Here is a 57,671-nt window from a genome sequence, read left to right as displayed (position 1 = left end):
TCTGATGAGATTGTTCCTGTCCGCAAACTTGAAGATGATTTGTATATTTTAGGCTTGTCGAACGGTCCGACGTTGGCGTTTAAAGACGTTGCCATGCAGTTTTTGGGCAATGCTTTTGAATATGTGCTTAAAAGAAAAGAGGCGCGTATTACCATTATTGGTGCGACCAGTGGCGATACAGGTAGTGCGGCAGAATATGCACTACGTGGCAAAGAAAATATCGAAGTCTTTATGCTGTCACCGCATGGCAAAATGAGCGAATTTCAGCGTGCGCAGATGTATAGCTTGACCGATGATAATATCCATAATATCGCTATTGACGGTATGTTTGATGATTGCCAAGATATTGTTAAAGCACTACAACAAGATGCAGAGTTTAAAGCGGCTTATAACTTAGGTACGGTCAACTCGATTAACTGGGGTCGTATCCTTGCGCAAATTGTTTATTACTTTAAAGCCTACTTTGCTGTCACTACGAATAATGATGAAAAGGTTAGTTTTAGTGTGCCATCAGGCAACTTTGGTAATATTTGCGCCGGTCATATCGCCCGTGAAATGGGGCTACCAGTTGAGCGTTTAATCGTCGCGACCAATGAAAACGATGTGTTAAACGACTTCTTTAATCAAGGGTCCTATCAACCGCGTCCGACCGATAAAACCTACATCACTTCTAGTCCCTCAATGGATATCTCCAAAGCCTCTAACTTTGAGCGTTTTGTCTATCTACTACTCGACAAAGACAGCGCCCGCGTTCATGAGTTGTTTGAAGGTGTGAAGTCTGGTCAAGGTTTTGACTTATCTGACTTGATGGAGGCGGTCAATATGCGTTATGGTTTTGCTGCGGGTAAATCTACCCATAGCGACCGCTTGCAAACCATTAAAGCTCTTTATGAACAGCATGGCGAATTGGTTGATCCGCATACGGCTGATGGTATCAAGGTTGCCAAAGAATTGCAGCGCGAGGGCGAGGTGATTGTCTGTGCAGAAACGGCATTGCCAGTTAAGTTTGCGGATACTATCGTTGAAGCTATTGGTCAAATAGAAATCGCCCGCCCAACCCATACCGAAGGCTTAGAGGATTTACCGCAGCACGTAGTGGTATTAGATAATAATGCCGAATTGGTCGCTGAGCAAATACGCCAACACGTTACGCCAAATCCAGTGTAGTCAGCCTATTTATATCGAATATTCATTGAAATCAATATCCAATTAAAGGTTACGCTATTGTAATAAAATGTTTATGATTGTGTTATGGTAGATATAATTGTAATATTAGAAACAGCGTCGGCGAGTCATCATGAAGCTAGACGCTTTTTTAGCAATCAAACCCGTCAATCATATCAGTCGACAACACTGAACAGCTGCTCTAGAAGCTTTATTATGGTGATACTAAAGCCTTTTATGTTTTTATTTTCTAATCATTATTTAATAATTAGAATTAGATTTTAAACCTAAGTAATAGACTTAAGTGAACCAGATTCGACGCTAATAGCGCTACATATTGTGGATATAACAATGAAGATGAGCTTAAAAAATATAGCAAAAGCACTATTGGTGACGACATTTAGTGGTGCAATGTTGATGACCACTGCCCATGCTAATAATCCACCGCCGACCATCAAAGCGGACGCACCCAATCGCTATATCGTCAAAAAAGGCGATACCTTATGGGATATCTCAGGTCGTTATTTAGACAGTCCATGGCGCTGGAAAGAGATTTGGGCGACCAATAAGCAAATCAAAAACCCTAACCTTATTTACCCTAACGACATTCTTATCTTATGCGTGATTCAAGGTAAAACTTTGATTGGTGTTGATACAGGTGAGGGTTGTGCGGGTGTTGAGAAACAGTTAACGGGTAATGTAGTGTCTAGCACACTTTCAGTCACGTCGACCGCTAATAGTATCCCGCCTATTCCATGGTCTGCGATTCAGCATTGGCTGGATAAGACCATCATTGTTAATCCAGCAGACTTTAATACCACGCCCTATATCTTAGCCTCGAAAAAAGGCAATTTAATTACAGCAAGTGGCGATAAAGTCTATGCCAAAGGCGTACCACTTATCGTTGGACAGCGCTATGGTGTTTATCGTGAAGGCGAGAAGTATGTCGACCCTAAAACACAAAATATCATTGGTCTAGAAGTCACCCAAGTTGCTACTGGTTTGGTCACCTCTACAGAAACTAACGGTGTCACGAGCTTGCAGCTTATTGACAGTTATGGCAAAGAAGTCCGCGAAGGCGACCGCGTTTTTGTAGAATTAAACAATTCTATCCCGCCAGTATTTTATCCAGCACCTGCTGTCGTCAACCGTGGCGGTATGATTGTCCGCGTCATGGATTCTATCAGTTCAGCCGCTAAAGGCAGCGTGGTTGCTATCAATTTAGGTAGCACACATGGCGCTAAACCTGGTGATGTATTGACCGTTTATCAAAAAGGCGCAGTCATACGCGATATCAAGGACAACGATACGCCAGTACGTTTGCCAAGCGAGCCAACTGGTATGGTGATGGTGTTTAATACCTTTGACAATATCAGCTATGCTTATGTGCTTGATTCTGAGCTACCACTCAACGTCGGTGATCAGTTATTACCACCGCCGTATCTATAATGAGTGCAATGCTTATTTTTGAGATGTACACTCTAATTTAGACTAGATGAGCTAGATGATTATGACCGCAGTCACTTCTCTATTATCCGCTGAGCAGCGCGCAGTATTAGCGCTGTGGACTGAAGTGAATGCGTCATTATCGGCTTATCATAAGCTTATCACCTTTTTTGGCAATGCAGATCTTGCTTGGGGTGCGAAAGTAGAAGCGTGGCGTCAGCTTGGTATTCATAGTACGCATATCAAACGTCATGAACAGCCAGAGCAAACGCAAGCCACTATAGATAGTATCCAACAGGCATTGCTAGATAATAAGTACGGTCTGCTATTTGCAAATCAGCCCGACTATCCTGCACAACTCTCGCAAATCTATGACCCACCGCCCTTATTATTTTATCGCGGCGATAAAGCGCGTTTGCAGCAAGCGCAAATCGCCATCGTTGGTAGCCGTAAACCTACTGCCCACGCACAGAAAATTACCTTTGATATGGCGCAATATTTAGCGCAAGCCGGTTATATTATCACTAGCGGCGTTGCTATGGGCGTCGATAAGCGCGCACACCTAGGTGCTTTGACCCAAGTTGATGCGGAGTATCAAGGTCGTACAGTCGGCGTGATGGGTACAGGCATTGATGTCAATTATCCCAATCATCATGATAAATTATTTAGTCAAATTATCGACCAAGGTGGTTGCATTATTAGCGAGCTGTTACCGCATACACTGCCACATAAGCATACCTTTCCGCGCCGTAATCGCCTAGTTGCAGGACTTAGCCTCGCTACCATTGTCACCGAAGCGACTATCAAAAGTGGTTCGCTCATTACTGCGCGCCTAACCTCTGAGCAAGGTAAGCAAGTCTTTGCGATTCCAAGTCATATCGATAATAGCAATGCCGAAGGCTGTCATCACTTGATACGTGAGGGCGCAACCTTAATTTACCATCCACAGCAAGTCCTTGAAGATATCAATAGTCAGTTGGAATATCAAAACCATACCTACAAGTCGTCGGCCAATGCTGAACCTAGTGTTGACCAAGCAAACGTTAGCCAAAGCTCTGATTCTCTAGATATCGATGGAACTTCTATCGCCGCTATTGGCCAGTCGCCACGGTCTAATATCAAATCTCCTTCCAATGCTATCGTTATTCCCGAGCATTTAACACAGGTTTATGAGCAGCTTGACTGGCATGGGCAAGATTTGGATGCACTATTAATCACTACTAACCTGACACCACCGCAATTGATTGGGCAACTTATGGAGCTTGAATTATTAGGGGTTATCAGTGTGCAAGGTGGGCGTTATTTGCGCGTGTAATGTTGTTTTAGATTTAAGGCGATTCTGATAAATCTCTAAACGTCCTATTTTGCTTATCATTAAAGTTGTATTATATCCTCTCACCTTTTTCTATCTCTTTCCATTATGTCTACATCTAAACCACTCAGTACCGATTCTGTCATTCAAGCTGCGCGTTGGCTTCAAGACGGACAGCTGCTTGCTTATCCAACCGAAAGCGTTTGGGGTATCGGCTGCGATCCCTTTAATCAACAAGCAGTACAGCAGCTTTTGGCCATCAAACAGCGACCGATAGAGAAAGGCATGATAGTGGTCACCGATAGCGCCACCCGACTAACAGCATTGTTAGACTATCTAAGTGATAAGCAACGCCAGTTAGTATTAGACAGCTGGCGTAACGACTCTAATGCTAATGCTGACACTAAGCAGGCACATACTTGGTTGTTGCCGTTAGCGCCAGACCTGCCTGTTCCTATTCCCGCATGGATAACCGGCGCTCATAACAGTGTGGCGATGCGGGTTATCGACCATCCTTTGGTGCAGCAGCTGTGTCAACAAGTAATTTCTGCCCAAAACCCTTATGGTTTTGTCGTCTCGACTAGCTGCAACCCTTCTGGTCAGCCGCCTGCTTTGTCATTAGCAGAAGCGCAGACTTATTTTCTAAGCCATGATAATAATGTCAATTCTAATCAAAAAACCGATGCCAAATCCTCAGCTAATATAAGTAGAAATGAACAAGTCGGCTATTTAAAGGGCGAGACGCTTGGCTATTTATTACCTAGTCAAATCAGTGATGCGCTAACGGGACAAGTGATTCGTTAGTCCACTTTTACGTCTTATTGATTTTTTATAATAGCCGCCAACTGCCAGTAAGTTACCTTATCCTTTTTACCTTTTATCATAGGCTATTTTAATCTCTGATACTGCTAAATCCTATATCTATACCCAATCCTGCTCTAAGCCTTATACCTACAATTAACCTCTTGTTTTTGTGGGAGGTTTTTTGTCACACTGATAAGAAGGTAGGATAAATATAAGGACAATAACCAATGAATATTCTAATCAGTGGTGGTTCAGGATTTTTAGGTAGCGCGTTTAGTGAAGCCCTGATCAAGCGCTATCGAAGTGAGAATAAGGAAGTGCAGATTACGTGGCTGACCCGTGATAGTAGTCAGCCACATCCTGTCGATATCAAGATGATGACTTATGATGAGCTGACGACCTCCGATAAAAGCTTTGATGTTATTTTAAATCTAGCGGGCGCAGGGATTGCAGATAAGCGTTGGAGCGATGCACGTAAAGAGCAACTGCTTGCCAGCCGTGTACAGCCTACCGAGGCGCTATTTGCTTTTATAGCGCGCAGTAGTACTAAACCTAAGCTGTTAGTTAGCGGTTCAGCGATTGGCTGGTATGGCGCTCAAGGTGATAAGCCCTTAATTGAGAGCAGCGACTTTAACACTGATTTTTCGCATAAATTATGTGACGATTGGGAACAGTTGGCATTAAAAGCCACCGATTATGGCGTTCCTGTGGCCATCGTGCGCACCGGTGTCGTTATCCATCCTGAGGGTGGTATGGTTAGTAAATTATTAACACCTTTTAAGATGGGCATTGGCGGTCAATTGGCTGATGGTAAGCAAATCATGAGTTGGATCAGCCGTGAAGATTGGGTAAGGGCGGCTATTTTTATTATAGAGCAGCACCTTACTGGTCAGCAGCAAGCTCATTTAAATAATACAGGCAATACTTTAAACACAGCAAATGATACGCCAGCCGTGGTTTATAACTTAACCGCGCCCAACCCTGTGACTAATTATACTTTTACCAAGACGCTTGGCGCGTGGCTGCATCGTCCGACGTTTTTTACTTTACCAAAATTTTTATTGAAGTTAATGTTTGGTGAGATGTCGACCTTGCTCGTTGACGGGCAAAAGGTATTGCCACAAGCGTTACTCAATGCAGGCTTTAAATTCAAACGGCCAACCCTTAAGCAGGCTTTAGAGCAGCAAGTATAAACTTATCTGATGGATTGTTTCACATGAAACAATCCACTCCTTAAGATAAAATATCTTTTGACAATATTCTTTTATAGCCTTTATCAAGTTTCAATAAATAATTATGCTGTCTACAACAGGTAAGAATATTGACGTACTATAAGCCCGTCTTTGGCTGATTCTATTTTATTATGTGGACTTTTATTATACTTACCCAGATGCTCGCGATGGTGAGTAGCGTGATATTGTACTGGTTTATCAAACCAAAACAGCGCTTGGTCAAATTCGGCTTAGTCTTAAGCGTTTTTATTATCAATAATGCTTTTCTGCTCTACGGATTGAGTGAGTTTTGGCACGAGCGTTTTCATGTCTATTTAGTTGTCAGCATTTTGCAAGGTTTTATGTTCTATGCAGTTTTAATAACCGCTGTCATTACCTTGGTTTATGTTTATATCCTTAAGCAAAAATATCATCCAATGCTCATTAGAGCCGTTGCTGCTGTGGTTTATGTTGGTATTGTGGGTGTAGCAGTATTTAATGCCTATTCACCTGTTGTGCATCGACTGCAAGTAACGACAGATAAGCCACTTAAGAAACAAATGCAAATTGCGTTAGTGTCTGACACGCATTTAGGCAGATGGTTTGGCAATCGGCAGATAGATAAGATGGTCAAGTTAATTGATGCCCAAAATCCAGATGTGGTGGTGATTGCAGGCGATGTCATGAATGACTCCACTGACGCTTATGACGATACCAATATGCATGAGCATTTATCAAAATTAACAGCGCCGCTAGGTGTTTATGCCACTTTGGGCAATCATGATTATTCTGGTAATGAAGTCGCCATTGCCAAAGCAGTAGAGCGGGCAGGTATTCAGGTGATTGACAATAAAAGCGTCTGGTTGGATGATTCGGTGTTATTAATCGGTCGTTCAGATGAGACAGATCCTGCACGCCCTGCCGCGACAGATTTACTTACTGAAGTGAAGGCTGATAAACCGGTGATATTTTTAGAGCACAGCCCGGCTGACTTAGCACAAATAAAAGGTTTACCGATTGATTTACATCTATCAGGGCATACGCATGGCGGGCAGATATTTCCTTTAACAATATTGCTAAAATGGTTTACGCCACTGGTTTATGGTGCCAAACATGTTGAAGGTACGCAGTTTTTGGTGACTTCAGGTTATGGTATTGGTGCGGTGCCATTTAGATTGGGTACGCGTTCTGAGATATGGATGATTACCTTACAGTCTACAAAATAGGCGGCAAAATAAACAGCACAGTAATTAGAAAAAAAGCTACTAAGAGAGTGCTAATTTACAAGTACAAGCGCTATCTATCACTAATTAACATCACATAGCACTGCTAGGATTGGTTATGCGCTACGCATTTATTATTACCATTATTGTGCTGCTACAGCTATTTAGTTTCGGTGCGGCACTGAGTTTAGAATGGTGGCTACAGCCTTGGAGCCATCCTGCATTACATACCGTTCCATGGATAATGGTTTTTGCGATTACCAATAGCCTGTTGCTGCTTACCGTCATAAAGTTATTTGCTAATAGTTATCGCTGGATAAGTGCTTGGATGTTGGTGATGCATTTTATGATGCTGACTGCATTATCTACCAGTCTATTGTATGCAGGGCTTTGGCTTTTAAGTGAGTTATCTAGTAGTGCATTTTATGATTCAGAAATTCTCGCTATTGGCTTACGAATTTTTGCGCTGCTATTTTTTATAGGGCTATTTATTTATAGTTTATATAGCGCTTATGTGCCAGTGGTGCGCAAGCTATCTATTAAGATTAATAAACCACTTAACCATCCGCTGCGCATTGCGGTAGCTAGTGATTTGCATTTGGGTCGCTTATTTGGCAATAAAGCTATTGCAAGATTGCACGCTCTTATCAATCGTCATCAAGCAGATATATTACTAATGCCGGGTGATATTATGGATGACAATACGCAAGCATTCACTGATTGTAATATGGCAGAAGATTTAGCAAAACTGATCAACAGCTTACCGTACGGCATCTATGCGACATTAGGCAATCATGATTTATATGGTCACGAGCAGCCGATTAGTGAGGCTTTACAAGATGCTGGCGTGCAGTTGCTCAACGATGACGTGACTTGCCTGTCGTATCAAGGCCAGCCTATTTGGCTGCTAGGACGTTTTGATAATCATAAACGCCAGCGTGTAGCGACAACCGAGCTGCTAGCTCAAATTAATACGACTGAGCCAGTCATTCTGTTAGATCACAGACCGAGCGATATTATGGTACATAGCCAGTTACCAATAGACTTACAGGTTTCTGGACATACCCACAACGGTCAAATTTTTCCGGCCAATTTTATCGTCAATGCTATTAATCGTTTAGGTCATGGCTATGAAGAAATCGGTACAGGCCACTTTGTAGTGTCTTCAGGTTATGGGTTTTGGGGTATACCGTTTCGTTTAGGGTCACGTTCTGAGATTTGGCTAATTACTTTGACCGGTAAAGCTGACTCATAATAGTCAGTTTGATAGCAATCAGCCCATTCATAATTGATTTTTCTATTTTCTATCCTGTTCAACTGCCCACCAAACTTAACTTTAAACCATGTTTAGCAATCACTCATGGCTATTATTTAGTTAATCATGCTGCTAATAATGCTTGTGTGCTGATAACCTCACGTACAAAGCTGGCAAAATCATCGATAATATAATGAACTTCTTCTCCAAGCCTTTGATGCACGCTCATAAAGTGGATAAAACCATGCGGCGCGCCATAGACTGTATAAGTTTGAACAGCGACACCATAGCTCTCTAACTGCTTAGCATAGGCAAAAGCTTCATCACGCAAGACGTCTAATTCTGCCGCAACGACATAGGTAGGGCAGACTTGGCTATTGTCACCGAGCATAGGTGAAGTCAGGATATGCTGGCGTGGTAGCGGACTGTTTTCCAAACACGCAGCATCGAATACTGCCACATCGGCGTGGTCTAATAATAAACCTTCGCCATATAACTCCCAACTTGGATAGTCATTTTCGATATCGGTCACAGGGTATAAAGGCATTTGCGCCATGGGATTTGGCAGGCGCTGCAATAGCTCAAAAGTTTTTTGACCATCAGCACCCAAATCATGCCAAGCTTCTGCAGTCGGGCTGATGACTTGTTGGGCAACCATGGTCGATAATCCGCCGCCCGCACTATCACCTGCTAATACGATACGTGAAGGCAAAGCGCCAAGCGTTTGGCAGTTTTCAGCCAACCATCCATAAGCGGCAATGCAATCTCTTAGTGCTGTCGGAGCAGGAAATTCAGGTGCCAAACGATAATCAACACTGACGACCGGCCAGCCTGTTTGCTCACAGACGGCATGGCAAAATTCATGATGAGTGTCGACATCTCCGATACAAAATCCACCGCCATGAAAAAACAACATCACGGTTTGGTCAGGATTGCGTTTGGCTTTCTTTTTAAAACTAAAGCTCGAGGCGTTTAATTGCTTTTGATAGCAACGAATAGTCATATCACCATCATCGGCATTGGCAATGGTTTTGTCTTGCCAATTGACAGAATTTATATCTTTTGTAGCAAAGGGTTTTATACTGCTAAATAGAGTAGAGCTTGCTTGTTGCCATGCTTTTGGCGCTTGCATCGCAACGGCGTCAGCAGCAAATCGTTTACGCAGCTCGACCATTTCTGCAAGTTGTAACGGCGTTTTCAGCTTGCTATTAACCGCAAGTATTAAGCGCAGATGCGCATCAACGTGCTCATATTGCTTAGCGGTCGGTCCATGTAAATAACCGACTAGGCTTTCTAATACTGCCTCTGGTAAGCAACCGATACCTTTCATCGCATAATGCAATAGATGCGGCTGATACGTCGTCATTAGGTTGTGATGAAGGATTTTATCTCTAATAGGTAATGGCTTAGTTTGAGCACTGGCTACAATTTCTGTTTGTAAATTATCTAATTCATTATGGTTTGCCGCGTTATTTGACACGTCATCAAATGCGCTTGCAGACTTTTCCTGCCCCAAAGTAGGTAAGTTCAGTGTTCTCACTGCTTTATTAAGTAAGGTGTTGACTGATAATGTATTTGAATAAGGCATAACACCTCCTATAAACGCTAAATAATATTTATAGTAATCATAAAATATGCAGAAATAAAGTTGAGTGTTATTTGGTAATAGTTTGAACGTTAATAGTAAGTTATTTGGAATAACTGCCACTTTTTTGTAGGTTTTGTTAGTCAAATTAACCACTTATTGACAACCTGCGTAAACTTAATAATGCTATTTTAAGCAATGTAGCCTGCTATTATTCTGATATTCATCAATATCAAGAAAAATTCCTCAGTTTAGGCTTGAAATTTGCCCTCATCACCTTTATCAAGCAGCTATCAGAAGAGGTTAAGAAAGCGATTGCTAAAAATCCGTGATTTATAAAAAAGTGAGTGATAATGGCTAGATGATTGTTAAAAGCCGATAAATCTATTAAATAAGCATAAGCTAAGCATAAGCAATGGAGAGAAACACAGTTTGGCTAGCCATTAGCCGGTTTATTGTTTTTTTTAATCCAGCATTATTAAGTCAACAACCCCATTAATAATTATATCCCTATTAAGGAGCTATCATGAGCGAGCAGAATAATAACCACGAATCTAATGAGCAAAATATGCAACATGACAATGTCTCACACGATAATGTGGAACACGACGACAGTATTTTGAATGAAACATTGCAGGAGTTTGACCCAAAAAATAACTCAGGCGCAGAGAGCACGATTGAAAACGATATTGATTTAGACGCGTTTAAAGCTCGTATCGCCGAATTAGAAGGCGAAGTTAAACAAGCTAAAGAGCATACTGCACGTGCCAATGCCGAAACTTACAATGCGCAAAAACGTATGGAACAAGAAGCGGATAAGAGTAAGCGTTTTGCCTTACAGAAATTTGCCAAAGAGCTGTTAGAAGTGGTCGATAATTTAGAACGCGCCATCGAAAGTGCCCATGCCGATGACCCTGTCACTGAAGGGGTAAGATTGACGCACAAAGCGTTATTGGACGTATTAAATAAGAACGGTATCGAAATGGTCGACCCACAAGGCGAGAAATTCAACGCTGATTTGCATGAAGCGGTCGGTATCGATGCCGAGGCACCAGCTGATACTGTCGGTACAGTTCTGCAAAAAGGCTATAGCTTAAACGGTCGTCTATTGCGCCCTGCAATGGTACGCGTTGGACAATAGTATTCAAAGTCTAAGATTTTTGAGGTTAGTATTTAAAAAATAAGTCTTTAACTGTACTAAACCTTGTTATTAATGAGGTTTTACACAAAAAATCACACAAAAGGCAATATTTAGCTGTGAATTGACTTGAAAAAACGAAGCCTCAAACCGATATAAAGCAACAAGTGACCGACTAGATGTCGATAGTTTTCATAGTCTAGGGTCTGATGATATAGATATTTTTGTTTAAAAATACATTAGGAGTAATTAATTATGGGTAAAGTAATTGGTATTGATTTAGGTACAACTAACTCATGTGTGGCAGTGATGGAAGGTGATAAAGTTAAAATCATCGAAAACGCTGAAGGTACTCGTACCACACCATCGATTGTCGCTTATAAAGATGACGAGATCCTTGTTGGTCAGTCAGCGAAGCGTCAAGCGGTCACCAACCCAAACAACACGCTATTTGCTATTAAGCGTTTGATTGGTCGTCGTTTTGATGACAAAGTCGTACAAAAAGACATCGGCATGGTGCCTTATAAAATCGCCAAAGCCGATAACGGTGATGCGTGGGTAGAAATCAACGGCAAAAAATTAGCGCCACCACAGGTTTCTGCTGAAATCTTGAAAAAAATGAAAAAAACAGCAGAAGACTATCTTGGTGAAGCGGTGACTGAAGCAGTCGTAACCGTACCTGCTTACTTTAATGACTCACAGCGTCAAGCAACGAAAGATGCGGGTAAAATTGCCGGTCTTGATGTAAAACGTATTATTAACGAGCCAACAGCTGCAGCACTTGCTTATGGTATGGATAAAAAGCAAGGCGATAGCACTGTTGCTGTGTATGACTTAGGTGGTGGTACTTTTGACGTATCAATCATCGAAATCGCTGACGTTGATGGCGAGCAGCAGTTTGAAGTACTAGCGACCAATGGTGATACATTCCTTGGTGGTGAAGACTTTGACTCAGCGTTAATTGACTTTTTAGTCAGCGAGTTTAAAAAAGACCAAGACGTTAACCTAAAAGGTGACTCGCTTGCGATGCAGCGTCTAAAAGAAGCCGCAGAGAAAGCGAAAATTGAGCTATCAAGTGCCCAAAGTACTGAAGTGAACTTGCCATATATTACTGCTGATAGCAGTGGTCCTAAGCATTTGGTAGTGACTATTAGCCGCTCAAAACTTGAAAGCTTAACCGAAGAGCTAGTACAACGTACTATGGGTCCTTGTAAAATTGCTCTTGAAGATGCTGGTCTAAAAATCGGCGATATCGATGATGTCATTTTAGTTGGTGGTCAGACTCGTATGCCTCTAGTACAGCAAAAAGTACAAGAGTTCTTTGGTCAAGAGCCACGTAAAGATGTCAACCCCGATGAAGCGGTTGCCGCTGGTGCTGCGATTCAAGGTGCAGTATTGTCTGGTGACAAAACCGACGTGCTATTGCTTGATGTGACGCCATTGACGCTAGGTATCGAAACAATGGGTGGTGTTATGACGCCCGTTATTGAGAAAAACACCATGATTCCTACCAAGAAATCACAGGTATTCTCAACGGCAGAAGACAACCAGCCAGCCGTAACGATTCAGGTTTATCAAGGTGAGCGTAAAATCGCTAACCAAAATAAACAGCTTGGTCGCTTTGACTTGACGGATATTCCACCAGCACCACGTGGTCTACCACAAATCGAAGTTACCTTTGACATCAACGCTGACGGTATCATGAATATCTCAGCTACTGACAAAGGTACGGGCAAAGCACAAAGTATCCAGATTAAAGCGGATTCTGGTTTGTCGGATGAAGAAGTTGAACAAATGGTACGTGATGCTGAAGCGAACGCCGCTGAAGATGAAAAGTTTGCTAACCTTGCGCAAGTGCGTAACGAAGCAGATGGTCGTATCCATGCGGTACAAAAAGCGTTAAAAGAAGCCGCAGATAAAGTATCTGATGATGAAAAATCATCAGTAGAGACGGCTATCTCTGAGCTTGAAGCAGCTGCTAAAGAAGACGACCACGACGACATCAAAGCCAAGCTTGAAGCATTAGACAATGCCTTCTTGCCAGTCAGCCAGAAGATTTATGCGGATGCAGGCGCTAGCGCTGAAGGTATGGATCCAAACCAGTTCCAACAAGGTGCGGATAATGCAAGCGAAAGCAATCAAGCAGACGACGATGTGGTTGATGCTGAGTTCACTGAAGTTGACGAAGATAAAAAGTAATATGATTGCTTAAATCAATGTTTATTTGATAGTTAATTTTATAATAAAGAACGCATCTTTCGAGGTGCGTTCTTTTATTTTACAAAGTCTGTTAAAGCTAATGAGTAGGAAGTATTACTCAAAACCGGTGGTTGTAACAAAAGATTTCATATAGCGCCCTTTGTAACCCGAAGGCTGACAAACACTTGCAAAAGTTAACTTTCTTACCATTAAACACTGACAGAGTTTTTGACATAGTTTGTTACTATGTATACATCGTTAGCAAACAAGGCGATATGGCGAAAAGCCCACATAAATAAATAACTTGTTTGTACCAATTAATTTTTAAGGAGCTACACATGAAAACTCTACAAAAAACACTACTTGCACTAGCAGCTGGTTCTTTACTAAGCATGGGTGCACAAGCAGCCGTATCTTATGGTAACGGCTATACTGGACAACCATACGTCGGCGTAAAAGTTGGCCAGTTTGACTTAGACGTAGACGGTGCTGATAAGCCAACTGCTTATGGCGTATACGGTGGTTACAACTTTGATCCTAACTTCGGTATCGAAGCTGAATACGTAGGCTCAGATGACGCTGATTACTATAACGGTGACATCGACGCTAAATCTTATGGCGCATACGGTACTTATCGCTATCAGTTCCCTAACACTGGTCTATATGCCAAAGGTAAGTTAGGTGTGGCGAAAACTGAAATTGAAGGTAACTATCTAGTTAAAGATGCTGAGAGAAAGTCAATCTCTCAGAGTGATACTAGCTTAGCTGGTGGTATAGGTCTTGGATATTCAGTAAACCCTAACTTCAGTGTTGAAGCTGAATATGACAAATTAGGTAGTGATGCTGATCTTATGACCGTTGGTGCACAACTTAAATTCTAATTAATTGAAATTTAAGTTTAAGTTCTATAATTAGTAGAAACTTAGTCACTAAAGAGTTAAATACTAATTAAAATAAAAAACGATCACTTCGGTGGTCGTTTTTTTATGGCAAAAGAAAAAGTGATTTAAGCGTCATTAAAAAATAAGTATTACGAAAATTATTCTGTTAATATTTCGCGTCAAACAATAGTTGAACTAATTTGTATGGTTTGCAATATTCATCCAAATTGGATTTTAGTTTTATTTAACGGGGAAATATATGAATACTTTACAAAAATCTTTGAGCGCATTAGTAGTTGGTTCTTTACTGACTGTAAGTGCACAAGCAGCAGTTAATTATGCAGGTCAGCCTTATGTTGGTGTTAAAGCTGGTAAGTTTCTGGTAGATACTGATGGTTTAGATGATCCTACTGCTTACGGTATCTATGCGGGTTATAACTTTGATCCTAACTTTGGTGCTGAAATTGAGTATGTAGGCTCTAGTGACACTGATGTTGATACGGGTGTTATAGGCGTTAATGCTGAATATAACCTTAAAACTTATGGCGCCTACGGTACTTACCGTTATCAATTCCCTAATACTGGTTTATATGCCAAAGGTAAAATAGGGTTTGCTAAAGCTGAGCTTGATGTTTCTGCAAGCAACGTTTTAGGAGGCTCTATTAGCGATAGTGATAGCGATAGCGGTCTTGCTGGTGGTATCGGTCTAGGTTATAACTTTAATCCTAACATGAGCATTGAAGCTGAATATGATTATGTTGCTGAAGATATTGCGCTATTAACTGTTGGTGCACATTACAAATTCTAGTATAAGTCTAGGTTTTTAGCTTTACTATTTGCAAAGTTAAATCAGTTGAATAAATAAAACGATCACTTCGGTGGCCGTTTTTTTATGCGTATAACTTTTAAGGCGTTGTTTGATAACAAAATGTGCTACATTGAAAGCTAGTTTGGCAAGAATAGGGAATATAACAATAATGGAGATGCTTTGGATGCTTGAACCTTGGCACTGGCTGGTATTAGGCTTTGTGTTGCTAATCGTCGAGATGTTTGTGCCGACGTTTGCTAGCCTTTGGTTTGGGGCCGCGGCTATTATCGTTGCCGCCCTCTCATGGTTGATACCTATCTCTGTATCCGTGCAAATCATTATTTGGTTGATACTTTCAGCTATATTTTTATTGGCATGGTTTAAGTTTATCAAGCCTCTGTCTGTTGATCGTACTAAAGCGGGATTGGGCGGTAGTGTGATTATCGGTGAGACCGGTATGATTATCGTTGCTCCGCAACCTGAAAGGGCAGGTATGGTACGCTTTAGTGTGCCGATTGTCGGTGCCGCTGAATGGATGTGCCGTACGCGCGGAGAGCAAGTGGCAGTCGGTGATAGAGTGGTGGTAACAGATATCGTGGGTAATGAGCTGATTGTCAGTACGATGACGTCACAAGCAATGATGAATAAAAACAGTCAAATATAATAATAGGGGTGGAACATGGGAAGTTTTAGTATTGTTATGGTGGTTCTAGTCGTACTGGTCGTACTTACAGTATTTAAAGGCGTACGGATTGTCCCACAAGGCTATAAATGGGTGGTTCAGAGACTCGGTAAATATAGCCAAACCCTAGAGCCTGGATTAAACCTTATCATCCCTTATGTCGACAATGTGGCTTATAAAGTTACCACCAAAGATATCGTGCTTGATATTCCCTCGCAAGAAGTTATTACGCGAGACAACGTGGTGATTATCGCCAACGCCGTTGCTTATATTAATATCGTCCGTCCTGATAAAGCGGTTTATGGTATCGAAGATTATGAGTACGGTATTCGAAATTTGGTGCAGACCTCTTTACGTTCAATCATTGGTGAGATGGATTTAGACAGCGCTTTGTCGAGCCGTGATGAAATCAAAACCAAATTGAAATATGCTATATCAGAGGATATCGCTGATTGGGGTATTACCCTAAAAACGGTAGAAATCCAAGATATTAACCCCTCGCAGACCATGCAAGCATCGATGGAAGAGCAGGCAGCGGCAGAGCGTTTACGCCGTGCCACCGTCACCCGTGCCGATGGTCAAAAGCAAGCCGCTATCTTAGAAGCCGATGGTCGTTTGGAAGCGTCACGCCGTGATGCTGAAGCGCAAGTGGTGTTGGCGAAAGGGTCAGAAGAATCTATTCGTCTGATTACAGCGGCGATGGGTACGGAAGAGATGCCAATCGTCTACTTATTGGGTGAGCAATATATCAAATCGATTCGTCAGTTGGCGGAGTCTGATAACGCGAAAATGGTGGTATTACCCGCTGACATTCTAAGTACAATCAAAGGCATGGTAGGTGATAAGCTTAAAGTTTAACTAAGCATATTTTAAGCGTATTTAAATCTTTTATAAAAATAGTCAGTGAGCGTTTTACGTGCTGGCTATTTTTTTAACTTTGATTTGGCCGTAGTCATCTAAGTAGCTTTTTAGCGGGCGATGTTTTTTGTTTAATAATAAAAATATGCCTATGAAAATAAATGAATAAGGAAAATAATAATGACTAAGCAATATATGAATGCTGCCATCATTCCTATGAACGAATTTCCGCAAGGCAGCCCATTACCTTATACCGTGCTTGATGCGACGCATATCAATGCTGCCTATCCTGAGCAAAAATTAGAGATTCGTGGTGGTGGCTACGGTTCAGATGCTGCGGCACATCCGACTAATTCTAATCAATTTTATGTCCTTACCGATCGTGGGCCTAATGCTGACTTTGACGGGATTGCTGGTAAAGGTAAGCAGTTTCTCGTACCAAACTATACGCCATCTATTGGACTGTTTGAATTGCAAACTGATGGCAAAATTATCAAAGTAAAAGAAATAATTCTAAAAGATAGCAATGGCAATCCTATCTCCGGGTTACCAAACCCAAAGGCTTTTGGCGGCACTAATGAAGTACCTTATGATATCAACGGGCAGCCGATAATGGTCAATCCAAACCTACCTTTTGATGCAGTGAGCAATCCTATCAAAACCGATATTAATGGTTTGGATCCTGAAGGGTTGGCAGCGCTGAAAGATGGCAGCTTTTGGGTCAGTGATGAATACGGTCCGCACCTTGTGCATTACGATGCCCATGGCGTAGAGATTGCGCGTATCAATGCTTTTGCCAGTGATGAGCGTAATAATATGGTAGTTGATGGTAAGCCAATTTTGTTACCGACAGAATTTACCAAACGCCGTGCCAATCGCGGTATGGAAGCGTTAACGATTACGCCCGACCAAAGCACGCTGGTCGGTATCATGGAGTCATCCATGGATAATCCTGATAAGTCAGGGCGTAGCTCTAGTTTGGTACGTATGGTAACGATTAATTTGGTTTCGGGGCAAATAGCGCAGTATTTATATCGATTAGATAACGCACAGCACGTCACTTCTGGTATCGTGGCGCTTAGTGACCATGAGTTTTATCTGATTGAGCATGATCGCAAATTTCCGCTACAGGATGAGACGGCAACAAAGTTAATTTATAAAATAAATATCTCGCAATCAACAGATATTGAAACTATTTTAAATAATGAAAGTGTTAAACAGGACGATACGCTTGGCTTGACCATTAATCGCCAAACACTTGAGCAGCTTATTGCTTTAGATGAAGAAAACTGCCAAATGCTTGAAGATATAAACATCACGCCCGTTAAAAAAACCTTGGTCGTCGATGTGCTAGCGAGCTTAGATTATCCGCATGATAAGCTTGAAGGCTTGTGGTTACGACAAGATGGCTCATTGGGTTTACTTAACGATGATGATTTTGCGATGACAGATACGGATATAATCAATCCAAAAAGCAGCGTTGAACATAAATATCTCGATAAGGAAAAAACGATAATAGATGCCAATCGACTATATATTGTGATGCCGATAGAGTAAAGCGGCCTGATTTACTATAAATTTATTTACTATAAAAAAGTCGCATTGATTGCAAAATATAAAAAAGACCTCGCTCGTGCGAAGTCTTTTTTTATTAACAATAATGGATTAAAAAGTCTTAAATAACCTTAGAGAAGCGATTTTTATGTTTTTTCTCAAGATACTCATCAAACACCATGGCGACATTACGACCTAATAGTCGACCTTTTGGCAGGACGCGAATACCAGCAGCATCCATATCAATCAGGCGGTCGTCTTGCATTTGACCCAGTTGCTGAATTTCATCAATAAAGTAGGTGATAGCATCGATACCAAATTTCTGATTGACGTCTCTAAAGTCGATATAGTCGTGACACAATAAATTCATAATCACGTATTCACGTAAGCGATCTTTAATCGAGGTTTTAATGACATTGACCGCTGGCATGATCGCTGGATTATCACGCTCCGCATCGATATTTTCTTTATATACCTGCAAATCAGTATGATTTTGTAGGATATAGCTGCTATTGGCATTAGAGATTTGACTGATAGACGACACCCCAAAGCCCAATAAATCGCAATCGCCCATGATAGTATAACCCTGAAAATTGCGATGTAATTTACCTTCGCGCTGGGCGATAGCAAGCTCATCATCAGGTTTGGCAAAATGGTCGATACCGATATATTGATAACCGGCTTCGCTCAAGGTATTGATGGTATTACCGAGCATGGTAAGCTTGGCAGCTGGCGTCGGTAAATCTGCCTCTTTGATTTGGCGTTGAGATTTAAAGCGTTCAGGCAGATGGGCATAATTAAAGACCGATAAGCGGTCGGGTGCCATCTCGATAATGCGGCGTACTGTTTTATCTAAGGTCGTTGGCGTTTGATGCGGTAAACCGTAAATCAGATCGACGTTGGTAGAATGGAAGCCCAATCTACGCGCTTCAGCAAGCACATTTTCAATAAGTTCGGCAGAGTTGATACGGTTGACCGCGATTTGTACTTTTTCATCTAAGTCTTGCACGCCCAAACTCACGCGGTTAAAACCCAAGTTGCGCAGTACTGTTAATGTCTCGTCACCCAACTCGCGCGGGTCGATTTCAATAGAGTAATCGCCTTGGTCTTCTGGCAGAAATTCAAACTGGGTCTGTAAAAATTCCCAAAGTTGTATCAACTCATTATCTTGTAAAAAGGTTGGCGTACCCCCACCGAAATGCAGCTGTTTGACCAGTGGTTTTTTACCGTCGGCAGGTGTTTTTAATAAGCTACGTTTGTGCTTAATTTCTGCCATTAAATATTCTAAATAATCACCGGCGTCGCTATTTTTTTTGGTAATAATTTTATTACAAGCACAGTAATAGCAAAGGTGACGACAAAACGGAATATGGAAATACAGCGATAAGGGCGCATGGGCTTCACGCTCTTGCAGAATTTTGGTCTCAAGTCCTTCTGGCATCGGTGAGAACTCTAAAGCAGTAGGGTAGGAGGTATAGCGCGGCCCCGAGCGATTATATTTATTGATAATATCTTCATCAAATGCCGGTAATTGCTTACTGGTAATGCTGCCGCGCGTACTGGCATACGGATTGTCCGGCTGCGTCACAGGGCGCACTGTGGTCGGCTGTTCGCTGGCATGGGTGAAAGGTTTTTGGGCGCTATTGATATCGGTTGGTTCTGACATGCGAGATTCCTCGGTTTGACGGTATAAATCGCCATTATTTACGTGATGAGCGCATGGCTTTTTGAGTCGAAAAATTGCTTTGCGAAGTGGGTTTTCTAAATACATTTTTGCTAGAAATTAGGTTGCTCTGAGTTGCGTTAAGACAAGATATATGACTCATTAAGCAGGCTAAATGGTCCTGTTAAATACTGATGCTAAGTATTAACGCTAAATAGGTAATAAGCAGTATAACAAATCATTGGTTATAGTGGCATGGACGGCAAGTTTTCGTATATACCCATAAAGTTGTATTGTTATCTGGAATAAAAAAAGACTTCAGGATTAACCTAAAGTCTTTTTTATTAAACTTAATAATTTGGCTAGGGCATGTCCTCATTCTAAAAATGGTGATAGAAATGAGATAAACTGCAGCCAAACAAGGAAAATAGCGCAGTTAATATCGGGATATTACCCAGCTATTTGACGAAGTTTGGCAAAATTTAGCCATTTTTAGCCCATTTAGATGTCCATCGATTGAATTGAGGACATGCCCTAGGATTATTCTCTTAATTTAATCCCTTCACCAACAGTTTGTTGGGAGATTTCGCTGGTGCTCAAACATTTCTTAAGTTCATTAATAAAAAATAAAACACGACATTTGCGCGCTGATTAATAATACTCTATTATCGATGAATCTCTATATTAGGAAACGCTCATGTCGTTTGCCCAAGTCTATACGCGCTCAGTCGTCGGACTGCATACCCCGCAAGTCATTATCGAGGTGCATTTATCACAAGGCTTGCCAGCGCTGACCATTGTCGGTTTGCCTGCTGCTGCCGTACGCGAAAGTAAAGATAGGGTGCGCTCAGCGATTTTGAATTCGGGATTTCAGTTCCCTAATCGGCGCTTGACGATTAATCTAGCACAAGCAGACTTGCCAAAAGATGGCGCAAGATTAGATTTGCCTATTGCCATCGGTATTTTAGCCGCTAGCGGGCAACTTGAACCAGAAGTATTGTCAGGGTTTGAGTTTATCGGCGAGCTTGCACTAAATGGGGAGCTGAGGCAAGTGAGCGGCAGCTTGGCAGTCGCTCGCGCGATAAAAGCAGAGTCGCTAGTAGCAAAGCCTGCAACAGATGATGAACAAGCGCCGCACCAGTTACGGCAATTACGTCAATTAATAGTACCGATTGATAATGGTGTGGAAGCCAGCCGTGTCGATGGCGTCGAGATATTAGGCGCTCAAAGCCTAAAAGCGGTTTGTGGTCATCTGCAGTCGTTAGCTGACTCAAGCGCAACCTTTGAAAGGTTAGAGATAGTCGCGGCCAGTCCAGCGCAGCAGCATATTGGTTATCAGGTGGATTTGGCGGATGTGAAAGGTCAGCATCATGCTAGGCGAGCGTTAGAGATAGCCGCTGCAGGTGGTCATTCGCTATTATTTACCGGGCCACCCGGTTCCGGCAAGACTTTGATGGCATCACGGCTACCAACTATCTTGCCAGATTTGAGTGATGAGGATGCATTAGAAGTTGCTAGTACCTATTCGGTGGCAGATAGCGACTATGGTTACGGTACGCGTCCATTTCGCCAAGTCCATCATACTATATCTGCGGTGGCATTGGTCGGTGGTGGTTCTCGCCCCAAACCTGGCGAGATTACGCTTGCCAACAAAGGCGTTTTATTTTTAGACGAGCTACCTGAATTTGACCGTAGCGTATTAGAGGTCTTGCGTCAGCCATTAGAGGCAAAACAAATCACCATTAGCCGTGCCAACTCGCAGATGACATTTCCAGCAAACTTTCAATTGGTCGCTGCTATGAACCCATGCCCTTGTGGTTATGATGGCGATGGTTCAGGACGATGCCGCTGTCGTCCCGAGCAAATCAAGCGTTATCAGGACAAGCTATCGGGACCGCTACTAGATCGCATTGATTTGCACATTACCGTGCCAGCACTGCCAATAGCTGATTTACAAAATGCTCAGGCAGGTGAAACCTCTGAGCAGGTACGTACTCGAGTATCTGCGGCACATAATCGTCAATTAATAAGGCAGAAAAAAGTTAATAATGAGCTAAGTCCTAGCGAGATTGATCAATATATTCAGTTAGGAGAGGGCGAGCAGCAGTTATTGCAGCTGGCTCAGCAACGTTTGAATTTATCTGCTCGTGGTTATCATCGGGTATTGCGCGTGGCTCGAACCATTGCTGATTTGGCTGACAGTACCGATATCACTAGCGCCCATGTGTCTGAAGCATTGAGCTATCGTAGTAAGTGATTTATTTTTAAGTAAAAATAGCCTAGTAACATTGCTATTATCATTTAAATCAATACGTTCAGTTGAACGAGAAAATGGATGTGAATTATTAATACTTTGCGGGAGGCGGCTTTAGGTAGGAAATTTAACAGCAGAAAAACACCTCAGGCATTCCTTTGCCCAAGGTATTTTTAATAGTGATTAATACTTATCGGTAATGGCGCCTTCCGATGCACTACCAACGGTTTTGGCATATTTAGCCAGTACACCACGTTTTACGTTTGGCTCTGGTGCTTTCCATGCACTTAAACGCTTTTGAATGTCTTCTTCGCTGACATTTAGGTTTATTTCATTGTTATCGGCATCAATGGTAATGGTGTCGCCGTTTTCAATGATAGCAATCGGGCCACCAACCATGGCTTCAGGGGTGATGTGCCCTACGACAAAACCATGACTACCACCAGAGAAGCGACCATCGGTAATTAACGCGACATCATTACCCAAACCACGACCCATGATGGCAGAGGTAGGTGACAGCATTTCACGCATGCCGGGGCCACCTTTAGGGCCTTCGTAACGAATAACAACCACGTCACCCGCCACCACCGTGCCATCTAAAATAGCGCTCATGGAGTCTTCTTCGGAGTTAAATACACGCGCTTTACCCGTAAACAGAGTACCTTCTTGACCACTGATTTTTGCCACCGAACCAGTCGGTGCAATGTTGCCGCGTAAGATACGTAAGTGGCTGTCGGCTTTAATGGGTTTATCAAAAGGTCTGATAATGTCTTGGTCTGCTGGGTAGTCTTTTACGTTAGCTAAATTTTCAGCAATGGTTTTACCGCTAACGGTTAAGCAGTCGCCGTGTAGTAAACCTTTTGCCAGTAAACGCTTCATTAATGGGGCAATACCACCAATTTTAATGAGCTCTGACATTAAGTATTTACCTGATGGGCGTAAGTCGGCCAGTACCGGTACGCGTTTACCAATTTCGGTAAAGTCATCAATATTTAGCTCTACGTCAATCGCATCGGCCATGGCTAGTAAATGTAGTACAGCGTTGGTAGAACCACCCAAAACAATCACTATTGTAATAGCGTTTTCAAAGGCCTTGCGCGTCATAATGTCGCTAGGCTTAATGTCGTTGTCGATTAACCATTGGATCGCTTCACCTGCTTTTCGGCAGTCTTCACGTTTTTCAGGGGAGATAGCTTCTTGAGCAGAGCTGCCCGGTAAGCTCATGCCCAAGGCTTCAATCGCTGATGCCATGGTATTGGCGGTATACATGCCGCCACAAGAACCCGGACCAGGAATGGCTGTTCTTTCAATTTCTAATACTTCTTCCTCGGTCATATCGCCACGGGCATTGGCACCGACGGCTTCGAATACAGACACGATGTCCGTGTGGTTTTTACCTGGCTGAATGGTACCGCCATAAATGAATAGCGAAGGACGGTTTAAGCGCGCCATGGCCATCAGGCAACCCGGCATGTTTTTATCGCAGCCACCGATAGCAATGATCGCATCGTGGCCTTGGCAGCCTGAGACGGTTTCAATGGAGTCCGCAATCACTTCACGCGATACCAAGGAGTATTTCATACCTTGGTAACCGTTAGCGATACCGTCAGAGATGGTAATGGTATTAAAAATAATAGGTTTGGCATAGGCAAGATAAACGCCTTTAGCCACTTCCTCCGCTAAGCCGTTAATATGAATATTACAAGGCGTCACTTGGCTCCAAGTCGAGGCAATTCCCACTTGTGGGCGCTTAAAATCTTCATCGGTAAAACCAACCGCACGCAACATAGAACGCGCAGGTGCTTTTTGAATGCCATCGACCAAAATAGCGGAGTACTTTCTGTTGGTGTCATCTTTTTTAATCATTCTCTTGCTCCAATAGCGTACGGTTTATTGGCTTGTTAAAGGTTAAGCTAATTAAAGGCTAATCACAGTTTGCAAGTTTGCAAGTTTGCAAGTTTGCAAGTTTGTAAGGTAAAAGGTTGTCTTGTTATTTTTTTAACTATTCTAAGTACGCACTAATCTTTTAAAAGGTATTTAACTAATGCCGCAAAGTCATCAAACGCTGCGGTAGGGTTGAGCTCACGAATATCTTGCCCATAGTTATAACCATAAGATAGCCCAAGCGTATCCATATTGGCGTTTTGTCCGGCTAATATATCGTTTCTTGAATCACCAATCATAACCGCTTGATCTGGAGTGACATTTAACGCCTCACACACATGCAATAACGGTGCGGGGTCTGGTTTTTTAACGGATAGACTATCTCCGCCCAGTACTTCGGAAAATAGATTTTGCCAACCAAAAGACTGCAATATCTTAGGGACAAAACGAATAGGCTTATTGGTCACTAATGCCAATGTATAGCCTGCTGCTTTGAGCTTTTTTAGTCCGCTATCTACATCTGGGTAGGCGACGGTTTTGCTACCACTAATATTATTATAAGCGTCAAAAAATACTTGCTCAGCGTGATCAGCTTCTGCTTTTGTTAACTCACCTTCTAAGACTTCTATCTTACCTACCAATGCGCGCTCGACCAGCATTCTTGAGCCATTGCCGACCCAGTTGCGTATGGTGTCGAGAGAGTAGGTTTCTTTACCAAGGGTGGTTAGCATAGTGTTAGTAGCATCAGCCAAATCTGGCACGCTATTGATTAAAGTGCCGTCGAAGTCAAAAATTAAAAGTTGCTTATTCATTATTCCTCGCCTTTCGGGTTATCACGTCTGTTTCTTAAATTCATGTTTTAACCATAGCATAAGAAGCTATCTAAACGCATTCAAAGCTTATGTTCGCTCGATTATTTAACCTCTTTATAGCGCTGACGATGTTCGTCTTTCATCTTTAAATAGTCTTTGTTTTCACGACATTTATCCCAAGTTTGCTTGAAAATACGCGCTGACTCTGCTTTGATAGGGTCTTCAGTTTGCCGTGGTAGCTCTTCGCGCCCATGCGCGCCGCTCTGACCTTTTTTATCATCAGGCACTGGTCCTTTGTATTTCTTACCGCCTTTATGATTGGCATAGCGACGGGCGCGGGTATAGCCCATTTGAATAAATTTGCGCGCCATATCCGCACCAACAAAGTCATCGGCAGCCAGATAATCTAAAAACATCTGATAAATAATCTCGCTACTCTCAAGCGCAATATCAGGCGTAGCAAAGCGCCAATGTGGCAATATTTCGGACTTGTAAGGCTCTACCAATAATACGCCTTGCTCACCGCGACCGACACGGTACAGCTCGGGCTGCGCGCGCAAGTCTAGGTTTTTATAATCCAAATCATAATCAAACTCTCTCATGGTTTTTACCTCTAGCGTTGCATTAATCGCTTTAGTATAGAGAGAAGTTACACTTCAAAAACAGCCTAAAAATGTTATCTATTAGTGCGATTATCAGGTGTAGTAGATAGCTGTCCCTGTAATTTTTATTAAATTTTAAGCATAAAAAAGCCCCAAACATTTAATGTTTGGGGCTTTTTAGAATGCTTAAACGAATGGTGGCTCGAGGCAGGTTCGAACTGCCGACACACGGATTTTCAATCCGTTGCTCTACCGACTGAGCTATCGAGCCGTCTTCGTTGAGGCGCTATTAAACTAAATATAGGCGTTACTGTCAAGCGCTTTTTGCATAATAAGCGAAAAAAGCGCATAAATAATCGAATATCAGCCAAATATAAGGTTTTAACCTCGTATTTAATCCTTAACGCGCAGGAGCTCATACTCGCTCATGATAAGATGAATATCGGCATCGACTGGAACAAACTCACGCACGCCTTTTTTCACTTCGGCATCGTAGACCAGTTTGATAAACTTAGCATCGATGGCGCGACCTCGATTTTGGCTGTGTACCGTGAGATATTGCAAGCGTTTTGCATCGGTTTGTCCATCATCAAAGCAAGCAACCGCGGCGATAGGCTTGTCATTAAACATGCCGACATACAGGGTTTGACCGCGCTTAAAACCTTGCTCAACGAGATTTAATACTTCTGCGCCACTTGGCTGGTTATGATCGCTGTCATATAAGGCATGCAAGCGCTCGGATAGTTCGTTTTCACGCGCAGGTTTTTTAATGAGTGGTGCATCTAAGCTGTTGATGGCGATGGCTTCTAAAGGCATAATCAGTTCCTATAAATAATCGGTTGCTATAAGGTGATACAGCGTGGCATCGAGTGTAGCATTGTAGAGTCGGCGCGGCTTATGATTGATAATACTGAACGCACTATTTTAGCAGAATAGGGCGATTTTGTGCGTGGATTACTGCTTGGTCGTGGCAGTAAATGCTAGGGTTTGCTATGATGAGGATAGACAATGGTTTATACGCAAAAAACCTAATATTTCGGCTTTTTGAATAAGTATTTTTAGTAAAAATTTGAATAAGCCTTTTGCATAAACATTGACTCCACTTTTAGCTTAGTTTTTTATATTTTTTATTCATTGTTTTATTCATTGTTTTATTATTTATTTTAGACGCTAGTAAGAATGCTTTGGGCGCTTTTTCGCCCTATTTTATTGACCGCTTTTCATTTATAGAGAGTAGCCATGACTGCCAATTCTACGACGACAACCAATACAGCCAATACAGCCAATGCAACTGAGCAAAACGAATCTACCAATCTAAATTTACATGGTCGCCCAGCTCGTACCGCTACCGTTGAGCGTAATACTGCTGAAACGCAAGTGACTTGTACCGTCAATCTTGATGGAACGGGTCAAGGCACTGTCGATACTGGTGTGCCGTTTTTGGATCATATGATTGATCAAATCAAACGTCACGGTTTGTTTGACTTAGATATTAAATGTACCGGCGACACCTTTATCGATGATCACCACAGTGTTGAAGATACGGGTATCACGCTTGGGCAAGCATTCAACAAAGCATTGGGCGATAAAAAAGGCATCCGTCGTTATGGGCATTTTTATGCGCCACTCGATGAAGCGCTTACCCGTGCAGTGGTTGATTTATCAGGCCGTCCTGGTTTGCATATGGACATTCCTTTTACCCGCTCGCACGTCGGTAACTTCGATGTCGATTTGTTCAGCGAATTCTTCTACGGCTTTGTCAATCACTCATGGATGACGGTGCATTTAGACAATCTTAAAGGCAAAAACAGCCATCACCAAATCGAATCAACCTTTAAAGCTTTTGCTCGTGCGCTACGCATGGCTTGCGAATATGATGAGCGGGCGCTTAATACTTTGCCGTCGACCAAAGAGGCTTTTTAATAGTAAGTTGACTTTTCCTAACGAATTAAAGTTAAATTGAGACCTGTGATGAATTTGAAATATAAGAACCCAGCGTTGTTAGTTATTGATGTTCAGCAAGGGTTCGAAGATGAAGCTTATTGGGGAGGGAATCGCAATAACAAATCAGCAGAAAAAATTTGCGGTGAAATTCTACAAAAATGGCGAGATTATAGACTCCCTATTTTTCATATACGTCACAGCTCATTAGAACCAAATTCCAGACTACACCCAACTCATGCTGGTTTTGCTTTCCATCAATGTGCAATGCCAAAAACGCATGAGACAGTGATAACAAAGCATGTGAATAGCGCATTTATCGGTACAGATTTAAAGCAGCAACTAGACGAGCAAAAGATTTCTACCCTTGTCATTATTGGACTGACTACCAATCATTGCATATCGACAACGACACGTATGGCTGGTAATTATGGATATGAAACTTATCTCATATCAGATGCTACGGCTACTTTCGATAGAGTAGGCGTTAATGGTGAAAAGTTCGATGCAGAGCTTATGCACCAGACTGCATTAGCCAGTTTAAATAAAGAGTTTGCAACTGTCTTAAGTACAAGAGAGCTCTACGAGCGATTACAATCTTTTGCATAGATGAGCGAATCAGGATTAGTTACCAACTTACCATTAATGCATCATCTTCCTATTTTAATATGATACTAAAGACGCACTTATGAAAATAGCACTATTAGATTATGGCATGGGTAATTTGCACTCGGCCAGCAAAGCATTGTCAGCGGTAGGCGCGGAAGTCGTTATTACCAATGACCCAAAAGTCGTCGCGGCGGCTGATAAGATTCTCTTCCCGGGTGTCGGTGCCATGCGCGACTGTATCGCTGGCATGCACGAGGCCGGTATTGATGAGGTCATACGTCAGGCGATATTTAATAAGCCCGTCATGGCCATCTGCGTCGGTATGCAGGCGTTGTTCGAGCAGTCCGCTGAGAATGGTGGTACAAAATGCTTGGGCATCTTAGATGGCAGCGTAGAAGCGTTTGACCCTACTTGGAAAGATGAGCAAGGTGCGACCATTAAAGTGCCGCACATGGGCTGGAATACTATTAACGGTATGGATTTTGCCCATCCGTTGTGGAATGGTATCGAAGATAATGCGCATTTTTACTTTGTCCACAGCTATTACTGCGCGCCAGCCGACAGCTCGCAAGTGGCTGCCGTTTGTGACTACGGTCAGCCGTTTTGTGCCAGTATTTTGCAAGACAATTTGTTTGCGACCCAATTCCATCCAGAAAAAAGCCACACCGCGGGCTTGCAGCTGTTAAAGAATTTTGTAGATTGGAATATCTAAAAAGCATGTATTACATGTTTAATTGGACAGTTTTGATTAAACAGCTTCGATTAAACAGGAAGGTAGGTTAGCAAATGTTTAATCTACCTTTTTTATTCTCAATATATAATTAGTTGTTTTTCATTTATACTCAGTTGTTTTTTATCTCTTATACACGGAATAAAATCGTGGATTTTTATCTCTTTAAAAACGGCGTCGTGGATGCCACAGGATTAGACAAAGATGCCTTACATATGTATGTGGGCATTGGCGTCTACCTATTAAGTTTAATCTTGCTACGTCCAATTTTTAAAAAATACAGTATTAGAGCATTTATTGCTTTGATTATGGTGACAGCCATCGCCTTATTGGGTGAATATTTAGACAATCGCCAGACGATTACCGAGCTAGGACTCGCAGGGTTACAAGCTGCAGAAATAAAGGCCAGTATCCATGATATTGTTAATACCTGTATGCTGTCTTATATAATCTATGGCTTTACTGTATGGACAAAGACATTTCAGTCAATCAACACCGTCAAACCTATGATTAAACGACAGAAAAAAACGGACTATTCATAAGTCCGTTTTTTGCTTCAAGAAGGTAATCTAATTTGGATAACCTCGAATAGGAGCTATAGGATAAAAGAGAAATAAATGATCCATTTTTCTTCTTCTACATTTATCCAAAAATTCTATTAATAAATCTTCATTTTCTAAAAACTCATCAAGCTGTTCAGAAGAGATTTCATAATATTCTTCAAACTCAACATACCTCTGATTTGGCGGACTAACTGGAAAAGATAAGTAATATTTATTGGTAGTGGTTTCTTTACCTAGCGAGTATCTTTTTTCTCTACTAATTTTCATATTTTCAAATTCGTAACGCATAGAAGCCTCACGCAAAGTCATATTATCAAGCCAACCTATCTTTCATCATAAAGCTCGCGAACCACTTCACCAATCACTCGAATACCATCAATCAGCGTTTGCTCATCAGCGGCGATACTCATGCGGATACATTCGTGAGCATGCTGATAATCGCTGACATCGACACCAGGGAAGAAGTACTCACTTGGAACGATAATCGTACCTTTTTCTTTCAAACGCTCGTACAGATCAAGCGTGCTAATCGGCAAATCTTTAAACCATAACCATAAGAAAATCGCGCCCTCAGGCTTATGAATCATTAACGGATAATCACCCAACGCTTCTTTTAAAAGCTTTACCGCTAATGTGGCTTGCTTTTGATAAAAAGGTTTAATCTCATTATCAGCTAACTGCTTGATACGGTCATCGTTCACCAATGGCGTCGCAATCGCTGCGCCAAAGCGTGTCGGCGCTAGATTCACCACCGCATTCATCGCGCTGACCGCTTCGATGACTTTCGCGTCGGCAACGACAATACCCGTACGCATACCGGGCAGACCAATTTTAGACAGGCTAAAACAAAGGATCGTATTGTTATCCCAGTTTAAATGCGCATCTGAATAGATGATATTAGGGAAGGGCATACCGTAGGCGTTATCGATGATGAGAGGAATATCATAACGTTTGGCAATCTCAGCTAAATGCGCCATTTCTTCATCGGTCAATACATTACCCGTTGGATTGGTCGGACGCGAACAGCAAATCGCACCGATACGACCTTCTTTTAAAGCGGGTAAATTCTCTAACGCTTCAAAATCGACGCGATATTTAAAGAAACCTTCCTCGCCATCATGGGTTACTTCATCAATATGCGGTAATACGGCTGCGAAATGCTGACCTTCGACATGAACATCACTATAGCCAATATATTCAGGCGTTAATGGCAGTAGGATTGATTTATCGACAGATTCGTTTTTTTCATCAAGGAACGCTCCACCAAATAAGTTAAACAAATAGAAAAAAGCATTCTGCGAGCCATTGGTCAGAGCGATATTTTCTGCCGTCAAATTCCAATCATAGTGACGATTAAAGAAGCCGACTAACGCATCGATAAAGCCCGCATCACCTTGCGGATTGGAGTAGTTTGCCATGCTAATAATAGCGCTACTATTAGCCTCACCCGTATCATTATCATTGCCAAGCGCTTTATAAGTCTCTAAAAATAGCTCATTGACGGCATCAATCTTGGCGGGATTACCACCGCCCAGCATATTAATAGGCTGATCGCTTTTTAGCGCATCGCCCAAATCATCCATCAATTGCGAGATGCCAGTAGGCTGGGTAAATTTTTGACCGAACTTTGAGAATTTCATAAGGTTACCGTACTTTTCTGAGTGGTTTATGAGAGCTGTATATGAACATTGAGATGGGCATTAGTATAACAAATAGTCAGTTTTAAACGAGCTGGAATATTAAGACTGACTGACATTGACAATATCAACTGTTATATCATCGCCCGTACTCTAGCCATAATCCCGCGCCCAATCACTAAGCGCACATAAATAATAGCGATAGCGAACAACAACGCAATTAACGCCACACCGCCGATACCTAAGCTTGCCCATGGCACACTAAAGCGCAGGTTAAACCATTGGGTAATAGCAGCCCACGCCCCGATATTAGCGATAATAACCGCGAATAAGGCGGCACTAATGCCAAGTATGCCAAGCTCTAATATATTTAGCATATATAAGTCGCGTTTTTGCATACCGAGCAGCCTAAATGAAGCACTATCCGCCATGCGATCTTGTGAGGTGGAGAGTAGCGAGCTAATCAAAACCATAATACCCGTCAGCAATGCCAGTAAGGTGAAAACATAAACCAAGCGGCTCATTTGCACGACCAACTCTTGGACTTGCTGCGCGATTGCCGTACCGTCAATGGTCGTTACCGCAGGAAACTCTCGTACTAGCTGACCTTGGAGCTTTGGAATTTCTTCCGCTGCGACGTGGGCAGTGGCAAATTGGATTTGCGGGGCAGCTGCTAGCACCTTAGGCTCAAATAAGAAGTAAAAATAGGGACTGGGTCCTTTTTCATAGCGCGAGCGAATACTGGTAATTTGCCCAACGATCTCAATCCCTTGGATATTAAAGTGAATCTGATCACCCATGCCGACATTTAGCAAGCTGGCAGCTGTATCCAAAATCGATAACGGCGCAACGGCTTGTGCTGAGGCATTATCTGCAGTCTTAATAGGGGCATAAAGCGAATCTTTTGCTAGCGAATCAGTAATAAATTCAGTATCCATCACCGTATCTGCGTAGCTTAAATTAAAAACACGCGCAGGGTCATCAAAGCCGTCCGCAGGTTCGATATCTTGTACGGGTACATCATTAGCCGTGACGACACGCGCACGAATGACAGGATAATAGCTAACAGGTGCAGCAATGATGTTATTAATCTCATCATGCTGGTCACTTTGAATATCGAGTAAAAATAAATTGGGCGCATCTTCAGGGTAAGCATTAATAAACTGCGCATTAATACTATGATTAAGCGTGGTAATCAAAGTTAAGACCGCCACTGACAGCGATAAAGTGACAAAAAATAATGCTGACTGATTGCCTTTACGGGCAAGGTTATGGATAGCAATACGCTGCATCCAGCTGATATTAGAATGTTTGGCAAAATTAGTCAGTAGCCATAACCAACCGCGCGCCAATAGCCAAAATATCGCTACGAAGGCAGTCAAGCCTATCAAGAGCTGCGCACCTAGTATCAGAGAATTGACTTCATAAGCAAAAAACGCATAAAGCCCGATTAGCATCAACCCATACCATAATAATGGCAAGCGTTGATACCAAGGCATATTTTGCGAGTTTGTGCTTACTCCTTGATTGAGTAAAGTAGCAGGCTTGGTCGTACTTAGTGTGCTTAAACCACGCTGAGCGATCAGCAAGGTCAGCACTAAAGCAATAACAATGGTTTTAATGGCGCTGATAGGATTGATAGCTAAACCAACATCAGCAGGCAAGATAGCAATCAGATACGGCTGACCGACTTTAAGTAAGCCAAAACTGACGATAACTGCGGCAATACAGGCGATGATAGTGGTAACAATCAAAAGCTGATAGTAGCTGCGTTTCAGCGACTTGAGCGGTTCACCCAATGCTAAGCGAATGGCGTTACTAGACTGCTGCTTGGTCACAAAAGCCGTAATGACGCCATACATCGCTACCGCAGATAACAAGAGCACGGCAATGACGAGTAGCTTTAAAAACATCAATACATTATCAGAAATACGCGAGACAGAGGTATCTGCTGATTCTGCATCAGAAAGCTCAATATCTGGATAATTGCTTAGTATTTGTGTAAGTTTATCACGCTGCACGGCCATTAATTCAGGCTCGCCAGCCAGTTCAATACGGTAATTAATGCGGCTACGCTGACCCAGTAAATTTGTTGCTGCGAGCGCATCTTGATGCATCAAAACCCGCCCGCCAAAACCAAAGGCGGTTAACGGACGGTCAGGTTCTTTGGTTAGCACATCACTAATGGTAAAATCAGCATCACCAATGGTGATTTGGTCACCGACACTGGCGTTTAAGCTGTTCAGTACTTCGGGCGCGACGACGACATTATCAGCGCTTAATTGCTGCCATAAAGGCTGTCCTGAAGCAAGCTCGGCTTCCCCATATAACGGATAAGCCGGAGAGACGGCTTTGACGCTGGCAAGCAAAGTTTGCTCATCGGTCACCACCATCGCGCTAAACTGATAGTCATATACTATTTGCGTCTCAGCGACCGTCTCTACTTGCGTTAATACCTCACTCGGCCATTCTTGCTTACTGTTTAATATTAAGTCGCCGCCAACGAGGGCGCGCTGATTGTCATTGATATAGGTATTGACCGATTGCTGAACGGAGTCGAGGGTCAAGTAAGTGGCAAGCGATAACGTTAGCGTGAGTAAAAATAATAGCGGATAGATCCAGCGTTGCCACCAACTGCGACTTAAGGCTTGCGCGCCCAATCCTTGTAAACCTAGAATACGGCTAAACAACTGGCGCATGATACCGCCAGTATAATCTGACTCTTTTGCCATGCTAGTATCAGTCGTAGCAGTAGCATCGATGGGTGAATGTTTCTCTGTTTGCTTATTATTATTCAAGTTATTCATCAAGAAATTATCCGCCCGTCATGCATGGTAATAACACGATCTGCCATCTCAGCAAGCGCGGCATCATGGGTGACGACGACCAGTGCCGAGCCCACTTGCTGGCGTAAATCTAATAATAGCTGCATCACTTGATTGGCATTTTGCTCATCTAAGTTGCCTGTTGGCTCATCGGCAAAGACAATCTTCGGCTGTGAAACCAACGCGCGGGCAACAGCAGTACGCTGCTGCTCACCACCTGATAACTGGTTGGGTAAGCTATCACGCCTATGTCCCAAATCAACCGCTTCAATCAGCTCGTTTACCCGCGCTTTGTTTGGACGGCGAGCTATATCAAGCGGGAAGGCAATGTTTTCTGCTACCGTCAATGTCGGTAATAGATGAAAAGATTGAAAGACAAAACCCATATCACGTTGGCGAATGACCGCCAACGCATCTTCATCAAGGCTGCTTAAAGTTTGCCCTGCCAATTCAACGGAACCACTATCAGGATAATCTAACGCTGCTAATAGTCCTAATAACGTGGATTTTCCTGAGCCAGATTTGCCCATGATGACCACAAACTCGCCAGCATTAACATATATATCTACGTCTTTGATGATAGATAGCTTTTGCTCACCGACTTGCACGGTTTTATTAAGTTTTAAAGCAGTCAGCAATGCTGAGGGTTTCGAAGCGGGCGTGATGGTTGTAGTTGAATCTAAATCTGAAGCTAATGGTGTCATTGCGTGGTCTCAGTAGGCGTGCTTGTTGATGTTAGCTTTGCTTCTAGCTTTTCAATTTCAGGCTGTAAGATTGGCAAAATATTATCATTAACGATAATCGTATAACCCTCTTTGGTTGGATGAATGGCATCGGCTTGGTTTAATTTAGGGTCGCCGCCCACACCATCTAAAAAGAAGGGAATCAGCGTCACATTCATATCTTTAGCCACTCTTGGATATATCGCGGCAAACGACTCGACGTAGTCAGAGCCAAGATTGTCATAAATCTGCATACCGCCTAAGATAACTTCGCTTCCATTATCCTGTAGTCGTTTAATAGCAGTGCGAATATTGGCCTCGACCGTTGCCACATCAATACCACGGATGGCATCATTGGCACCAACGGTCAAAATGGTGATATCAGGTTTGGTCTGCAATACCCAATCCAATCGATTGACAAGCCCCGTACTCGTTTCACCACTTAAGCCTGAATTGACCACTTTGACGTCTTTATAGCCAAGCTCTTTTAGGCGTGCTTCTAACTGAGCGGGGTAATTGGCATCATTATCGACGCCAAGCCCTTCGGTTAATGAATCACCCAATGCCAATATCGTTAATGGCGCTTGCTGCTCAGTTGTAGTTTTAGTTTTCTGGGTTTCGTTGGTTTGGGTGCTAGTGCTTTGAGTAGTGACGGTTTGAGTGCTATCGTCAGCCTTATTAATGTCAGGCTCTTTTTGACAACCGCTGACTACAAGGGTAACGCTTAATGCCGCCGCTATTATTAAAGGTTTGGATACAGAGGCAGGTAAGCGTTTAGCCAAATAAGAAGAGATATTTATCATGATTTTGCTGTCCTATTTACAATCAAACCAGTGTAGCAAACTAAGCTTATGAGCAATATGGCGCGACAGTTAACGGTATTGCGCGCCTGTCAGTCGGTATAAAGGGCAAAAATTAAGCCTTCTTACCATCGACCATTACCGGGCGGCTAACCATCCAAGCAAAACCCACGTTTACCACCATCAAGACCAACATGATTAATAAGGGCAAATCCCAACTGTCCGTTGCTTCATGCAACCAGCCTGTGCCCAATGGACCGAAAAATGCAATCAGATAACCGACCGCCTGCGCCATACCCGACAGCTCGCTTGATTGATTGGCGGTATAAGTACGCATCGAAAATAGCATCATACTTAAGGTAAAAATCGCTGAACAACCAATACCCATCAGTGCCGACCATAACCACGCTAAATCAGCTGATAAATAGCTGACTCCTAAGATACCAATCACGTTTAAGACGGCAGCAAATACCGCCAACGCCTGAATAGGGCGTCCACGATTGACCAGCCAAGTTAAGCTTAAAATCGCTACCGGCGCCATAAACTGGAATACCGAGTTCATCTGCCCCGCGCTTACTGCCGATAGTCCTTTACTGAGCCAAATCGAGGGTAAAAAACTGGCAACGGTATAAAAAAGCAGCGACTGTAAGCCCATGAAAACCGCAATTTGCCAAGCAAGAGGCGTGCGCCACATGGAGATGGGGGACGGGGCTTTTACGCCTTCAGCAAGCGGTACAACTGGCTGATGATTTGACGAGCCCAAACGCAGTCGTAGCAGCACCCAAATAATTAAGGCAAACACGCCTAAAATTGACCAACCACCAAGTGCCCATTGCCAGCCAACTTGTTCGGATAATGGCAAGACTACGCCCGCGACAATCCCTGCTGACACCGTCATGGTGAGACTAAACAAACCCGTAATCAACGGAATATGATTTGGTGTGCGCTGCTTAATCACAGGAGCGGCAAGGGTATTTGCAAAACCAATCGCTAACGTTAGCAATAACGTGCCACCTAAAAAGCCAATCCAAGTAGGAATGACGCTACGAATAATCATGCCTACCGTTAATAAGGCAATCATCGCAATCAAGGTGTTTTCAAGGCCGAAACGTTTGCCAATCGCTGGCGAAATAAAAGCCCCGAGCGCAAAAGTCAACATTGGCACCGCGCCAAGCCAGCCAATTTGGGTTTCGGAGATATTAAGCGCCCCTTGCACCACCGGCGCAATAGAACCCAGCGCCACAATCGGCGAGCGCATATTGGTCGCCAATAAAATCATGGCACAGAGCACTAGCCAAAACGTGAAGCGTGAAGAGGGCAGCTTAAAGTTTGACGGCGCGCCCGACTGAGACTCGGAAGAATGGAGCGGCAAATCATTTTGCACATTAGGAGAGGTAGACATAGCAGCACGACTATCAGCATAAGAAAAAGGACACGTCATTAAAAAGCGCAGGCGCACCATCGCTTATAAAATAACACCAGAGTACGTCACCCAAAAGGTGATTGAGACAATAGATTAGAATGTAAGAGTTCAGAATATAAAAACGCTTGCCGAAAGCAAGCCATATGTAATGATTGTTCTATCGAGCAGCGCAAACTTAATATATGAATAATGGCTTTGATTTTTTGCTTATAAAAAGCGTTCTATACCAATGCTAATCTATAAACGCTAAACGCATAAAAAAATAGCGTCAGTCACTGTTAGTTTGCAATATTAATTACAAAGGACTAGACGCTATTATAGGAACAGATGTTAGGTGAATGCTACCATCGTATGGTAACAAATAAGGCGTTTAGACAGACTTACCTAGTTGGGCCGCTTTAAGCGCGATTTCTTGCTGCTCGGCGACCAGTGAATCGCATTTATTGGGGTCATTACCACAAAATGAGCAGTGTTCGTCGCCCATCAATTTCGCCACACCGCCGCAAGAGCCTCTAAGCGGCTTTTTCTTGACCATATAACCGATGCCCATGAAGATAAAAAACAGCATGAAGACGGTAAAGGTAATGGCAAGCATAGGAAGCAATTGGTTAAGCATAGAGGGAACCTCTCGTTTAAAATATGGGACAGTCATCTATTCGATAACTTGCTTATAGTATAGCAAAAATTCGCCTTGCTCGTTTGTGCTTAGCAGTTACATTAAAGCCTAGGCTTTTGATATTAAGACTTTTTATCAGCCCGCAGGGTTTTCATCGCAGGAGTTTCTACCACTTGCCAATCATCAATACTGTCGGTAGCGGTATCTGCTGAAACGTCTTTGGCCAAAATCACAAATAAAGCAGCGATATTGTGCTCTTTGGCGGTTGCTAGCGCTTTTTCATAAGGCATCGCGGTCAAGGCAGTTGCCCAAGCATCAGCCAGCGCAACTGTTTCTGCAGCAACGGTTACTGAGGGCGCACCGCCCACAATTGGTTCGCCTGTCGTCGGGTCGATAGTATGACTGTAGTGCTTACCATCAAAAACGACGGAATTGCGATAATTGCCAGAGGTTGCAAGCGACATAGTAGTGCCATTATTAATAGGCTGACGAATCACTGCCATGGTTTGGCGTGCGCTTACTGTGCTGCCTTCGATGGGCGCGTCAATCGCAATTTGCCACGGTTGCTGCTGAGCACTGACGCCAGAGGTCGCGACTTCACCGCCAATCTCAACCATATAATTGCGAATCTGATAGTCATCTCTGAGTACATCGGCGATAACGTCAACGCCATAGCCTTTAGCCACCGCCGAAAAATCAAGCTCGACGCCATCTTTGGTTTTATAAATGCTTTGGTCTTTTTGTATCACGCTTTTAAAGTCGACCAATGCTTTTGCTTGTGCAATCTCAAGCGCCGTCGGTGGACTTTGTAAGCGTTCAACCGTCATGGTACTGCCAAAACCCCAGGTTTCAATCAATGGCATCACCGTAGGATCAAACGCGCCGCCCGATAGCTCATAGACTTGCCTAGACGCTTCTAAGACATGGCTGAAATCGGCGTCGATAGCAATAGGGCTATCTTTATCTAATTGGTTGAATTTAGAAATGGTAGAGTCCGCTTGATAAGTGGACATGCTGTCATTGATGTCTTGCAGGCGCTTATCGATGGCGGCTTGTATGGCAGCTTCATCAGCGCCTTTAGGCAATTGATAACTGATATGGTAGCTGGTGCCCATGGTCTCGCCGCTGAGATTGTTATAATCAGTCTTTTGCTGGCAAGCGCTAAGAGCAAGTACGGAGCCGATAGCAATCACAGACAGAAAGGCGGGTTTCATTGATGGGTTAGCAGCGCTAAGCGAGGTTAAGTTTGTCATAGGAGTCATCACAGCTTGATAGAGCAAAGGGGTGAGTGGGGCGCATTAGCTAGCAAAAATAGTTAGTCAATAACTAAGTAGTCAATAACTAAGCAAGCTAAGCGTTGCCTATTTTACACCCCTTGTCACCCATAACGCCAATCATCGACCTAAGACATATCTGCTTAGCCTGCTAGGTTTATGTTACTTTTGATTCACGGATAAGCTTATAAAGCTTTGGCGGTGATAAACGATTGACCATAGTGGCGAGCTTTTCTTTATTACCGGCAATGATAATATACTCTTCTTCGTTAGTCAGCGCTTTGACGACCTGTTTGGCAAAGGCTGTCGCCGTCAATCCTTTATTGGTTGCCTCATCCATCGTACCCTGCACGCTACCATCACCAGTCAACGCATTGATAGAGATATTGGTTTGAATAAATCCTGGGAATATCGTTGCTACCTCTATACCTTGCTCATGCAATTCTGCACGCAGGCTGTTTGCCCACATATGGATGGCGGCTTTGGCAGCACCATAAGCGCCGCGATATTGGGTACCGAGTAAACCCGCCACACTTGATACCATTACGATTTTGCCGCCACCTTGCGCAATCATATCTGGTAATACCAGTCTGGTCAGCCGCGTTTGCGCAAAGTAATCTATCTCCATGATTTGCCGTTCGACGTCCTCAGTCGTTTCCATAATAAGCGAGCGTTGACTGACGCCGGCATTATTAATTAGCCAATCCACTTTCTCAGTTTTAGCTTTGACCGTTTCATAGGCTTCTTTTGCTTGCTTAGCATCGGCGATATCAAAGGGGATAACGATATGTTTTTTGCTATTTTTGCAGCGTTTTTTAACCGTCTCTAATTTCTCTTTATCACGCCCGCTTAAAATAATCGTGGCACCGCGTTTGGCAAAGGCGATAGATAATGCTTCACCGATACCGCTAGAAGCGCCGGTAATCCAAATGGTTAAATCTTTAATTTTGGTTTTCATAAGAATCCTTTCTGCTGCGAAGATGTTTTTCGTCACATCATCTGATTTATTTAGCCCATAAAAAAAGAGCCTCCATTGAGACTCTTAATTTATCATATATTATCGGGCTAATTGTGTTTGCTTAATAAAGGGTTGTATTACTCCATTTAATCAAGCAGCTTAACCACCAAAATCATCAAGCATGATGTTTTCATCTTCCACGCCTAAGCTGTGTAACATATCGATTACCGCCGCATTCATCATCGGTGGCCCACACATGTAGTATTCACAGTCTTCTGGGTTTGGATGGTCTTTGAGATAATTCTCAAGCAGCACGTTATGGATAAAGCCGGTTGGACCTTCCCAGTTGTCTTCTGGTAAGGGGTCAGACAAAGCCACATGCCACTCAAAGTTATCAAACTCTTCTTCTAGTTGGTCATAATCTTCAACGTAGAACATCTCACGAATAGAGCGTGCACCGTACCAAAAGCTAATCTTACGGTCAGTGTTTAAACGCTTGAGCTGATCGAAGATGTGCGAACGCATTGGCGCCATACCCGCACCACCACCAACGAAAATCATTTCAGCATCAGTCTTCTTGGCAAAGAACTCACCATAAGGACCAGAAACTGTCACTTTATCGCCAGGCACTAGGCTAAATACCCAAGAGGACATTTTGCCGGGTGGAATACCGTCAGGGCCACGTGGTGGGGGACTGGCTATACGGATGTTAAACTTGATAAGGCCTTTTTCTTCAGGGTAGTTGGCCATCGAATACGCACGAATCACTGGCTCATCAACTTTTGAGACATAGTTGAAGATACCAAATTTGTCCCAGTCTTCGCGGTATTCTTCGTCAACCACAAAGTCTTTATAATGCACTTCATGCGGTGGCGCTTCTAACTGTACATAGCCACCGGCACGGAAATTGACTTCCTCGCCCTCTGGAATTTTAAGCACCAATTCTTTAATAAAGGTGGCAACGTTATCGTTAGAGATAACTTCACATTCCCACTTTTGTACATCAAAAAACTCAGGGTCAATCTCGATTTTCATGTCTTGCTTAACCGCAACCTGACAGGCAAGACGCATGTGGTTACGGATTTCACCTTGGGTAAAATAGCCTTCTTCGGTGGGCAGAATAGAACCGCCCCCTTCAATAACGCGGCAACGACACTGCGCACAGGTACCACCACCACCACAGGCTGAAGATAAGAAAATACCTTCGCTCGCCAGTGTTTGTAGCAGTTTACCGCCTGCAGCTGTCACGACGTCATTATCGGGATTGTCATTGATATGGATAGTAACATCGCCTGAACTGACCAGTCTTGAGCGCGCCGCCAAAATAATGGCAACGAGGCCCATGATGATCAAGGTAAACATAGCAACGCCACCAATCGCCGTAGCGTAATCCATGGTAGGTATCCTTAATCTATGGAGTAGGGGTGCGAAAAGACGTCATTGCGTTTTTCCTGAACCCCTACCGAATAAATGAATTAAATAGGTCAAATCGCTAAATAGGCTTTTAAGCATAGCGGTTTAAATTGACATACCGCCGAAAGACATAAAGCCAAGTGACATCAGACCAACCGTGATAAAGGTAATGCCAAGACCACGCAGCGGTGCTGGAATGTCTGAGTACTTTAGCTTTTCACGGATACCCGCCAATGCGGTAATCGCCAATGCCCAACCGAAGCCTGCGCCAACGCCGTATACCATCGATTCACCAAAGTTATAGTCACGCTCAACCATAAATAGCACGCCACCTAAAATGGCACAGTTTACGGTAATGAGTGGTAAGAATATCCCTAAGGCGTTATACAGACTTGGGACGAACTTATCTAAGAACATCTCTAGAATCTGTACCACAGCGGCAATCAAACCGATATAACTGAGTAGGCCCAAAAAGCTTAAGTCGATATCAGGGAAACCTGCCCATGCCAGTGCACCATCTTTGAGGATAAACTGAAACAGTAGGTTGTTTAGCGGTACGGTAATCGCCATGACGACAACCACAGCCACCCCAAGACCGATAGCGGTTGATACCTTTTTCGATACTGCCAAAAAGGTACACATGCCCAAGAAGTAGGCCAGCGCCATATTCTCGATAAAGACTGAGGTTATAAATAAACTGACATAATGTCCCATTAGTGACCGCCTCCTTGTGCCATGCCTTTAGATTGCGGCTTCATTACAAATTCAGCTTCTTCAACCTGTTCTGGTTTCCATGTACGGATAATCACGATAAACAGGGCGATAATAAAGAACGCTGACGGTGGTAGTAGCAGTAGACCGTTTGGTACGTACCAGCCACCATCGGTCGCAGTTTGTAAAAGGGTGATGCCAAACCAACTGCCTGCACCTAAAATTTCACGAATACTGGCGACAAATAGCAGTACCGCCGAATACCCAAGACCGTTACCAATACCATCTAAAAAGCTCGGTACTGGCGGATTGCTCATTGCAAAGGCTTCAGCACGACCCATAACGATACAGTTGGTGATAATCAAACCAACGAATACTGACAAGCCTTTACTAACGTCATAAGCGACCGCTTTTAAGATCTGATCGACTACGATAACCAATGACGCAATAATCGTCATCTGTACAATAATACGAATACTGGCTGGAATTTGCTTACGAATAATAGAGATAAAAAAGCTTGAAAATGCGGTGACCAAGGTCAACGCCACACTCATCACCAACGCATTTGCCACACTCGTGGTCACTGCCAGTGCCGAACAGATACCTAAGATTTGTAGCGCAATAGGGTTATTATCAAAAATAGGCGAGGTTAAAATACTTTTTGTATCAGCCATGTTATGCCTCCTTGCCGTGTGCTGCTGGTACTACTGCGACCAGTTCGGTTACGGGATGCGTCTGTTTGTGAGTCTGATGCTGATTTAGGCTTTGACCCAGCTTTTTATACGGGCTTTGACTGGTTTTTACTTCACTATCTGCCAGTGTTTTGCCGCTTTCTTTACGCAGTTGGTCTAGGTATGGCTTATAGCCTTGCTCACCCAACCAAAACTGAATCATATTACTGACGCCGCGACCAGTTAAGGTTGCGCCACTGATACCATCGACCCAGTTCTCTTTTGGATTACCGGCTTTGGTTACACCCGTTGCTACCGCACCGTTTTCGTCATAAGAGTGAATGCCGCTCCACATAGCGCGCCACTCTGGTTCTTCAATACGAGCGCCTAGACCTGGGGTTTCTTTATGCTCATAGAAACTGATACCTTTGATGGTATTCATGTCACTTTCAAGCGTCAAGAAACCATAAATCGTACCCCACAGTCCATAACCTTGAATCGGTAAGACCACCATTTCAGGCTGACCGGCGTCATCATTTTTGACATAAACTTTGGCGTATTTAGGCTTGCGACCGATACCGGCAGGATCATTACTGCCTAAGTCTTCACTGAGGGCTTTATTCTTAGTCGCTTGACTGGCATCGTAAGCATTACGATCAGGGATACCAGCGGTTTTTAGCGCGTCGTCATCGAGGTAAGTGCCTTTATTTAGGTCAATAATTTCAACCTCAAAGTCTTTAAAGCGCTCAGCCACATCTTCATTGGTATCAGTAGCAGGGTTAAACATACCGGCTGCCACTAAAATGTTTTTGTTACGGTCTAAGCGCGCGTTTTCAACTTGCGCTGGCTTTAAACCAACAGCAGCGGCTGAGACCAATACAGAACACACCAAGCATAGCGTCAACGCCACACTGATGGTTTTTGCATTATTACTTTTGGGCTTGGACATAGCGAACCCTCCGTGCTGTTTGACGCTTGATATTTGCTTGCGTCACAAAATAGTCAAATAGTGGCGCAAATAAGTTGGCGAATAGAATGGCAAGCATGATACCTTCTGGGAAAGCGGGGTTAACGACGCGAATCAATACGGTCATAAAACCAATCAAAATACCATAAGCCCAGCGCCCTTTATTGGTATGCGCGGCAGATACTGGGTCAGTTGCCATAAACACGGCACCAAAGGCAAAACCACCGATGACTAAGTGCCAGTAAAAAGGCAGGCTCATCATCATATTGTCTTCAGAGCCGACCATATTAAAGACCAGCGAAGTAGCAATTAGACCAACCACACAACCTGCCATGATGCGCCATGACGCAATGCGCGTCCAAAGTAAAACGACCGCACCCATTAAGATAGCTAGGGTCGATACTTCACCGATACTGCCTTGCATGTTGCCTAAGAATGCATCACTCCAGGTGATGGCATTGCCGTAAACATCGACAAAATCTTGTGGGACGACGCCAAGCGCGGCAAGACCAAGGGGCGTTGCACCTGAGAAACCATCAACGGCTGTCCATACTGAGTCGCCCGACATATAAGCAGGATAAGCAAAGTATAAGAAAGCACGACCTGATAGGGCAGGGTTAAGGAAGTTTTTACCGGTACCGCCAAAGACTTCTTTTGCCACGACCACACCAAAGATAATACCTAAGGCAACTTGCCATAAAGGAATATCTGGTGGTAAACAGAGTGCAAACAGTACCGAGGTGACAAAGAAACCTTCGTTGACTTCATGCCCGCGCACGACGGCAAAGATAATCTCACAGAGAATACCAACGCCAAAAGTCACAAGATAAATGGGTAAGAATTGCATGGCACCGTAGACAAAGCTTGCCCAGATACTGTCTGGGTTATAGCCTGCCATACTGGTGATAACAGTGCGCCAGCCGTCAGGCTGTAAGCCAAGCGTTGCAATCGCAGTTAATGCTTGATGACCGATGTTGTACATACCCCAAAACATAGCAGGGAAGGTACATAACCAAACGGTAATCATAATACGCTTCAGGTCAATACCGTCGCGTACGTGTGATGATGCGTATGTCGTTGAGCTTGGTTGACGCAAAAACGTATCAAACATCTCAAAGATGGCATAGTATTTTTCGTGTTTGCCACCCTTGGTGAAAGACGGCTCCATACGATCGAACATATTGTGTAAAAATTTCATCGTGGTTAGCCCTCCAGCTCAATGCGCGTTAAGTTATCACGCAAAATATCGCCGAATTCATATTTGCCAGGAGATACGAAGGTGCATAATGCCAAATCTTCTTCGTCCAATTCAAGTACGCCCAAATCTACTGCCGTAATGATGTCTTCGACAATCAAAGCACGTAATAGTTGCGTTGGCAGGTAGTCTTGCGGCATCACCTCTTCATAAACGCCAATTGGCACCATCGCGCGCGGTGAGCCATTACTGGTAGTTGTGAAGTTATATTTCTTATTGCCAAAAAACTTAGAAATATAGATAGGCAATTTTGAAAAGCGGTTGCTACCGACGCTTAAGAAATGGAACGCTGGACGCTCACGACCTTCAGATAGCACACTGACTTGATTATCAAAGCGACCAAGATAAGCAGTATTGCCAAACACTTTACGACCTGATAGCACAGAACCTGAGATAATACGGTTCTCACCAGCCTCAAGCTGACCGTTGGTCAATGCCGTGATATCAGCACCACGTTCGGTGACGATTAAGTGCGGGTTTTTGACAGCAGGACCGGCAAGGCTAAGCATGCGGCGCGTATATAAGCGCCCCGTGGTAAATAGTTTACCAATGGCAATCACGTCTTGATAGCCAACTGTCCAAACGGTCACGCCGCGCATGATGGGATGCAAAAAGTGAATGTGCGTACCAGCAAGACCGGCTGGATGTTTACCGGCAAAGCTATGATACTCAGTGACATTATTAGCCGCCGTTTTGGCAACTGGCGTCAACTGGGCATCGCCATGATGGCAGACAAAGGTCTTGGGGCTGAGCGTTGATAATACGGCAAGTCCGTCATTAAACGCCTGCAATTGCTCATTAATCAGCAACATCGGGTCAAACGCTAATGGATTGGTATCCATCGCGGTGACAAAGATAGCGTGAGGACGGGCACCAATTTCGGGAGCACGGCTAAAGGGACGCGTACGGAACGCTGTCCATTCACCAGAGGCAAGCAGTTGGGTTTCAACGACTTCAGGATCTAGGTCAGCAAGTTGCTGGGAGTCGTAGCGCTGAAATTCTACTTCTTCACCGTTTGGGTCGACCGCAATCACAAGACTTTCAAACACACGACGCTCACCGCGGTTAATCGCGATTACCTTACCAGCAGCAGGAGCAGTGTAGATAACGCCGACTCGTTTTTTGTCTTCAAAAACGGGCTGACCTTTTGCTACGATGTCGCCTTCTTTGACATTCATCGTGGGCTTCATGCCCACATAATCATAGCCAACAAGTGCCACATGGGCGGGTCTGTGCTCAGATATCTCGCGGGAGGGTTCACCAGTGATGGGTAAATCCAAACCTTTTTTGATGGTAATCATAAGCGAAAACTTAGTCCATAGTCTAAAACGATACCAGACGTCCTGTTTGGTATATCGGCAGCATGAATAACAGCGTCATCAATAAAGTCCTTAATCAACCCCAGAAAAGGGCGTGAAAAAGTGCTCTAGACATAACACATCATCATAACTACAAGTAAGAGTATTAACGCTGACCTTAGACTCCTTAACAACACGTTAATGTCTTATTCGAATGACCAAAGTGACGACTGGCTACCAAGGTGTATACTAAAACTCTCAAATCTCATACCATCCTCAACAAGGACAGTATGAGATTAAAGACAGTTTTACCATACGGTTATTAAAACCTTAAAAATTGTCATATCTGTGTGATTTAAGCAGCGCTCTTCATTCGAGTGATTATAAATGAGAAGTAAGTGACTTTCATATCTTGTCAAAGCCATCTTTCTAAAAATTATCTAAGCGCTGTTTAATAACCTATAATTACAGGGTAAGCTTCATTGCCTGATAAGCGCAATTTATAAGCACAAGCATTAATCTGGTTATTAATGTTAGGCTGCATTTACCTTGTGCTGATTGAAATCATCTAGAGGTAGCAGACGATTAGGCTTTATCGCACAAATACAAATTTACCTAGGATTATACGCTAAACTGACCTAAAATTGCCAGTTGGTAATTGAATTTACCTAATGTTGCTAGTGAATCCACGTACTAAAACTTATGGTTATGATTGTGCGGTTTTTGCCATTATTTAACCAAGTTTTTAAGCAATCTTTCATTTTATGTGGTCATTTTAATATTTAACGAATTTCTCCTAATAACCTCTTTTAATTTGTTATGCTAAATGACTTTATGTACAGCCGCCTTTTGAGTGGCTTTTTGACGCTTGTTTCACTTTTGAGTGGTTTTTTATTATTCATATCGTTTTTATAAGGAATGCTATATGTGTGCTGTCCCTGTCATTATCCCTGCTATTGATTTAAAAGATGGTAAATGTGTGCGCTTAAAACAAGGTCGTATGGAAGACGATACTGTATTTTCTGATGATCCGGTTGCGATGGCAGCGCGTTGGGTCAATGAAGGCGCGCGCCGCTTGCATTTGGTCGATTTAAACGGTGCATTTGATGGTATTCCAGTACATAAGCAAGTGGTGCATGATATTGCCAAAGCCTTCCCCAAGCTGCCGATTCAGCTTGGCGGCGGTGTACGCAATATGAAAACCATTGAGCAGTATATTACTGCTGGTCTGACTTATATCATCATCGGCACCAAAGCCGTTGAAGATCCTGATTTTGTGGCTGAAGCCTGCCGCGAATTTGCCGGACATATTATTGTCGGTATCGATGCCAAAGACGGCATGGTAGCGACGCACGGTTGGGCAAATGTCACTGATACCAAAGCCACTGAACTTGCCAAGCGTTTTGCGGATGTTGGTGTATCGTCAATCGTTTATACCGATATTAACCGTGATGGCATGATGCAAGGCGTTAATGTTGAGCAGACGGTCAACTTAGCGCGTGAAGGCGGATTACCTGTAATTGCGTCAGGCGGCGTGACCGATATGAAAGATATCGAATTGCTCAAACCTTATGGTGATTGTATCGAGGGTATCATTACCGGTCGCGCTATCTATGAAGGTACCTTAGATTTGGGTGAGGCGCAGCTTTATCTAGACGGTAAATAATATTTGGAACGCTATTTTTTAACGTACCTCTTATATTTTAAACGGACTATAGAATAAAGCTAGAATAGAAAAGGATGTTTATGGCAGCTAACTTTGACCAGCGCAAGTTACGCATAACTATAAAGGCGTGCGTTCAGTTGCTGTTGCCATTAAGCATCTTTTTAAGCCTGCCCACTTATGGGGCTGGAAAAATCAGCATAGATGAGTCTTCTGTCTTAGCGAAAGAGGTTGCTGATAATGATGCCTCAGCCGCTCAGCCGGCTGTTAATGAAGCTACCAATGAGCTAAATAGTACTCTAGCTATCACACCTGCTATGCCGAATACTTCTGAGACTGCTGCGCCGATGCCAGTCGAGCTGCCACCCGTTATCAGCGGTGAAAGCACCAATAATGCTCAAATCGAAACCACTCCCACACCATTAAAAGACAATGATATTCGCCAACGTATCAGTGGTATCTTTTCTGAAATTGACGGTTTGCAAGCGGTTCATGTTAGCGTTAATCAAGGGGTTGTTACCTTAACCGGTGAGACGCCCAACGAGAAAAAAGCACAGCAAGCCATTAATTTAACCAATCGCTTAACGGACGTAGTGACGGTAGAAGATAGAATCAATCGTACCCTTGATGTGCAAGATAACGTGTCGACCGTTTATCAAAACCTAAAGGCGCAGACAAAAAACTTAGTTAAAGCTTTGCCGCTATTGTTAGTAGGAATTATTTTATTTGCCTTGGTCACTTGGTTTGGCAGCTGGTTGTCTAATCGGCAAAAGATGTGGCAACGTCTCACGCCCAACCCTTTTGTCGCAGAGTTATTGGCGCAGACCGTTAAAGTTATATTTATCGTTTTGGGGCTTATCTTAGCGTTAAGTTTGATTGGTGCTGAGACTATCTTGGGCACGCTACTTGGCGGCGCAGGCGTTATTGGTATCGCCGTTGGTTTTGCGGTTAAGGACACGATTGAGAACTATATTGCCTCGCTCATGCTCAGTATTCGTCAACCCTTTCGTGCCCGTGATCATATTTTGATTAATAAACAAGAGGGTATTGTGGTACGGCTGACGTCACGAGCGACTATTTTAATGACCTTGGATGGCAACCAGTTACGTATTCCCAATGCTGAAGTCTTTAAAGCCACGATTTTAAATTACACCAAAAATCCTGAGCGCCGTTTTACCTTTGAATTAGGTGTCGATGCCAATGATGACCCACTTGCTGCCATCAAAGTAGGTATCGATGCGATATGTCAGTTAGGTTTTGCCTTAGATAAGCCGAAAGTCACTGCGGTTATCAAAGAGGTGGGCGACTCAAATATCATTTTGCAATTTCCAGTATGGGTCAATCAATTGGAAGCTGATTTTTCCAAAGCCCGTAGTATTGCCATTCGTGAGACCAAGCATGCGTTGGAGGATGAAGGCTTTAGCTTACCTGAGCCCATCTATCAGTTACGCTTTAACCATAATGTAGAAAAAGCGTTTGAGCATTTCCAAAGCAGTCAAACTGCTGATAAAGTTCATGCGGAAGTAATAGTAACGCCAAACATTGCTAAAACTCCTAACGATTCTAAAACATCTAATGAAGTTCAAGCGGCTGAAGCTGCAATTGAGAATCAAGACAAAAAACAAGCGAAGGCGCGGGCGAAGTATATCTTGCAAGGTCAAAATGCCGATGAGGTGCTTGATACTCGTCCTGACGAAAAGCTGATGGAAAAGGTCGAACAAGAAATTGCTGAAAACTCAGATGAGACGGATTTATTAAGTAATAGTAGCCCGCAAGAATAGCGTTCAATACCACATAGAAAAGTCGGCATAGAAAATGCAATGAAACGTTTATCTACATTTTATCGCAATAGACGAGACATTTTTATGCAAATGAAACATCTGATTATTTTTGCTCTGTCAGGTATCGTTATTCTATTAGGCTTTAACATGATGAGCGGCAGCCAACGTGAGAAAAATAGAGAGGCGATAACCGCTAGTACGAAGTCAGAAAATATTAATGATGATTTAGCCGTAGCTGATAGCAACGGTGCTAATACTGACAATGTTGGTAACAGCCATACAGCAGATATCGCAAGCCAACCCTTAGGACAGCAACCAAAAGCCATCCTTGATAATGCTACCACCAAGATAGAACAAGCAGAGCAAGTCAGTCAACAACGTGTTGAGCAAATGGCAGATACACAATAACTGTTTTAGAGCTTAGAGTTTTTAGGTCTCAAATATCCCGCATCTTAATCCAGCCATTCAATGAACTACCAATTAATCGACACATAAAAAAAGACTAACGATAACGTTAGTCTTTTTTTAATCTTAAGTTTTAGATTACTTTAGCTTTTCTTACTAGCACCTTTACCACGGCTGCTGCTTCTTTTAGCAGAGGTTTTATTAGCCGAAGTGTTGCTAGCCGGAGTTTTCTTTGGCTGATCTCTTTTGGTTTGATTCATTTGGCTCGCTTGCAGTTTGGCTTTGAGGTCAAAGTCGATTTGTAGTAGGTCCATATTGACGCCCGCTACTTTCACTTTTACCAAATCACCAAGCCCAAATACAGTGCCTCTGTCTTTACCGATAAGCTGCTGTTGCTGCTCGTCATAGACAAAGAAATCATCACCAACGTTTGAGATGTGCACTAGACCATCGATATATAAATCAGTCAAGGTCACAAATAGACCGAAGCTCGTCACGGTAGTCACGACGCCATCGAACTCTTCGCCGACATGATCTTTCATATAATGACACTTGAGCCAAGATTCTACATAGCGCGATGCTTTTTCAGCGCGGCGCTCAGTATCTGAGGTTTGCGTGCCAGCAGCGTCAAGCGAGAAGTCCATCACGGGCTGCTGGCTATTAGTCACTTTCGCTTTGATTGCACGATGCAGCATTAAGTCAGGATAGCGGCGAATTGGCGAGGTAAAGTGGCTATATTCGTCATAAGCGAGACCAAAGTGACCGATATTGTCAGGCGCATAGTTCGCTTGCATCATCGAGCGCAGCAGCATGCTATGGATACTAATCGCGTCAGGACGCTCTTTAGTCGCTTCGATAATCCGCTGATAATCCGCTTGCGTTGGGTTTTCTTCTGGGAAGCTTAGACCAAAGTTTTTTGCATATTCATGAATACGCATCGACTTTTCGCCATCAGGCTTATCATGGTTACGATATAAAACAGGCAGCTCATTTCTCAGGGCAAAGTTTGCCGCACAGGTATTGGCAAGCAACATGCACTCTTCGATAAGTTTTTGCGCATCGCCGCGCGTACGCGGTAAAATGGCTTCGATACCACCTTTTTCATTAAACTTAATATAAGTTTCAACCGTTTCAAACTCCATTGCATGACGTTCTTCACGCTTTTTCAGGAGCAGTTCATACAATTGATGTAAGGTATCGACCGATTTTTTGACGTCTTTATTACCGGTTAATGATGTAGGTACGCTGTTATCCTTTGGATTAGCAAGGTAAGCATTCACCTGATTATAAGTGAGACGCGCTTGCGAATGCATAACCCCAGGATAGAACTCATAGCCAGTAACGTTACCGGCACGCGATATTTTGATATCGGCAACCATACAGAGACGGTCACGCTCAGGGTTCAATGAACACAAACCATTAGATAATACTTCTGGCAGCATTGGAATGACGCGATGCGGGAAGTAGACTGACGTTCCGCGCTCGAAAGCCTCTTTATCAAGAGGCGAGTTTGGTGTCACGTAATAACTCACATCGGCAATCGCCACTAACACACGATAGTTACCACCTGAGCGTTTTTCGGCAAATACGGCATCATCAAAGTCGCGCGCATCTTCACCATCAATGGTAATCAGGGGTAAATCACGCAGGTCTGTACGACCTTTTAAATCTTTTTCGGTCGGCTCTTGATACGCATTAGCCTGTTGTAGCGCAGCTTCGCTAAAGTCTGACGGAATATCGTAGTTGAGTAAGGTAGTCTCAATAATCAATTCACGGTCATTATCATCAGATAATACTTCAGTGATTTTACCAGTGGCAAATTCATGCTGGTTGGGCCAATCGATAATATCAACTTTTACCGGCGAGCCTTGCTTGGCATTGAACGCCTGTACGTTTTCTTCAGTGACGGTGATCGGCTGATGATTGTTTGGGCTACCAAGCTCAACACAATAACCATCTTCATCATGCGCCAATGTACCAATGAAGTTGTTTTGGCGACGTTCAACGACATCGACAATACGACCTTCAGTGCGACCACGGTTATCCGTAGACGTACCAACCGCTTGTACTGTATCGCCATTAAATACCCAGCGCATCTGCTTTTCATGCAAGAACAGGTCAGGCATATCGCTCAATACAACAAAGCCAAAACCCTTAGGATGGGCTGACACTGTGCCCGTGACGATATCGTGCTCGGTCACCGTACGATAGCGATAAGGACGCCCGTCGCGATTTACTTGACCATCGCGCGCCATTGCTTTTAGGCGATTGCCCAAAGCGTCAAATTGGTCAGGGTCATCAATATTAAAGGCTTTTGCCAATTGTTGATGCGTGACTTCGCCATATTCATTAATCGTACTGAGTATCAGTTCGCGACTAGGAATAGGGTTGACGTATTTTTGTGCCTCATTCGAGGCGTTTGGATCATTCCAACTCATAAATTACCGTATCTATTTTTAAAATTATTAATAAGTACTATCTTAACACGAACAACGCCGTAATATCTTAGGTCAATTGTCTTATGTGCATCAGATAGCAAGTAGCTGCTAGCGTTAGTAGCTAACAGTATTCAACATGCGAGATAAATTAAATATCGATATCAACCGTATTTGATTGATTGGTTATCTTTTTAGTATCTAACTCTTTCGATACTTCAAGTACCGTTGTTTGATTCGACTTATCGAGATATTTCTGCGCTTTATCAACTTCAGCTGTCAAAGTGTTGACCGTCTGCTTCATATTTTCTAATGCTTCAATTTTATAATTGCTAATCATATCCATTGTATCATAGACGTTATTGAAGGCATTCTGCAGTTTATCAAGCTCAATCGTGCTACTGGTTGCCTGCTCGTGAATCTCAAGTGACTGACGTTTGAGCATTGCTGATGTCGATTCAATCAAGCTGCTGGTGGTTTTATTTAATGCCGTAATTTGGTCAAGTACCAGTTTTTGATTGGTCATTGCTTGAGCGACAACCACTGCTGTACGTAGTGCCGAGATAGTCGTCGTGGTCGCGCGGTCTACGCCTTTAATCAACTCTAAGTTATTTTTACGAATGGTATCAAGGGCTAAATAACCTTGCACGTTTACGGCTAATTGGGTTAAAAAGTCAGTATTTTTTTGACGCACATAAAACAGCATCTCTTCTTTAATAATACGCGCTTTTTCAGGGTCAGTGGCTTCAACAGCATAAACCTTTTGCTCAAGCTGCTCATCGATTTTTTTACCAACATAGATATATTGGCGAATCGATTGCATCAATTCCCACATATTGACTTTTTCTTGCTCAATCATGGCATTGTCTTTGAGCAGCTCGTCTTTGCCATTATAAAGGCTGGTCACCACCGCGTTAATATGCGATTGCGCCGATTCGTATTGCCGGAAATAATCTTGTACTTTATTGCCAAATGGAATAAGACCAAAAAGCTTGCGTGAGCTGGTTAGCTCTTTTTTGCTCGGATCTAAATCTTCGACAATCCCGCGCAGCTCAGTCAATGACTTGGCAATAGGTGAATTGTCAAACAAGCTCTCATTGAGACTTTTCGCTGGCAGATCAAGCATACGGTTTGACACTTGCGCTGATTCACGGATTTCTTTATTACCCAAATTATGGATAGATTGCACGTTTTGCTGAAACTCAGAGCTGTGTACCGAATTGTTAATCACGTGATCAACAAAGGCATCAACCTTAGCATCAAGTTCTGGAATATGGCTTTCATCCAGCTTTACCATTTGATCGGCTTCGCTTTTTTGTATTTCTTTCACCGGCTCAGGTGCAGTTAAAGTAATACTTGGCGTTGAGGCGTTTTCGGGTGGGGTTAGTTCTTGCATGGAATTTCCTATAATATTTAAAGAGCTAATGTAGTTATCAAAGACATTAATCGTCTTAGTATCGACTATGGCTGTCCTCTTAATGGCTAGGCTCTTAATTGTTATGTTATTGATTATTGTTATTTGGATTACTTTTAAGCGTAATAGAACAGACCTTTAGATTAACTGGTAATGAAAAGGTTGAGAAGATAGATTTTGTAAACTAGGTTTCGCGAGTTTCATAGATTAAAAAATAATGATTTGCTGGTTTATATATTAAAAAACCATCAATATCCCGGAGCATATTGATGGCTTGAATTTAAATAGCTATTTAAATGTCTATATAGGCTGCTGATAGCCACGACGAATCGCAAGCTATTGAACAGACTATTTTTTCTTGGTAGGACCTAACAGCATACCCATTTGACGACCTTCCATCTTTGGATATTGCTCGACGTTTGCAATCTCAGCAGTGTCTTCGATGATGCGATCTAGTTGCTTACGACCAATCTCTTGGTGCGCCATTTCACGACCACGGAAACGAATACTGATTTTAACTTTGTCTTGGTCTTCTAAGAAGCTAACAATTTTCTTCAGTTTAACCTGATAATCGGCTTCTTCAGTACTAGGACGCAGCTTCATCTCTTTCAGCTGAGTTTGCTTTTGGTTCTTTTTAGCTTCTTTCGCTTTTTGCTTTTGATCATAGAGGAAATGCTTATAATCCATGATTTTGCATACTGGCGGCTTGGCATCTGGAACCAATTCGACCAAATCTAGACTGTCCTCACGTGCCGCTTTCATCGCGGTATCGATATCTACCACGCCCATCTGTTCGCCGTCTTCTTTAACGAGACGGACTTCTTTGGCTGTGATATCTTCGTTGATGTTCAAACGGTTTGACTGTTTAATAGGTATTACTCCTCATCTGTTTTTGGGGTCTGTCGGCCTTTTTTGCCAACAGCTGTCTGTACTAATGTAATAAATTCTGCAACACTCATGACGCCGAGGTTTTCACCTTCACGAGTTCGGACGTTGACGCTGCCCGATTCGACTTCTTTATCTCCCAATACTAGCATATAGGGAACGCGTTCTAATGTTTTCTCTCGTATCTTAAATCCAATCTTTTCGTTACGCAAGTCACTAGTGGCTCGCAGACCTGCATTTTTCAGCTCACGCACCACATTTTCGCAAGCATCAGCTTGTTTATCAGTGATATTCATCACTGCAACCTGCTGCGGTGCCAACCATACTGGCATCCAACCGGCGTAGTTTTCAATCAAGATACCGATAAAGCGCTCAAATGAACCCAAGATAGCACGGTGCAACATAATAGGCACTTCACGCTCATTTTGCTCATTAACAAATTCAGCATCAAGGCGCTCAGGCATATTTGGATCTACCTGAATAGTGCCGCATTGCCATACCCGACCTAAACTGTCTTTTAGACTAAATTCAATTTTTGGACCATAGAACGCGCCTTCGCCCGGTAAATAAGCCCAATCTAGTCCTGAGCTATCTAACGCGTCTGCCAAGGCTTTTTCGGCAAAGTCCCAAGACTCATCACTACCGACACGCTTTTCAGGACGGGTCGAGAGCTTCATAATGATGTTATCAAAACCAAAGTCTTCATAAACAGCAAGGGTCAGCTTAATGAAATCAGCGACTTCTTGCTGAATCTGCGCTTGGGTACAAAAGATATGCGCATCATCTTGGGTAAAACCACGTACGCGCATCAAACCATGCAATGAGCCTGATGGTTCATTACGATGGCACGAGCCAAACTCTGCCATACGTAGCGGTAATTCACGGTAAGACTTTAAACCTTGATTAAAGACTTGCACGTGACACGGGCAGTTCATTGGTTTTACCGCATAATCACGGTTTTCACTTGAGGTAGTAAACATATTAGTGGCATAGTTACCCCAATGTCCTGAGCGTTCCCATAGGCTACGATCGACGATTTGTGGCGTTTTGATTTCTTCATAGTTATTATCATGTTGTACTTTACGCATATATTGCTCAAGTACCTGATAAATCGTCCAACCGTTAGCATGCCAAAACACCATACCCGGCGCTTGCTCTTGCATATGGAACAGATTTAACGCTTTACCAATCTTACGGTGATCGCGTTTTTCGGCCTCTTCAATACGTTGGATATAGGCTTTTAAATCTTTTTTATCTGCCCACGCCGTACCATAGATACGTTGTAGCTGTTCGTTTTTGGCATCGCCGCGCCAATAAGCACCTGACATTTTAGTCAGTTTAAATACTTTCAAGAAGCGAGTGTTTGGTACGTGTGGACCACGGCACATATCGACATATTCTTGATGATGATATAGACCAAAAGCTTCTTCGCCCGGCATATCATTAATCAGCTTAAGCTTATAGTCTTCGCCGCGCTCTTCAAATATCTTGATAACTTCATCGCGTGGCGTTATTTTCTTGATAACGTCATAATCTTGCTTAATCAGCTCCATCATGCGTTTTTCAATTTTTTCCATATGCTCAGGGGTAAATGGCGTCTCACTATAGATGTCGTAATAAAAGCCATCTTCAATGACAGGACCAATCACCATTTTTACGTCAGGATATAGCTGCTTAACGGCATGACCTAATAAGTGGGCAGCCGAGTGGCGAATGATATCGACACCGTCAGCATCTTTTGGCGTTACGATTTCAACTTTAGCATCATGGGTGATAGGGTCGTGCGCATCGACTAACTGACCATCTACGCGCCCAGCGACCGTCGCTTTCGCCAATCCTGCCCCAATACTTTGCGCCACTTCCATGACGGTTGTATTGCCTTCGAAGTTTTTTACGCTACCATCGGGTAAAGTAATCGCTACCATAATCTATTCACCTTTTTGCGTCCGTTGGCAGTGATGATTGCAACCATCAATCATATAACCGTAAGACTGCGTCAATTATATCTAACCGCTTTGATATGTTGGATATGTTGTAAGAAATGAGCATTAACTACAAGCACTGCGCTTAAACTTATATAGCATCATATATATAGTAGGACAATTATTAAGTCATCTAATGACCCGTAATCAACTTAGTATGATGATAAATAAGTACCCTTCTAATAAAGGTAGGCAGACATGATATGCAGTAATGTTATAAAAGCAGCTATTATAGCAAAAACCGTCTATTAACACTAGCAAGCAAGGGGTTACGTCAGTTTCTATATATAGGTGCTATTTGTATAAATATCAAGAAGGATAAATATACAGATAGCTATGCACATAGAGAAGGGGGTTATCAATAAGCATCATGACAGTAATAAGAAATTTTGAATTACTTAATACATCTAGCAGACTTATTGTCCGCAAGCTTTCGAGCTTCTATATTCATATTTTTACTTGGTTCAATAACACCCAACAAACACGACTTCTCTTTATTTAAACGAATGACAACCAATTGCTGCTTGTCCTGTTCCCTCGGTAAATAAAACGAATCACCATCCAAGGGATCTATTTGAGCCGTATAAACACGATAGATAAGAGCATGGTACTTCTTTGCATTACCAACTTTCTCATATCTCCACTCAACAGTCGCGCCCACATGAAAAGGTGGTATAGGCTGATAAGATACCTTGTGATTGTTATATATTAAATCTACCCCAGATCTCAAATCACGACTGAATGTATGCAACAGATAGTTCTGTTTTGAAGGGCAATTTGCCTGATATAGATTTTCGACCATATTCAAAGTTTGGCAGTCTTCATCTTTAAGAGAAGTATAATCAGCACTAATCTTAGCAGTGGCAGTAGTTGCTAAAAGAGTGAGACAACCAACTATTAATAAGCCTAATTTCATAAACATCCTTATAAGTGTTTTGGCATTACTACAAGCTTAGATTTATAAGATTATAGAATAAAACTAAAGTCTCAAATTTAAATCGTAAGCAATCAAGGGGTTGGAAGATATATTAATTTAAACGTCCAAACCCCCTTGACCCCCTCTCAAATGTGCGTATAATGCGCCCTAGTCGAAAGGGAAGGATGATATGGGGAGTGGTTTACCACTTATTATAATAGCCAGTTATTAACTAAGCTATTCACCAATCAGCCGATAGTTTTGCAGTTTCAATCAACTACCAAGGTAGTGCAGATAAAAACTTCAAACTAAATAAAAATAACTTCTTGACTTACTGAATTAAACGTCTATAATACGCACCTCATTAAGACAAACGGAATGACTTATATGTGAATTTACATATAACAAACCTGGATAACTTACTGAAACAATTTATAAAAAA

At 42.9% G+C, this 57,671-nt stretch carries 48 protein-coding genes and 1 tRNA gene (1 of these 49 running past the window's edge); 22 read left to right on the top strand and 27 right to left on the bottom strand.

From position 1 onward, the window contains the following. The 7 genes from thrC to JMW39_RS06740 all read left to right on the top strand — a co-directional run. A protein-coding gene (gene thrC / locus JMW39_RS06770) for a threonine synthase (RefSeq protein WP_201545067.1) crosses the window boundary here: on the top strand, positions 1 to 1,167 show its 3' portion. Its footprint begins 255 nt before the window's first position; 1,167 of the gene's 1,422 nt are visible here — the last part of the coding sequence; the start codon falls outside the window, past its left edge; the stop codon is at positions 1,165 to 1,167. 348 nt (positions 1,168 to 1,515) lie between these two features. Further along, on the top strand, positions 1,516 to 2,613 hold the full coding sequence (locus JMW39_RS06765) for a LysM peptidoglycan-binding domain-containing protein (RefSeq protein WP_201545065.1): 1,098 nt from the start codon (positions 1,516 to 1,518) through the stop codon (positions 2,611 to 2,613). Positions 2,614 to 2,674: 61 nt separating this feature from the next. Then, a complete protein-coding gene (gene dprA, locus JMW39_RS06760; protein ID WP_201545063.1) occupies positions 2,675 to 3,925 on the top strand; it encodes a DNA-processing protein DprA in 1,251 nt (416 codons plus the stop codon). Positions 3,926 to 4,030: 105 nt separating this feature from the next. Then, positions 4,031 to 4,726, top strand: a complete 696-nt coding sequence (locus tag JMW39_RS06755) for an L-threonylcarbamoyladenylate synthase (RefSeq protein ID WP_201545058.1) — start codon at positions 4,031 to 4,033, stop codon at positions 4,724 to 4,726. 227 nt (positions 4,727 to 4,953) lie between these two features. Next, positions 4,954 to 5,919, top strand: coding sequence for an epimerase (locus JMW39_RS06750; protein WP_201545053.1), 966 nt, complete (start codon positions 4,954 to 4,956; stop codon positions 5,917 to 5,919). A gap of 170 nt (positions 5,920 to 6,089) precedes the next feature. Next, a complete protein-coding gene (locus tag JMW39_RS06745) occupies positions 6,090 to 7,163 on the top strand; it encodes a metallophosphoesterase (RefSeq protein WP_201545051.1) in 1,074 nt (357 codons plus the stop codon). Positions 7,164 to 7,278: 115 nt separating this feature from the next. Further along, positions 7,279 to 8,415: a metallophosphoesterase gene (locus JMW39_RS06740; RefSeq protein WP_201545049.1), complete on the top strand. Its 1,137-nt coding sequence runs from the start codon at positions 7,279 to 7,281 to the stop codon at positions 8,413 to 8,415. Between the two features lie 124 nt (positions 8,416 to 8,539). Here the strand turns inward: JMW39_RS06740 and JMW39_RS06735 are convergent, their stop codons facing one another. Beyond that, positions 8,540 to 10,003 carry an alpha/beta hydrolase gene (locus tag JMW39_RS06735; protein ID WP_201545047.1) on the bottom strand — a complete coding sequence of 488 codons (1,464 nt, stop codon included), beginning with the start codon at positions 10,001 to 10,003 and terminating at the stop codon, positions 8,540 to 8,542. A gap of 523 nt (positions 10,004 to 10,526) precedes the next feature. On the opposite strand from JMW39_RS06735, the gene grpE reads away from it, so the two are divergent. From grpE to JMW39_RS06700, 7 genes are all read left to right on the top strand, one after another. Then, positions 10,527 to 11,141 carry a nucleotide exchange factor GrpE gene (gene grpE, locus JMW39_RS06730; RefSeq protein ID WP_201545045.1) on the top strand — a complete coding sequence of 205 codons (615 nt, stop codon included), beginning with the start codon at positions 10,527 to 10,529 and terminating at the stop codon, positions 11,139 to 11,141. A gap of 252 nt (positions 11,142 to 11,393) precedes the next feature. Then, entirely contained in the window at positions 11,394 to 13,337 is a 1,944-nt protein-coding gene (gene dnaK / locus JMW39_RS06725; protein WP_201545044.1) for a molecular chaperone DnaK, read from the top strand. A gap of 338 nt (positions 13,338 to 13,675) precedes the next feature. After that, a complete protein-coding gene (locus JMW39_RS06720; protein ID WP_201545041.1) occupies positions 13,676 to 14,218 on the top strand; it encodes a porin family protein in 543 nt (180 codons plus the stop codon). Positions 14,219 to 14,477: 259 nt separating this feature from the next. Beyond that, positions 14,478 to 15,026 carry a porin family protein gene (locus tag JMW39_RS06715; RefSeq protein WP_201545039.1) on the top strand — a complete coding sequence of 183 codons (549 nt, stop codon included), beginning with the start codon at positions 14,478 to 14,480 and terminating at the stop codon, positions 15,024 to 15,026. A 184-nt stretch (positions 15,027 to 15,210) separates the two neighbouring features. After that, positions 15,211 to 15,690 carry an NfeD family protein gene (locus tag JMW39_RS06710; protein ID WP_201545037.1) on the top strand — a complete coding sequence of 160 codons (480 nt, stop codon included), beginning with the start codon at positions 15,211 to 15,213 and terminating at the stop codon, positions 15,688 to 15,690. Positions 15,691 to 15,705: 15 nt separating this feature from the next. Continuing rightward, the gene (locus tag JMW39_RS06705) at positions 15,706 to 16,566 is read left to right on the top strand and encodes an SPFH domain-containing protein (RefSeq protein WP_201545035.1); all 861 of its coding nucleotides are present in this window, start codon (positions 15,706 to 15,708) and stop codon (positions 16,564 to 16,566) included. Positions 16,567 to 16,746: 180 nt separating this feature from the next. Then, positions 16,747 to 18,123 carry an esterase-like activity of phytase family protein gene (locus tag JMW39_RS06700; protein WP_201545033.1) on the top strand — a complete coding sequence of 459 codons (1,377 nt, stop codon included), beginning with the start codon at positions 16,747 to 16,749 and terminating at the stop codon, positions 18,121 to 18,123. Positions 18,124 to 18,241: 118 nt separating this feature from the next. On the opposite strand, the gene hemN is transcribed toward JMW39_RS06700, so the two are convergent. Beyond that, a complete protein-coding gene (gene hemN, locus JMW39_RS06695; protein WP_227679443.1) occupies positions 18,242 to 19,786 on the bottom strand; it encodes an oxygen-independent coproporphyrinogen III oxidase in 1,545 nt (514 codons plus the stop codon). A 694-nt stretch (positions 19,787 to 20,480) separates the two neighbouring features. On the opposite strand from hemN, the gene JMW39_RS06690 reads away from it, so the two are divergent. Beyond that, positions 20,481 to 22,040 carry a YifB family Mg chelatase-like AAA ATPase gene (locus JMW39_RS06690; protein ID WP_201545031.1) on the top strand — a complete coding sequence of 520 codons (1,560 nt, stop codon included), beginning with the start codon at positions 20,481 to 20,483 and terminating at the stop codon, positions 22,038 to 22,040. Between the two features lie 180 nt (positions 22,041 to 22,220). Here the strand turns inward: JMW39_RS06690 and ilvD are convergent, their stop codons facing one another. From ilvD to JMW39_RS06665, 5 genes are all read right to left on the bottom strand, one after another. Then, positions 22,221 to 23,903 (bottom strand): dihydroxy-acid dehydratase, encoded by a 1,683-nt coding sequence (gene ilvD, locus JMW39_RS06685; protein WP_201545029.1) that lies wholly within the window; start codon positions 23,901 to 23,903, stop codon positions 22,221 to 22,223. Between the two features lie 152 nt (positions 23,904 to 24,055). Further along, positions 24,056 to 24,733, bottom strand: a complete 678-nt coding sequence (locus tag JMW39_RS06680; protein ID WP_201545027.1) for a phosphoglycolate phosphatase — start codon at positions 24,731 to 24,733, stop codon at positions 24,056 to 24,058. Between the two features lie 101 nt (positions 24,734 to 24,834). Continuing rightward, positions 24,835 to 25,335 (bottom strand): DUF4385 domain-containing protein, encoded by a 501-nt coding sequence (locus tag JMW39_RS06675; RefSeq protein ID WP_201545026.1) that lies wholly within the window; start codon positions 25,333 to 25,335, stop codon positions 24,835 to 24,837. A 195-nt stretch (positions 25,336 to 25,530) separates the two neighbouring features. Further along, positions 25,531 to 25,606: transfer RNA gene (locus JMW39_RS06670), tRNA-Phe, on the bottom strand. A 122-nt stretch (positions 25,607 to 25,728) separates the two neighbouring features. Next, on the bottom strand, positions 25,729 to 26,151 hold the full coding sequence (locus JMW39_RS06665; RefSeq protein ID WP_201545024.1) for a hypothetical protein: 423 nt from the start codon (positions 26,149 to 26,151) through the stop codon (positions 25,729 to 25,731). Between the two features lie 423 nt (positions 26,152 to 26,574). On the opposite strand from JMW39_RS06665, the gene hisB reads away from it, so the two are divergent. The 4 genes from hisB to JMW39_RS06645 all read left to right on the top strand — a co-directional run bounded on the left by hisB (position 26,575) and on the right by JMW39_RS06645 (position 29,157). Next, the gene (gene hisB / locus JMW39_RS06660; protein WP_201545022.1) at positions 26,575 to 27,258 is read left to right on the top strand and encodes an imidazoleglycerol-phosphate dehydratase HisB; all 684 of its coding nucleotides are present in this window, start codon (positions 26,575 to 26,577) and stop codon (positions 27,256 to 27,258) included. 48 nt (positions 27,259 to 27,306) lie between these two features. Further along, positions 27,307 to 27,885 (top strand): cysteine hydrolase family protein, encoded by a 579-nt coding sequence (locus JMW39_RS06655; RefSeq protein ID WP_227679442.1) that lies wholly within the window; start codon positions 27,307 to 27,309, stop codon positions 27,883 to 27,885. 79 nt (positions 27,886 to 27,964) lie between these two features. After that, a complete protein-coding gene (gene hisH, locus JMW39_RS06650; protein ID WP_201545020.1) occupies positions 27,965 to 28,597 on the top strand; it encodes an imidazole glycerol phosphate synthase subunit HisH in 633 nt (210 codons plus the stop codon). A gap of 167 nt (positions 28,598 to 28,764) precedes the next feature. Further along, positions 28,765 to 29,157: a hypothetical protein gene (locus JMW39_RS06645; RefSeq protein WP_201545018.1), complete on the top strand. Its 393-nt coding sequence runs from the start codon at positions 28,765 to 28,767 to the stop codon at positions 29,155 to 29,157. A gap of 27 nt (positions 29,158 to 29,184) precedes the next feature. On the opposite strand, the gene JMW39_RS06640 is transcribed toward JMW39_RS06645, so the two are convergent. The 15 genes from JMW39_RS06640 to JMW39_RS06570 form a co-directional block, all read right to left on the bottom strand. After that, positions 29,185 to 29,487, bottom strand: a complete 303-nt coding sequence (locus tag JMW39_RS06640) for a hypothetical protein (protein WP_227679441.1) — start codon at positions 29,485 to 29,487, stop codon at positions 29,185 to 29,187. 14 nt (positions 29,488 to 29,501) lie between these two features. Beyond that, the gene (locus tag JMW39_RS06635; protein ID WP_201545016.1) at positions 29,502 to 30,818 is read right to left on the bottom strand and encodes a valine--pyruvate transaminase; all 1,317 of its coding nucleotides are present in this window, start codon (positions 30,816 to 30,818) and stop codon (positions 29,502 to 29,504) included. 131 nt (positions 30,819 to 30,949) lie between these two features. Beyond that, a complete protein-coding gene (locus JMW39_RS06630; protein WP_413786219.1) occupies positions 30,950 to 33,622 on the bottom strand; it encodes an ABC transporter permease in 2,673 nt (890 codons plus the stop codon). Beyond that, positions 33,622 to 34,344 carry an ABC transporter ATP-binding protein gene (locus tag JMW39_RS06625; protein ID WP_201545014.1) on the bottom strand — a complete coding sequence of 241 codons (723 nt, stop codon included), beginning with the start codon at positions 34,342 to 34,344 and terminating at the stop codon, positions 33,622 to 33,624. The genes JMW39_RS06630 and JMW39_RS06625 overlap by 1 nt, the downstream gene beginning before the upstream one ends. Next, positions 34,341 to 35,165 carry an arylesterase gene (locus JMW39_RS06620; protein ID WP_201545013.1) on the bottom strand — a complete coding sequence of 275 codons (825 nt, stop codon included), beginning with the start codon at positions 35,163 to 35,165 and terminating at the stop codon, positions 34,341 to 34,343. Before JMW39_RS06620 ends, JMW39_RS06625 begins: the two co-directional genes overlap by 4 nt. A 112-nt stretch (positions 35,166 to 35,277) precedes the next feature. Then, positions 35,278 to 36,603: a CynX/NimT family MFS transporter gene (locus JMW39_RS06615; protein WP_201545012.1), complete on the bottom strand. Its 1,326-nt coding sequence runs from the start codon at positions 36,601 to 36,603 to the stop codon at positions 35,278 to 35,280. 352 nt (positions 36,604 to 36,955) lie between these two features. After that, a complete protein-coding gene (gene nqrM, locus JMW39_RS06610) occupies positions 36,956 to 37,201 on the bottom strand; it encodes a (Na+)-NQR maturation NqrM (RefSeq protein ID WP_201545011.1) in 246 nt (81 codons plus the stop codon). A gap of 122 nt (positions 37,202 to 37,323) precedes the next feature. Continuing rightward, entirely contained in the window at positions 37,324 to 38,454 is a 1,131-nt protein-coding gene (locus JMW39_RS06605) for an FAD:protein FMN transferase (protein ID WP_201545010.1), read from the bottom strand. Positions 38,455 to 38,632: 178 nt separating this feature from the next. After that, complete coding sequence (locus tag JMW39_RS06600) at positions 38,633 to 39,433, bottom strand: SDR family NAD(P)-dependent oxidoreductase (RefSeq protein WP_201545009.1); 801 nt, start codon at positions 39,431 to 39,433, stop codon at positions 38,633 to 38,635. A 159-nt stretch (positions 39,434 to 39,592) separates the two neighbouring features. Beyond that, the gene (nqrF, locus tag JMW39_RS06595; protein ID WP_201545007.1) at positions 39,593 to 40,828 is read right to left on the bottom strand and encodes an NADH:ubiquinone reductase (Na(+)-transporting) subunit F; all 1,236 of its coding nucleotides are present in this window, start codon (positions 40,826 to 40,828) and stop codon (positions 39,593 to 39,595) included. Positions 40,829 to 40,951: 123 nt separating this feature from the next. Next, on the bottom strand, positions 40,952 to 41,560 hold the full coding sequence (gene nqrE, locus JMW39_RS06590) for an NADH:ubiquinone reductase (Na(+)-transporting) subunit E (RefSeq protein ID WP_149490233.1): 609 nt from the start codon (positions 41,558 to 41,560) through the stop codon (positions 40,952 to 40,954). After that, entirely contained in the window at positions 41,560 to 42,231 is a 672-nt protein-coding gene (locus JMW39_RS06585) for an NADH:ubiquinone reductase (Na(+)-transporting) subunit D (RefSeq protein WP_149490232.1), read from the bottom strand. The genes nqrE and JMW39_RS06585 overlap by 1 nt, the downstream gene beginning before the upstream one ends. Before the next feature lies 1 nt (position 42,232). Further along, positions 42,233 to 43,177 carry a Na(+)-translocating NADH-quinone reductase subunit C gene (locus tag JMW39_RS06580; RefSeq protein WP_149490231.1) on the bottom strand — a complete coding sequence of 315 codons (945 nt, stop codon included), beginning with the start codon at positions 43,175 to 43,177 and terminating at the stop codon, positions 42,233 to 42,235. Beyond that, a complete protein-coding gene (locus JMW39_RS06575) occupies positions 43,158 to 44,393 on the bottom strand; it encodes an NADH:ubiquinone reductase (Na(+)-transporting) subunit B (RefSeq protein WP_149490230.1) in 1,236 nt (411 codons plus the stop codon). The genes JMW39_RS06580 and JMW39_RS06575 overlap by 20 nt, the downstream gene beginning before the upstream one ends. A 5-nt stretch (positions 44,394 to 44,398) precedes the next feature. After that, a complete protein-coding gene (locus JMW39_RS06570; protein ID WP_201545006.1) occupies positions 44,399 to 45,751 on the bottom strand; it encodes a Na(+)-translocating NADH-quinone reductase subunit A in 1,353 nt (450 codons plus the stop codon). Between the two features lie 922 nt (positions 45,752 to 46,673). Here JMW39_RS06570 and hisA point away from each other — a divergent pair. From hisA to JMW39_RS06555, 3 genes are all read left to right on the top strand, one after another. Next, positions 46,674 to 47,414 (top strand): 1-(5-phosphoribosyl)-5-[(5-phosphoribosylamino)methylideneamino]imidazole-4-carboxamide isomerase, encoded by a 741-nt coding sequence (gene hisA, locus JMW39_RS06565; RefSeq protein ID WP_201545005.1) that lies wholly within the window; start codon positions 46,674 to 46,676, stop codon positions 47,412 to 47,414. Positions 47,415 to 47,494: 80 nt separating this feature from the next. After that, positions 47,495 to 49,192, top strand: a complete 1,698-nt coding sequence (locus tag JMW39_RS06560; RefSeq protein ID WP_227679439.1) for a mechanosensitive ion channel family protein — start codon at positions 47,495 to 47,497, stop codon at positions 49,190 to 49,192. A gap of 84 nt (positions 49,193 to 49,276) precedes the next feature. Next, the gene (locus JMW39_RS06555; protein ID WP_201545004.1) at positions 49,277 to 49,600 is read left to right on the top strand and encodes a hypothetical protein; all 324 of its coding nucleotides are present in this window, start codon (positions 49,277 to 49,279) and stop codon (positions 49,598 to 49,600) included. A 140-nt stretch (positions 49,601 to 49,740) separates the two neighbouring features. Here JMW39_RS06555 and rnr read toward each other — a convergent pair whose 3' ends face one another. From rnr to JMW39_RS06530, 5 genes are all read right to left on the bottom strand, one after another. Continuing rightward, positions 49,741 to 52,035 carry a ribonuclease R gene (gene rnr / locus JMW39_RS06550; protein WP_201545003.1) on the bottom strand — a complete coding sequence of 765 codons (2,295 nt, stop codon included), beginning with the start codon at positions 52,033 to 52,035 and terminating at the stop codon, positions 49,741 to 49,743. Between the two features lie 148 nt (positions 52,036 to 52,183). Beyond that, positions 52,184 to 53,428, bottom strand: a complete 1,245-nt coding sequence (locus JMW39_RS06545; protein WP_201545002.1) for a toxic anion resistance protein — start codon at positions 53,426 to 53,428, stop codon at positions 52,184 to 52,186. A gap of 366 nt (positions 53,429 to 53,794) precedes the next feature. After that, entirely contained in the window at positions 53,795 to 54,298 is a 504-nt protein-coding gene (infC, locus tag JMW39_RS06540) for a translation initiation factor IF-3 (RefSeq protein WP_201545000.1), read from the bottom strand. A 23-nt stretch (positions 54,299 to 54,321) separates the two neighbouring features. Beyond that, complete coding sequence (gene thrS, locus JMW39_RS06535) at positions 54,322 to 56,256, bottom strand: threonine--tRNA ligase (protein WP_201544999.1); 1,935 nt, start codon at positions 56,254 to 56,256, stop codon at positions 54,322 to 54,324. Positions 56,257 to 56,707: 451 nt separating this feature from the next. After that, the gene (locus JMW39_RS06530; protein ID WP_201544998.1) at positions 56,708 to 57,229 is read right to left on the bottom strand and encodes a hypothetical protein; all 522 of its coding nucleotides are present in this window, start codon (positions 57,227 to 57,229) and stop codon (positions 56,708 to 56,710) included. Positions 57,230 to 57,671 lie beyond the last annotated feature (442 nt).

This window comes from Psychrobacter immobilis (assembly GCF_904846175.1).
Taxonomy (GTDB): domain Bacteria; phylum Pseudomonadota; class Gammaproteobacteria; order Pseudomonadales; family Moraxellaceae; genus Psychrobacter; species Psychrobacter immobilis_E.
The sequence above is the reverse complement of the archived record's forward strand: the minus strand, read 5'-3'. Positions and strand labels throughout refer to the sequence as shown.

Bases quoted from the DNA above. Each gene is read 5' to 3' on its own strand.
- JMW39_RS06765 (WP_201545065.1), top strand. From the start codon at position 1,516: ATGAAGATGAGCTTAAAAAATATAGCAAAAGCACTATTGGTGACGACA.
- dprA (WP_201545063.1), top strand. From the start codon at position 2,675: ATGACCGCAGTCACTTCTCTATTATCCGCTGAGCAGCGCGCAGTATTA.
- JMW39_RS06755 (WP_201545058.1), top strand. From the start codon at position 4,031: ATGTCTACATCTAAACCACTCAGTACCGATTCTGTCATTCAAGCTGCG.
- JMW39_RS06750 (WP_201545053.1), top strand. From the start codon at position 4,954: ATGAATATTCTAATCAGTGGTGGTTCAGGATTTTTAGGTAGCGCGTTT.
- JMW39_RS06745 (WP_201545051.1), top strand. From the start codon at position 6,090: ATGTGGACTTTTATTATACTTACCCAGATGCTCGCGATGGTGAGTAGC.
- JMW39_RS06740 (WP_201545049.1), top strand. From the start codon at position 7,279: ATGCGCTACGCATTTATTATTACCATTATTGTGCTGCTACAGCTATTT.
- JMW39_RS06735 (WP_201545047.1), bottom strand. From the start codon at position 10,003: ATGCCTTATTCAAATACATTATCAGTCAACACCTTACTTAATAAAGCA.
- grpE (WP_201545045.1), top strand. From the start codon at position 10,527: ATGAGCGAGCAGAATAATAACCACGAATCTAATGAGCAAAATATGCAA.
- dnaK (WP_201545044.1), top strand. From the start codon at position 11,394: ATGGGTAAAGTAATTGGTATTGATTTAGGTACAACTAACTCATGTGTG.
- JMW39_RS06720 (WP_201545041.1), top strand. From the start codon at position 13,676: ATGAAAACTCTACAAAAAACACTACTTGCACTAGCAGCTGGTTCTTTA.
- JMW39_RS06715 (WP_201545039.1), top strand. From the start codon at position 14,478: ATGAATACTTTACAAAAATCTTTGAGCGCATTAGTAGTTGGTTCTTTA.
- JMW39_RS06710 (WP_201545037.1), top strand. From the start codon at position 15,211: ATGCTTGAACCTTGGCACTGGCTGGTATTAGGCTTTGTGTTGCTAATC.
- JMW39_RS06705 (WP_201545035.1), top strand. From the start codon at position 15,706: ATGGGAAGTTTTAGTATTGTTATGGTGGTTCTAGTCGTACTGGTCGTA.
- JMW39_RS06700 (WP_201545033.1), top strand. From the start codon at position 16,747: ATGACTAAGCAATATATGAATGCTGCCATCATTCCTATGAACGAATTT.
- hemN (WP_227679443.1), bottom strand. From the start codon at position 19,786: ATGTCAGAACCAACCGATATCAATAGCGCCCAAAAACCTTTCACCCAT.
- JMW39_RS06690 (WP_201545031.1), top strand. From the start codon at position 20,481: ATGTCGTTTGCCCAAGTCTATACGCGCTCAGTCGTCGGACTGCATACC.
- ilvD (WP_201545029.1), bottom strand. From the start codon at position 23,903: ATGATTAAAAAAGATGACACCAACAGAAAGTACTCCGCTATTTTGGTC.
- JMW39_RS06680 (WP_201545027.1), bottom strand. From the start codon at position 24,733: ATGAATAAGCAACTTTTAATTTTTGACTTCGACGGCACTTTAATCAAT.
- JMW39_RS06675 (WP_201545026.1), bottom strand. From the start codon at position 25,335: ATGAGAGAGTTTGATTATGATTTGGATTATAAAAACCTAGACTTGCGC.
- JMW39_RS06665 (WP_201545024.1), bottom strand. From the start codon at position 26,151: ATGCCTTTAGAAGCCATCGCCATCAACAGCTTAGATGCACCACTCATT.
- hisB (WP_201545022.1), top strand. From the start codon at position 26,575: ATGACTGCCAATTCTACGACGACAACCAATACAGCCAATACAGCCAAT.
- JMW39_RS06655 (WP_227679442.1), top strand. From the start codon at position 27,307: ATGAATTTGAAATATAAGAACCCAGCGTTGTTAGTTATTGATGTTCAG.
- hisH (WP_201545020.1), top strand. From the start codon at position 27,965: ATGAAAATAGCACTATTAGATTATGGCATGGGTAATTTGCACTCGGCC.
- JMW39_RS06640 (WP_227679441.1), bottom strand. From the start codon at position 29,487: ATGACTTTGCGTGAGGCTTCTATGCGTTACGAATTTGAAAATATGAAA.
- JMW39_RS06635 (WP_201545016.1), bottom strand. From the start codon at position 30,818: ATGAAATTCTCAAAGTTCGGTCAAAAATTTACCCAGCCTACTGGCATC.
- JMW39_RS06630 (WP_413786219.1), bottom strand. From the start codon at position 33,622: ATGAATAACTTGAATAATAATAAGCAAACAGAGAAACATTCACCCATC.
- JMW39_RS06625 (WP_201545014.1), bottom strand. From the start codon at position 34,344: ATGACACCATTAGCTTCAGATTTAGATTCAACTACAACCATCACGCCC.
- JMW39_RS06620 (WP_201545013.1), bottom strand. From the start codon at position 35,165: ATGATAAATATCTCTTCTTATTTGGCTAAACGCTTACCTGCCTCTGTA.
- JMW39_RS06615 (WP_201545012.1), bottom strand. From the start codon at position 36,603: ATGACGTGTCCTTTTTCTTATGCTGATAGTCGTGCTGCTATGTCTACC.
- nqrM (WP_201545011.1), bottom strand. From the start codon at position 37,201: ATGCTTAACCAATTGCTTCCTATGCTTGCCATTACCTTTACCGTCTTC.
- JMW39_RS06605 (WP_201545010.1), bottom strand. From the start codon at position 38,454: ATGACAAACTTAACCTCGCTTAGCGCTGCTAACCCATCAATGAAACCC.
- JMW39_RS06600 (WP_201545009.1), bottom strand. From the start codon at position 39,433: ATGAAAACCAAAATTAAAGATTTAACCATTTGGATTACCGGCGCTTCT.
- nqrF (WP_201545007.1), bottom strand. From the start codon at position 40,828: ATGGATTACGCTACGGCGATTGGTGGCGTTGCTATGTTTACCTTGATC.
- nqrE (WP_149490233.1), bottom strand. From the start codon at position 41,560: ATGGGACATTATGTCAGTTTATTTATAACCTCAGTCTTTATCGAGAAT.
- JMW39_RS06585 (WP_149490232.1), bottom strand. From the start codon at position 42,231: ATGGCTGATACAAAAAGTATTTTAACCTCGCCTATTTTTGATAATAAC.
- JMW39_RS06580 (WP_149490231.1), bottom strand. From the start codon at position 43,177: ATGTCCAAGCCCAAAAGTAATAATGCAAAAACCATCAGTGTGGCGTTG.
- JMW39_RS06575 (WP_149490230.1), bottom strand. From the start codon at position 44,393: ATGAAATTTTTACACAATATGTTCGATCGTATGGAGCCGTCTTTCACC.
- JMW39_RS06570 (WP_201545006.1), bottom strand. From the start codon at position 45,751: ATGATTACCATCAAAAAAGGTTTGGATTTACCCATCACTGGTGAACCC.
- hisA (WP_201545005.1), top strand. From the start codon at position 46,674: ATGTGTGCTGTCCCTGTCATTATCCCTGCTATTGATTTAAAAGATGGT.
- JMW39_RS06560 (WP_227679439.1), top strand. From the start codon at position 47,495: ATGGCAGCTAACTTTGACCAGCGCAAGTTACGCATAACTATAAAGGCG.
- JMW39_RS06555 (WP_201545004.1), top strand. From the start codon at position 49,277: ATGCAAATGAAACATCTGATTATTTTTGCTCTGTCAGGTATCGTTATT.
- rnr (WP_201545003.1), bottom strand. From the start codon at position 52,035: ATGAGTTGGAATGATCCAAACGCCTCGAATGAGGCACAAAAATACGTC.
- JMW39_RS06545 (WP_201545002.1), bottom strand. From the start codon at position 53,428: ATGCAAGAACTAACCCCACCCGAAAACGCCTCAACGCCAAGTATTACT.
- thrS (WP_201544999.1), bottom strand. From the start codon at position 56,256: ATGGTAGCGATTACTTTACCCGATGGTAGCGTAAAAAACTTCGAAGGC.
- JMW39_RS06530 (WP_201544998.1), bottom strand. From the start codon at position 57,229: ATGAAATTAGGCTTATTAATAGTTGGTTGTCTCACTCTTTTAGCAACT.